Below are 55718 nucleotides of genomic sequence, written 5' to 3' on the forward strand. Positions count from 1 at the left end.
ATCAATATAAGTAAAAATATTATTGTGAAAATTGCAATTTGGTGTTAGCATAGTATTAAATATTGTCAAAAGCGTTGATAAGGAAAGTAGATAAGACGTAGTTTTATAGAGAGCTTCTGATGGTGGAAATGAAGCAAATGAAACTTATCGAAAATGGCCTTTGAGCTTCGTACCGAACTAATAGTAGGCTACGACGAGATGTGCACTCGTTACAACAGCAGCAGTATGAACACGTACTGGCAGAGGCAAATAGTGTGAGCTATTTGTAAAATTAGGTGGTACCACGATAATACTCGTCCTAATCGATACAATCGATTAGGACGTTTTTATTTTGGGAGGGAAATAAAATGAATATCTTAATTGGTGGCGCATGGCCTTATGCAAATGGTTCTTTACATGTAGGACATATTTCAGCACTATTACCTGGGGACATTTTAGCAAGATATTATAGACAAAAAGGTGAACAAGTATTGTATGTATCAGGTAGCGACTGCAATGGAACACCGATTTCAATTAGGGCAAATCAGGAAAACACAACAGTGAAAGCAATAGCAGATAAATATCACACAGAATTTACAAACACGTTTTCACAGCTCGGCTTTTCTTATGATTTCTATACAAGAACAGATGCAGAACATCATCATAAAACAGTTCAACAGATCTTTTTAACGCTACTTGAAAACGGTTATTTGTATAAGAAGAAAATCAACCAAGCCTATTGTAAAAAAGATAGGCAGTTTTTACCCGACCGATTTGTAGAAGGGATTTGTCCGAATTGTGGTGCGAAAGCACGAGGTGATCAATGTGATCATTGTTCTCAAATACTGGACCCTTTAGATTTATTAGAAAAAAGATGTAAGATATGTGGAGAAGAGCCTGAAATACGTGAAACAGAGCATTTCTATTTTTCATTTAGTGCGTTTCAACAGAAATTAGAAAGTTATGTTGCAGTAGCAGAAAACGAAAAACGCTGGCGGGATAATGCGATACAATTAACAAAAAGATATATAAATGAAGGTATACCAGATAGAGCGGTTACACGTGATTTACCAAATGGTATTGATGTACCTGTAAGTGGGTTTGAGGGAAAGAAGATTTATGTCTGGATTGAAGCGGTGGCAGGATATTATACAGCAAGTAAAGAGTGGGGGAGACTCCATAATCAAGACATTACACCTTGGTGGAATGAGCATTCGGTTTCGTATTATGTTCATGGCAAGGATAATATTCCTTTCCATACGGTGATTTGGCCAGCGATTTTGATGGGAATGGGAAATCCAGCACTTCCGAAATATATTATTTCTAATGAATACATTACGTTAGAGAAAAGAAAGATATCGACAAGTCAAAATTGGGCAGTATGGGTACCAGAAATGTTGGAAACGTATCACCCAGATTCTATTCGTTATTTCTTAATAATGAATGCACCTGAAAACCGAGATGCAGATTTTTCTTGGAGGGAATTTATTTATAGTCATAACAGTGAATTACTCGGTGCATTTGGAAACTTTGTGAACCGGACATTAAAGTTTGTAGAAAAGTCATTTGGGGGAAAGGTGGAAAATTACCCTATTGATGAAAGAATACAGCAACAAATTCAATACTTATATAACCATGTAGGGGTGCTTATTGAAGAGGGGCATTTTAAACAAGCATTAGAAGCAATTTTCAAAATAATTCGAGAGGCGAACCGTTACTTTGATGAGCGCAAGCCTTGGGTTTTTGTAAGAGAAAATATAGAGCATACCAAAAAAACAATGACGAATTGTGTTTACATTATTCAAAACTTGGCACAATTGTTACATCCATTTTTACCATTTGCATCTGAAGGTATAGAGAAAATGTTGCAAAAAGAACTTAAATCTTGGAAACCTTTAACTTCCGTACCTGATTGTATTACAAATGTACAACCATTATATGTGAGAATTGATGTAAAAAATATTGAAAAAGAAGTTAAGAAATTGAATTTTAGTATTTAGGATAAGGACACTTTATTTGAAATGATATGGTATCTGAAAGTGTATTAGTAATTTTGCTAATACGCTTTTCTATTTTTATGGAAAAGTGTATGAAAACTTGTTATACTAAACACAATACAGAACAAACGTTCTTATTTTCTGATAGAGATATATTTTAAAGAGGATGATAATGATGCTCCCCTTTTTCACAAACCCATATCCAGATGAGTTGTTGTATTCAGCTATTGCACGTTATCACTTTTATAGCGGTAATCTTGATAATAAAGATACGTTGGAAGAGTTGTTTGGCACTCGTTCTGTGATTCCGAGTATGGAGATTGGTAGCCGCTTTTCAAAGTTGGCAGAGAAGCTTGGTTCCCATTATTCTATCGAAAATCTTTTAGCTAATCATACGATTTATCCTTATTATGCTATATTCCTTTCTAAAGGACGTCAAATAGAAATCCTACAAGACGTTTCTGGGGATGGAAAGGGTCTTTATACAAGATTAGGTATGGTAGCTGGGAGCATATGTAGAAAAGAAGGTCTTTATTATTGTGCAGAATGTGCAAGACAAGATAATGATATATACGGTGAGCCATATATACACCGTGAACATCAACTACAAGGAATAAACTATTGTCCTCACCATGAATTGCCTCTACGAAAATATCAAGTGGCAACAAATAGCAGAATTGAATACATTCGATTTGAATTAAATCAAATGAATCTATCATCCATTTATGAAGCCGATCTATATAAAGAGATTTCTATACAATTATCAAAACAGGCATATAAGTTGTTAAAAGTTCCATTACATCATATTTCAAGAAAAGAAGTCCAGCTAAAATATCGAAAATTATTGCGTGAGAAGCATTTAGTGACAGTTTCCAATCGAATACGTCAACAAGAGTTGTATCAAATGTTTCAAAATAGTTTTCCGAAAGGGTTTTTAGATAAATATGAAAGTGGTCTTGATATTATCGATGAATATAATTGGCTAAATGTAATTACACGTAATGTCAAACGTCATGTTCACCCTTTTCGTCACCTACTCATGCTGTATTTTCTTGAACAAGATGTAGGTGATTTTATTAAACTGAATACCGATGAAGGGCCATTCGGTAGCGGACCATTTCCTTGTTTAAATCGAGCAGCATCGCATTATCAAAAGTTAGTTATTCCAACCGTTGAAGTAACAAGAGATTATAAAACAAAATCTCCAATTGGCACTTTTACATGCTCTTGTGGATTTGTTTATGCAAGAAAAGGTCCCGATCAATCACTAGAAGATCGTTTCCGTATTGGGAGAGTGAAACAATTTGGACACGTTTGGAAAGATAAATTGGAGCAATTAGCGGATAAAGGATTAAGTACAAGATCAATCGCTAAAGAATTAGGTGTGGATTCTAAAACGGTTAAAAGGAATTTATCGGAAGATGTCGAAATAAGTAATATAGTGCCAGCTACTAACCAAGAACTATTTGCTCAGTATAAACAAGACATCGTAGGAATGATAAAGAAATTTCCACAATTATCTCGCACAGCCTTACGAGCAAAATGTGAAAAGCAATATAGTTATTTATACCGTCATGATAAGAAATGGTTAATGGATGCATTGCCTACTAAGCAAAAGAAACATGAACAGACTAGTGTTGTTAATTGGACTAAGCGTGATCATGAGTATGCAGCTAAAATAAAAAAGTTATATAAAGAACTGTTGGAACTAGAAAAACCTGTCCGTATTACAAAGTCTTTAATCGGCAATAAACTAGGCATTTTAGCGAATTTAGAACGGCATTTAGATAAGTTGCCGAAAACAGAAAAGTTACTATCGGATATTACTGAATCTGTTCAACAATTTCAAATCCGTCGCTGTATTAAAGTAATTGACAAAATGTTACTTCAAGAAGGTCAGGTACTTCTTTGGAAGGTGCAAAGGATAGCGGCGGTGAAATCCCATCATTTCCATGAAATCAAGCCATATTTAGAGGACTATCTGCAACAAAAGCTGGATGTGAAGAGAAATGAGCAAACAACTAGTTAAATTGAATAATTGGCCATTTCAAAACGGAGAGAAAGCACAATTAACTTGGATTCATTCTCCTTTTATACATGATAAAAAAATCATGATCTATGCATACTTTAGAGCTAAAGGAAGAACAGAAAAGCTTTTGGCTGATTGGGGTACGTTGCCGGCTTTAGCAATTCAGCATTATTATATGAACGGTGATATTAGCAAAAGTATTGCACCAACAGGAACAGATGAAGTAGAAATAACGATTGATCCGAATAGTGTAAGCTATTTTGAGAAAGAATGGAGTATTTATGGTACGAATGATAAGGATATGTCACGTAGCTTCATTGTTTCTTATAAAAACAAAAAATATATTCTCCCGTTAATCGAAGTTGTACGAAGTATTTTAGCACCTAATCGTTTTTTGCTTTACCGACTTTTTGAAACAAACTCCTTTCCACAATATTTTATTGAGCAGCAAGATGCGAATAAAATACACCTTGATTTTACATCACAGTATCATGGTAAATACACCCAAGACAATTTTCTCTATCAGTTAGTATGGTTACTATCAAATCCGGATTTAAGAAGAGTATTTGAAAACGTAGCCTTTACTTTTATTAATACAGGCATTTTAAAATTTAATTGGTTATTTACACAGCCAATAACAATAAAAGCAATTGTCAAGTCCACCTCTACTGGTGGCACAATCCTTGGAATCACAAATGTAAAGAACAAGCACATTCCATATAATGAAATTTCGTTTACACATCCTGAAATTCTACATACGGAGAAATCAGGAGAAGCGAAAAAGTACACACTACATAGCAAAAGTCGTAATGGTAGTCAGCAAAATGAATTAACACTTGATGAAGAAGTTGAAGGGACAATAGATCAATTTGATCTAATTGAAATGGATAATCAAGTACATGAATATGTAAAGCTACCAAAAGTAACAAAGATCCGTAGAAATTCAAATAAGAAGCGTGACTTTGAGGATGAAAACACAAAGAAACGTTTTGTTGATGATCAAGGGAAGAGATCAACTTCAGATGTCGGTGGAAATAGGGTTGCTAAAGGCTTAGAAACTAAATCGCTATATGATATTCAGGTTCAAGGGGAATTGGGAGAGTTTATTAGAGTTCTGAAGGTATTAGAAAATTATCCGGAAGTACAGTCGATTAATGTAATTCAAGGGAGTTTAAAGGAATTTTCTAGTACCAAAAGGTTTGTTTATTTAAGTGATGGTATGACTGCGAGGAAGTATGTGATTGCTGAGATCAAACTGTTTCCAAATAAAGAAGTCAGCGTGATTGAAGTTGAGCGTGAAGATAGAGCCTTATCGACTTTAATATGTTTTATAAAAAATCAAGCGAATAAAAATTATTATTACCAAATAGTTTTAATGGGATTAATTGATAATCATGGTTCTTGGAATAAGGAACTTTTCCAACAAAATTACATAAGCTTTTTAACTTTAAGACATGGGAAGAAAGATGTTAATCATAGAGCTAGGAGATTATTTGGGAAAATAAGTAATTAGAAGAAGCCTTAATTCTATAAAAGGAGATAAAAAGTTATGAAAATTGAATGGATACGGTTAAAAGGATTTAGAAACTTTGATGATGAGACAATTAATTTTGCTAATCAAACTTTAATTATAGGGGCAAATGATGTTGGGAAAACTAACTTAATATATGCTTTACGTATACTGTTTGATCGAAGTCTAAGCGATAGAGATTTAGATTTATATAATAGTGATTATAATGTTTATACCAAAGCGGATTCTATTGAAATTACAGTAAAACTTGTAGAAGTAAAAGAAGATTGTTTAATAGCTGTATTTAAGGGAGATTTAAATGAGGGAACTGTCTTTATACAATATAAAAATACAAAAAATGGAGAATTCAGTATATTGTCAGGTCCTACAGAAGAAAACTTGGAGGAGAAAAACTCACGTTATTATATTAAGCGTTTAAATATGGAATATGTAAACACCAACAGAAACTTAGAAATGTTTATGAAACGAGAAAAAAATCAAATTCTAGAAGACGCTAAATTACAATTACCAGAAGAACAGGTGAAGTCAGATGAAAAATCGGTAGAAAAGATAAAAAGAGGATTAGAAGTTGTAAATAAAAGAGTTGATCGTTTGAACTATGTACAAAACTCTTTAAGTAAAGTAAATGAAGAATTAAGCTCACTTGCTATACATAATGAAGGTCAAGTATTGAGTTTTAGAAACGCAAATACTGATGTTACTAAAATGTTAGATAATCTTGAATTAACTTACAACACTGAAGAAGGAGCATTGACTTTAGGTGGAGATGGGAGAAATAATCAAATATTTTTAGCTACTTGGGTTACTAAACAAAAAAATATAAGTACTTTAGAAAAAGTAACTTTTTATGCGATAGAGGAACCAGAGGCTCATTTACATCCTCATCAACAAAGAAAATTATCGAGTTATTTATTAGAAAAATTTGATGAACAAGTTTTTATCACTACACATTCACCATATATAGCATCAGAATTTAAACCGGACAAAGTTGTTAAATTAATTACAAAAAACAAATGTACTAAGGCTGCCCAAGGTGGATGTAGTAATAAAATAAAAGTCGATTTTGATGATTTTGGCTACAGGTTAGATGCAATTACCTCAGATGTCTTTTTTGTAAACGCAGCTTTTTTGGTAGAGGGGCCTTCAGAAAAACTTTTTTACACAGCGCTTGCTAAACAATTAGGTATAGATTTAGATAGATTAAACGTATCTATCATATCTGTAAATGGTGTAGGATTTAAACCGTATATAAAAATTTGTTTAGCACTAGAAATACCTTTTGTATTAAGAACTGATAATGATATTTTCAGTAAAACAAAAAATGTTGGCGAAAAAAAAGTTGAATTTTCTTATAACGGTGGTATATCAAGAGTAATGGGAATAATAATAGATTTGTTAAAAACGGAGGAAAATGGTGAATTAATAAGCTATTGGAATGAGCATCTAGCAAAAAATGAATGGTTGAAAGGAACCCAACGTCCGCAAGAAGCAATAGATCTTGCTGACCATATTAGAAGAGAAGTTGAAAAAAACGGTATATATTTGTCCGAAGTAGATTTAGAAAACGACTTGGCGAACAGTAATTTATTTAACTCATTAAAAAGTTTTTATAATACTAGAACGGTTGCAAGTACAGTAAATAAAATGCAAACTGCAAAAGCTGAAAATATGTTGCAATTCTTAAAACAGCACTATACTGATTTAACTTGTTTAGCTGATGATAAGATAACCGAACCGCTCAAACGAATACAAGAATTAGCTGAGAAAGTTATTAAAGGAAATGAGTCTAATGATTAAACCTACAGGTGAACAAATAAAAATTATAGAATCGAAAGGAAATCTAGTTATAACAGCTAAACCAGGTAGTGGTAAAACATATACAATTGTAGAAAAGATAGCTGAAATATCAAATAGTCTGTTAGATTTCCAAGGAGTTATAGCAATTTCTTTTACAAGAAAGGCCAGTCAAGAGTTAGAACAACGTTATAAAAGAAAAAATGTAAAAAACGCCAATCATTTTTTCGGTACTATTGATAAATTCTATATCTCAGAAATTATTATACCTTTTTCGAAACAGTTATTTGGTAAAGGAGAGCCGTTAGAAGTCAAAGATTCATTAGATGATTATCCTCAATATAAGGTCCTGAAAAAGTTAAAAGAAACCAAAAACAGAACTGATAATGAATTGTTACAATTATTGCGGCAATCATTACAAGAAGGGTTGATATTTTTAGAAATTAGTGGTGAAACAGCATTATATATTTTAAACGAAGTACCTCAATGTCTACTATATCTTAAAGCAAGATATACACATATTTTTATAGATGAGTATCAAGACTGTGGTGAAATTCAACACGAAATATTTTTAAAATTAGTTAATCAGGGAATTAAAGGGATAGCTGTGGGGGATCTTGATCAAGCTATTTACGCATTTAGTAATAGGTATTCAAGATTTTTATTATCTTTAATAGGAGCAGATGATTTTACTCATTTAGAAATCACTCGTAATCACAGATGCCATAAATCAATATCGGATTATTCATTAGAATTAATGGGAATTACAAGGGAGAACATAGAAGAAGAAAAGCGAGTATTCAAAGTTAATGTAGAAGGATCGGATGAACAAATAATTAGTGCTATAGAAGATAATCTAGATGAAATAAAAAAGAAGTTTAATTTAAATAAAAATAGTGATTTTGCAATTTTATGTCGAGGAAACGATTCAGCTAGAAGAGCTTCTGAATTTTTAACAATTGAAAATAAACTTTTCGTAGATACACCTTTAGATAAGATTAATGGTAATTGGGCAAATTTATTTAATGATATATTAAATTCTTATTACTTATATAAACTTAATGAACTTACTGTACTTGATTTTGTAATTAAGTATATAGATGAAGAATTATATTATAAAAATTTTAGAAATGGTTTGGAATTAATTAATGAATTATTTAACTTAGATGAAAGTCAACTAGAGCAGAAATTAGAAAAATTTATTAAGATAGCTGAGTTAATCTATCCTGAACAAAAAGATGAGAGAATTGTTCACATGCTAAAAAGAATTTTAAATAATGAAGAAGAACTACATAGTTTCAAACCTGCTACAGAAAATGAAATAAATATTATGACACTTCATAAGTCTAAAGGATTGGAGTTTAAGTGTGTATTTTTAATGGACTTATATAGATGGATATTACCGCCTGAAGGTAATTGGGTATCCGATGAAGATTATATACAAGCATTAAATTTACATTATGTTGGGGTTACAAGGGCAATTGAAGCTTGTTATATTATGCAAGGAACTAAAAGATATAATGCATCTCGTAAAAGATATTTTGATGCTATTGAATCACCTTTTCTATATATAAATAATACACCAAATTTACGTGAGGAATTATATTGGTAATTCAAATAAGTAGATTTATAAATGTATGAGAAGGAAAATGATTTAATATTCTTTATTTATTTTAAGGTTTTAATCAAACTTTTTTATAAATAATGTGTAATACTTCACAAGAAATATACTTATTTTGATCAAACTTTTTTCAAAATGGGTTTATTTCATTTTACGCAATAATGCATGTTAGCAAGATGTTTTTGGTCAAACTTTATTTTAAAGCTACAATAATTGTAAAAACCAATTAAAGTTTACCTAAGAGCCGAGCGAAACGCAGGTATCCACTCCTGTTTTTCCTCGGCTTTTTTCTCTGCTGCCAAAGGGCTGCAAACCTCTAAATGTCTTGATAAATCAAGCTTTCCACTAATTTTTTCTCCGTTATTTTCTCCAATCTAATCCCGAATCCAAGCTCCTGCTTCTGCATTCACGATCAAACTTTAATTGCTTTTTTTGACCCCAATTTACCCTGTTTTTTATGCAAACTTTATTTGCTTCGGAATTGAGATGAAAAGGACGTAGAAAGGCTGGGAAGCCTTGTGGATGTAGAGGTTGGAGGGTGAAGGGAAGAGGGGAGCGGCATGAGCAGGCTTTTTTGCCGTTTACAGTAAAGAAGAAACAAAAAGGCCTCTTCGCTCTTAGGGCGGGAGGCCATCTGCTTTTATTTGCGATCCAGACTGGAGGTGTCTCTGGCCTTCTCTTGCCTGGGGAAGAAGGTATAAGACAGAGAGACGACACCATCAATAATCAGAATCAGCGACCAAATTCTGCTGATGTTATTGACAGTCGTATTATTGGATGGGAAAATTGGTTGCTTTTCTGAGAACCAACGGCTCAGCACATCCGTCAGGTCCTGTGGACTGCTGATTTGGTCGGAGAGGCCGAACAGAAGAACAAAGACGATATGGGCAATCACATAGACAAGCAAATGTTTAAAGAATTGCTTTCTTTCGTGCTGTGCATGTGCTTTTCCATACAGCTTCTTGACGCCTTCCACATCAGGAACAGGCTGTCCTTTCCAGCCCGCCACTTTTCTCTGGATAAACGAATCGAGCCGTTTGAAATCGCTCTTTCCATATGTGAGTGCATACACAATAAACACAACAATCACAGTTTGGTAACTGGAGAACTTTCCTGTTTTCATATAGTCATAGAGGCCCATGATTGCAATCCATAAATCATTTACAATGAACAGGATGAAAAATGCAATGCTTAAACGCTTTAAGCCGAACCAGTAACGCAGCAGCAAAAAGGTTAAAATGGAAACCCAAAAGATGGATTCGGCAATAATAAGAAATAACCACTTATTTTCTAAGATAAAATCCATTTTTATCATCCCCCTTAATCGCCGGGCTGTATATCCAGCCACTTCAAACCAGCTTCCAAATGAAGAAGCTATCCCTCAATTTAAATAAAGCATTCCTTTTATTCTTTTCTGTTGGATCAATGTTGAAACGCAGCCCCTGAAGCTGCAAAATTGTCCGAATAATAGATTCCTTTTGTTGTTTGACTATTTCTTCCAGGATGGAGTACTTGAGCTTTTTGGAGAGCAGCTTAAAATAAAAGTGTTGAGGCTAACCATCTTCTTTATTTTATTAAAAACCATCAGACAGGGCTGAAGGTATAATTATTATACCATTTAATTTCCAAAAAAATATAGGGAATATTGGTAAGGGGACCCATTTTACCGAGAAAAGCTGATGAATATTCAGACGAAAATCAAAATGGATATAAACCACAAACTTTACTAAACTACTTTAAAATTATAGAAGTTCTGGGATTTATCAATCACATCCTACGATTGTTCTCGAACTTAATATATAAAGAGACCTTTAATTGAAAAAGGATAATGTTTAAAAATAAAGGAATTGTTCTAGCAATCGAGAATAAGTCTATAGCTAAAAATATATACGGGATTGCAAAATAACAGGAACATAGGAGGAATGGGAAATGAAAATCAATAGAATAGACATGTGGGTCTCATCGTAAAGGATCTTCCTGCCGCTAAAGCCTTTTTTCTTGACCTTGGACTTGAAGTGTTAGGGGAAGCAGAAGTGAAAGGAGAGTGGGTGGAACGGATACTCGGACTGAATGATGTTAGAGGGACGGTTGTAATGTTCGGGATGCCAGACGGCCAGGCAACTTTGGAGCTGGTCAAATTCCATACGCATGAAGAAGACATTCAGCAATCTTTTGCAAATACCTTGAGTATCCAGCATATTGCCTTTGCTGTTGAAGATATTGAAGCCATTGTTGCCAAATTGAAAAAGAAAGGCGCAGAACTTTTTGGTGAGATACAAAACTACGAAAATACTTATAAATTATGCTACGTTCGTGGTCCAGAAGGAATTATTTTAGAGCTGGCGGAGAAAATCAAATAACGATTGAAGCGAACTTTGTAAACAAACGGGACGCTATGATGGAGCAAGACAAGCAGGAAATGATCCAACTTTTAAAAAAGCTGAAACTTTGCTCTGTTTGATAAGAATCCATTTTGATCAATCTTTTTTCAAAATGGATTCTTTTTGTTCTGTAGAAGCATACAAGCTATATAAGTGGACCTATACATGAATCTATAAAAAATACCCATTACTATATTTAAATTAAGAATAATGTACGTAGGCTTCTCTTTATTCAACTAACGGCGGCAGATAAGCTCAAGAAGGTATGTTTTAGTAAATAAATGGTTTATAATCAGGTTATCTAAGTTATGAATAAGGATGATTTTTATGATGACCGTAAAGGACTTATTTCAATTGTCCGTTACAAAGAACTTTTCGGTTGTTGCAGGCGAAAATGGACTAAATAAAATCATTTCAAGTGTTGGAATTTTAGACTTTGAATATAGTAACGGTATTGAGCCAGTGAGAGAAACTGCTTTTAGTCCTCATAGTCTTGTACTCAGCAGCTTATTATTTGCTTTCCAAAAACCGGAACTTTTAATCGAGACAATAAGAGAGCTCATTAAGTTAAAGGTGAGTGCCTTAGCCTATAAGCCGGTTATTTTTCGAGAATTGCCGGACGAGGTTCTGCATTTCGCAAATGAGCAAGATTTTCCGATATTACGTTTCGGTGGAGACGAATATTTTGAGGAAATTATTTTTGAAGTGATGAATTCAATTAAAAGCAGGGAAAATGACCTCTTTTTGCAAAATATGATGCGATGCTTGATCGAAGACGAAGTATCAGAGCTACAACTACAGTCCTTTTTACAACAGATGAATAAACCATTTGAGAAATACGTGTTTGCCGCCAATATTCGAATGATGCAATCAGAGAACCCTCAATGGATGGACCCCTTTCTTCAATTCCAGTCATTTTTGAAGTCAGGCATCGTCTGCACTTATAAAAACAGTATTCTGATCATATTGACGGACAAATCTGAGCGGCTCCAATTTGCCAAACTACTAAACGAATGGATGAACCTATATGGAATTCCAACCGATGAACTGACAATTGGCTATGGTCAAGTCCACCAGACACATACGGAACTTCATCTAGCTGTCAGAGAAGCGTATTATGCCCGGATAATGGCCAACATTGAAACAAAGCCTGTTTGTCACTACGCGGATCTGGCATCAGAACGTCTGCTTATAGAGCTCTACCGAAAGGATGCACAATTCGCGAGCAGGTATGTGAAAGAATACTTGGGACCTCTTCTAACTGAAAAAATAGATAAGGATTTGCTACAAACCGCAGTTACATTTGTGTTAAAGAAAGGCAATGTGAAGGAAGTAGCGGACGCACATTATTGTCATCCCAATACTATCCGCTATCGCATGGCGAAAATACGTCAATTAATAGAGCCTTTTGGTAACGAGTTTGTTTTTTATGAGAATCTATCCACGGCGGTAAAATTGTACTTACTTCATAAATTGATCGAGCAAACCTCTTTGGAATGAATACAAAAATAAGCTGAAAATTTTAGAATCACTATCAAATTATTGTTTTTTCTCTTGTGGTATTCTTGGTTTTAGTCAAGGAGGGAAAGAGATGAAACAATATATAGGTGATGGAATGTTGTTGGTGACAGCGATTATTTGGGGAAGCGGATTTGTTGTAACTGATATTGCATTGCAATATTTAACCCCCTATCAGGTAATGGCGGGAAGGTTTGTACTGGCTACACTTTTACTTACAATGCTATTTGGATTCAAACTCAAAACCCTTACCAAATCCGTTGTGTGGAAAGGAGCCATACTTGGCACGTTTTTATTTCTGGGTTTCGTTTTACAAACGGTTGGCTTGCAGTATACCACACCTTCTAAGAATGCATTTTTAACTGCCGTCAATGTGGTGATTGTACCGATTATTGCTTACCTGCTGTATAAGCGAAGAATTGATCGATATGAAATGGCCGGTTCCGTCATTGCCCTGGCAGGAATTGGCTTGTTATCCATTGAGAGTTCCATGACTGTAAACATAGGTGATCTATTATCGCTTGCGTGTGCAGTAGCTTTTGCCTTCGATATTTTTTATACAAATCGTTTTGCAAAAAAGGAAGACCCTATATCACTGACTATCGTACAATTCATAACGGCTTCCCTTTTAAGTGTAGTGGCTGTCCTGATTAAAGGAGATATACCAACATCATTGGCAAGTGAAGGAGTTTATTCGATTTTGTATTTAGCCGTCTTTTCAACGACGATTGCCTATCTTTTTCAAAATAAAGCTCATCAATATACTACAGCTACAAAAGCAGCCATTATTTTATCTACGGAATCTTTTTTCGGGATGCTGTTATCTGTTTTATTTTTACACGAAGTATTGACCGGACGTATGGTTACGGGGGCGGTATTCATTATGATCGCCATCTTGATTGCTGAACTGAAGCCATTCTTCAAGAAAAACCAACCTGTTAAAAATGTACGTGAGAGCAGTTAATTATAGCAATCGGCTCGTAAGTAACCCTTCATTTTGATCCTTACCTGTGCACATTGTAAAGGGTTGTATTTAAACAACCAGGTGCGTTAGTTTAAGTAAAAGTAATAGTAAACGACTTTTTTGTATAGAATATTTGTTTCATTGAAAAAGGTTATTTACTACGGCTGTTGCCCTGAGTTACTCAGGGTAACAGCTTTTTTCAATTATTACAGTATAAAAATGTTTTTCACTTTATATATTGAAGGTAGTATAAGTAATAATAAGAGATAAGAGGTGACACGAAATACACATTCTGGACTTAAAAAGGAATTTTTAACATGAATAGCGAAATGATGATTTAAAGATTTTTATTGCAGGAGTTGAGAAAAATTAATGTTTCAATTCGATCCCTTTATAGGAAGTTAATTGGTCTGACGCAAGCGGCCGCAATTCTTCAATAATCTTTCTTTATGTTTAAAGTACTTACTTTAAGAACCGACTGGCAGATCCTTTTAAGCAGGGATATAAGCTATAATAAGGGTAGTATGATATGGAGGTTTATAACATGTCTATTGCAGATAAAATCATCAGAGAACTTGATAAGTTAGATGAAAAAGAGCGACAAAAGGTGCTAAAAAAAATTAAAGATAAGTATATGTCCAATGAGGTTATTTTATTGGGCGAAAATTATGCCTGGTGGGATAATGAGGAGGATGACATATACAATGAAAAGTAAGGTGAAACAGGGTAAAGTTTAGTTGGCAGACGTAGTTTTTAAAAGCACACCCCAATGCAAGCAACGCCCTGTTATTATTGTAGGCAATGAACTAGCATTAGATGTTGATGTAATTATTTCCCCTGTTACAAGCCAACCGCGAAGAAATGAATTTGACGTCGTTTTAGAATACTGGAAAGAGGCTGGTTTGTTAAAGCCATCTGTAGCTCGTACCTCTAAAATTATTTCAATCCATGGATCCGAACTAAAACGTAAATTAGGTCAACTTGATAATCATGATCTTCAAAGAGTATTACATATGTGTAGAAATTTATTTTAGCAGTCGAAATTACAAAAAGTATTTGTTTTGACTTTTTCGCCCTTTAAAGGCTTACTTCAATTTAAAGATATTACATATTAAAAAATCCCAATCTTTCAAAACCATTAACGAAAAATTGGGATTTATTTATTTTACAAATTGCGTTTTTATACCGGAAAGGTCATTCGAATGGGAAAACATTATTTTAACTTAATGCATCTTTTTGAAGGCTCTTTAAGTGTCAAAAGAACTTATCCGACTGATTATTCTTTAGTTTAAATTTTTTGTACTGATGATAAAATCTGTATTCTCACATTTTGGCATTTGATTGAACCGCTTTAAGCAACCGAAATAATTGTGTTGTAGTTGATCTTAAATTGTTAAATGTAACCGCTGGATCCATCGCTTCTTCCAGTGCCATGGGACGATTGGTGATCGAAAAAAAGGAAGTAATGCCGAGTTCATTTAATCGATCAGCCTCTTCAGTTATACAGCCTGCCAGTGCAATGACAGGAATTTTATGCTTATGGGCAAGTTTGGCTACTCCAAGAGGGGCTTTTCCCATGGATGTTTGGCCGTCCAGCTTTCCTTCCCCTGTAATCACTAAATCGGCCCCGTGCATCTTTCTTTCCATCCCGATTATTTCTAATACTAATTCGATCCCTGACTGGAGCCTGGCATCTAACAATCCAGCAAATGCAGCTCCAAGCCCGCCGGCAGCCCCAGCACCGTCGATGTTATGAATATCTTTCCCGAGCTCCTGGCGAACAATCCGGGTAAAGGTTTCAAGCCCTTTATCCAGCTCTTTGATCATCTCTGGAGTCGCTCCTTTTTGCGGGCCGAAAATAAAAGCCGCGCCGTTTGGGCCATAAAGAGGGTTGTTTACATCACAAGCTACTTTAAATGTACAAGCTTTCAACTCAGGGATTACATGCTTTGTATCAATTTTTCGAATATCCCGTAAGCCTTGTCCTCCCGGGGAGACTTCTTCATTGAGCTGAGTTAAGAAGCTAAAGCCCAGCGCTTGTAGCATCCCCACACCTGCATCATTTGTAGCACTACCGCCGAGTCCGATGACAAATTCCCGGCAACCTTTATTTATCGCATCCCTAATCAGTTCACCTACACCATATGTAGTTGTAATCAATGGATTGCGCTTGTTCAAAGGAACAAGAGGTAAACCACATGCAGCTGCTGCTTCAATAACCGCCGTTTTTTTATCTCCTAGAATACCGTATACAGCATCGACTTTTTCATTTAATGGTCCAGTTACTTCTTTATGGATAAACTGCCCTTCAGTCGCCTGGACGAGCGCTTCCACAGTACCTTCCCCGCCATCCGCTAAAGGGAGAGCCACAATCTCGGCTTCATGATCAACATCCCATATTCCTAAAGAAATAGCTTCACTAGCATCTATAGAAGAAATACTTCCTTTAAATGAATCTATTGCTATTAAAATCTTCATGTTAGTAGCCCCCTTATCCGGAATACCTTCCTGCATCCGATTTTTATAAAAGAATATCATAAATCGATCCATATTCCGAATTCTCGCAAAAATTCGCCGGCCATTTAAAGGCAGGTAGTTGCCGTAAAACGGTGTATGTTAAAATAAGCTCATTAAACATCCAGAAAAATAAATGAATAGGAGGGAATGATTTGTTCACGTTATCTACTTTGAGTACATTTGTGCTTATCGTATTAGGGCTATTTTTAATCCCGGGCCCGGCTGTGCTCCTTACCGTCACTCGTACTGTTCAGAGCGGGCGCAAAGCGGGCGTCATGGCCAGCCTCGGAATCGCGACCGGAGATTTCATTCATACCTTATTTGCAGCAGTGGGACTTTCTGCCATTTTGATGACTTCCGCGCTCGCTTTCAATGTTGTAAAGTTTGTAGGGGCAGCCTACTTGCTTTATTTAGGAATTCGAGCTCTTTTGGAAAAGCCGAAAACCCCCGAGCTGCCAGAGGTTGCTCCGGTGACAAATGCAAGCTCTTACGGCCAGGCGATTTTAGTTGAAGTTTTAAACCCGAAAACCGCCCTTTTCTTTCTATCGTTTTTGCCGCAGTTCGTACATCCACAACAAGGGTCATCCTTTTTTCAATTCCTGGTCCTTGGCTTAATTTTTGCGGTGCTTGGCGCGTTCTACACAACGATGATTGCAATGAGCGTTCGCCTGCTCGGGCGGATGATCAAGCGGATTTCCTGGCTTGGCCGATGGAGCGGCAAGATTGTAGGGGCGATCTATATTGGATTAGGATTGAAAGTAGCCATTCAGAGCCGATGAAGGGTTTGTACAAAAGGAATGAGCGATGAAGAGGTTTGCTCTAACGTAATATGGAGATACTAAATCTAGTAAACAAGCACGAACGAGAACGACGTGTCCCGATTGAATGGAAGGAAGTGGCTATGAAGACAAAGGTAGATTTTTTTACTCGAAAGAAAATAGAATCGGGCATTTCTTTAAACGACATTCAATTACAAGCAGTGAGGCATACGGAAGGACCGCTGCTTTTACTGGCGTCGCCAGGATCGGGAAAAACGACGACCATCATTATGAGGATCGGCTATTTGATCGAAGAAAAGGGCATCGATCCTGCAAGAATCAAGGCGGTGACTTTTAGCCGGGCATCAGCCAATGATATGAAGGAACGCTTCAAACGTTTATTTCCGGACCTTCCTCCGGTTGATTTTTCAACGATTCATAGTTTTGCATTTGAAGTTGTGCGGGATTTTTTTCGGAAGAGGGGAATACCTTATCAGATTATTGAGGGGAACATCGGCTTCGAAGGGAAAGAAGCCTTTGATCCGAATCATCCGCCGCTCCATAAAAAGATCATCTTGAGAAATATGTTCCAATCAATTGTCGGGGAAAACATAACCGAAGATCAAATGGAGGAGCTCTTAACCTATATTAGTTTTATTAAAAACAAAATGATTCCGAAAGGCGAATGGCCATCAGTTAAAGTGAATGTTCCGAAAGCCGGACAGATCTTAAGAGAGTATGAGGCATTCAAGAAATCCGGTACGAACAAGTTGCTGCTTGATTATGATGATATGCTGGCGGTTGCTCAACAGGCATTAAAACAGGACAAGGAGCTTCTTCGAAAGTATCAGGACCGTTACGATTATGTGCTCACGGACGAAAGCCAGGATACGTCATTGGTGCAACATGCCATCATCGAAAAGCTTGTTCAAAACCACGGGAATCTTTGCGTAGTCGGAGACGATGACCAATCCATTTATAGCTGGCGGGGAGCGGAGCCAACCTATTTATTAAACTTTAAAAACGTATACCCAAAAGCGGTCATATTGTTCATGGAGCAAAACTATCGGTCGTCAAGGGATATCGTGGATGTCGCCAATCAATTCATCAAACGAAATAAAAATCGGTACAACAAGAACATGTTTACAAAAAATGCTTCACATCAGCCGATCGAAACTAAAAGATTTGCTGAGTATAACGATCAGACAACATATCTTGTCCAAGAAATAAAAAAGGTCGAAAATCTCTCTGAAGTAGCCGTTTTGTATCGGAATAACTCCTCTTCCATTGCTTTAATTAATGCGTTTGATCGTGCAGGAATTCCGTTCTATATAAAGGATAGTGACAATCGCTTTTTTTCGCACTGGGTCGTTGAAGATGTTTTGAATTTCATGCGGATGAGTTATACAGATAAGCGGCCTGGCATTCTGGAAAAAATCCATTTAAAATTCAATGGGTACATTAGTAAAAAACAGATGGCGCAAGTGATGGGAATAAATAATAACGAATCTGTTTTTGATAATTTGCTCAACTATGTTCAGTTGCAAGACTATCAAGTAAAGCAGTTGAAAGAGAGCAAGGAAACGTTTCGGAAAATGAGAGGGAAAGAGCCGCAAGATGCAATCCGCATTATTCGAAAGCGGTTAGGCTATGAAAAGGCGCTTCAGAAAATGTGTGACCGCCTCGGTTTCCGCAAAGAATACGTATTTGGCATCTTAAACACATTAGAAGAGATTGCGGTCGGACTAAAGACGATGGAAGAGTTTGCAGGGCGACTTAAACATCTCGAGACCGTTTTAAAGACATCTAAATTCAAAAAAGGGCAAAATGCCGTGACGCTCTCTACTTTTCATAGTGCAAAGGGGCTGGAGTTTGAGCGGGTATATATGATTGATCTAATCGATGGTATAATTCCTTCAGCCGATGACTGCCTCTCGGCGGATGACAATGCTCTTGAAGAAGCCGCCCGCTTATTTTACGTGGGAATGACACGGGCGAAAAGGCATCTGGAACTTCTCAATTATAAGAAAAAAGATGGCGAGAGAGTTAAGCCATCTCCGTTTGTTTCACATGTTCGACGGATAATGAATCCGCCGACGGACAGCAATGATCGAAACAGGAAAGTAGTGAAAGCAGGAAGCACATTCATTCCGTACAACCCGAATGCGCTCAAGGATCCGGGGCAATTGGCGGCCGGAAAGGTCATTAAACACCGGGTCTTTGGGCATGGAGAAATTATACGATTTGATGAAGAATTTATTGAAATACAGTTTCAGAAAGAGGTTAAAAAGCTCGCAGTCAAGACGTGTATTGAAATGGGACTGCTAGAGCTAAGTGAAAGTAGGGAAAAAGATGAATTGGATCGAACAGATTAAAAATTATTCAGCCTTTAATGAACAAGAACAAAAAGATAAAGAAATTATGCTGAAATGTCTGGACCAGTTTGATGATGTTCTCACGAGAAATAACGACATCGTGCATATCACAAGTTCGGCGTTTGTCGTCAATAAAAATAGAGATAAAGTGTTGATGGTTCATCATAATATTTATAACTCGTGGTCCTGGACAGGCGGTCATGCAGATGGGGATGAAGATTTATTGCATGTCGCCATAAAAGAAGTAAAAGAAGAGACAGGAGTAGAAACGATTCGGCCTGTGATTGATGACATCTTTTCTTTAGATATTTTGCCTGTCGTAGGACATGAGAAAAGAGGGAAGTATGTAGCGCCGCATTTGCATCTTTCCGTTGCCTACTTACTAGAGGGCGACGAGAATGAACAGCTTGCCATCAAGCCCGATGAGAACAGCGGCGTCCAATGGATCCCGTTTGAAGAAATCGACGCGTATTCAAATGAACCTCACATGAAGGCGGTTTATAAAAAAATCATAGCTAAAATTAATGCGTTATCGATATAGTCTGCCTGTGAATATTCGATAAGGAGTGCCGCCACATGAGGATCAAGCTGGCATGTGGCGGTATTCCTTTTATTGTTCGCTGCATAACAAATCATTCATTAACTATGTATAAAATAGTTTTTATTTTCCATATTGACAATTATTCAAACGTATTATAATATTCTGAATAAATATCCTAAAGGCGATGATGAGGGAAAGTAGGATCGGGTATTTTTTTAAAGAGAGCTTCGGGAGCTGAAAAGAAGCAAAAAATCCGGATTTGAACAATGGCCTCTGAGCTTCGTGCTGAACGTGCCTTGTTGGTTAGGCATCAGTAGGTTCCGACGAGATTTGGTACTCGTTAACCATACCATCGTATAAGAGCCAGGTATACCATGGCTATACAGCGCTTTGCTCCGTACGAATTAAGGCTGCTTATGTGAATAAGCAGTGAATGAAGGTGGTACCACGGGATTCATACCTCGTCCTTTTCGTAATGATTAGGGCGGGGTTTTTAATTTACTCTGCTAAGCGAGAAAAGGAAAAACGAGGGCTTCAGCAATTAAAACTTGGGCAAGCCAATTTTCCTGAGGTAAAAGCAGGTAAAGGAGGAAAGAGATATGAGTCAAGCATTAGTATTGCAATCGGATTTTGGCATTAGCGATGGGGCGGTCAGTGCCATGTACGGGGTTGCCCATTTAGTCAATCGTGATATTCGCGTTTTTGACTTAACGCATGACATTCCCCCATATAATATTTGGGAAGGATCGTACCGTCTGTTGCAGACGATGAACTATTGGCCGAAGGGAACCGTCTTCGTTTCCGTCGTTGATCCTGGAGTGGGTTCATTACGCCGAAGCATTGGTGTGAGAACAGCTTCAGGCCATTTCGTTATAACACCGGATAACGGCACGCTTACCCACATTTCACATGCGATTGGGATTGAGGAAGTTCGGATCATTGATGAGTCGATCAATCGTCTGCCGTATTCGAGTGAATCGTACACGTTCCATGGGCGGGACATTTATGCGTATACCGGGGCGAGGCTTGCCTCTAACGTGATCACGTTTGAAGAGGTCGGGCCGGGTGTGCCCGTCTCATCGATTGTGGCATTGCCGCTTTTTGAAGCTTTTGTTAAAGAGGATAAGATAACAGGAGCGATCGATATTTTGGATGTACGCTTCGGAAATCTCTGGACGAACATTCATCGTTCGCTCATCGAACAATTAGGCATCAACTATGGCGATAAAATAGAAGTGGTTATCACAAACGAGGCGCACAAGCGCAAAGTTTACAATAACATCATGTTGTTTGGGCGGTCATTTGCCGATACGAGAGAGGGCGAACCGCTCGTGTTCATCAATTCATTAGATAATGTTGGAGTCGCCATTAATCAAGGATCATTCGCAAGGGCATACAACGTTGGCACAGGCACGGATTGGCGCCTTTCCATCCGTAAGGTACCGCGATGATAAAAAATGGGGGTTAAGAAAATGGGTAAAAACCAACTTTCAACGAAAACGATAGTAGCGATTGGAATCGGAGCAGCTGTATTTGTCATTTTAGGGCGGTTTGTCTCCATTCCAACAGGGATTCCAAACACGACAGTGGAAACAGCGTATGCGTTTTTGGCACTTATGGCACTGTTATTTGGGCCAATTGCAGGAGGATTGATTGGCCTTATCGGACACGCATTGAAAGATGCTATCTTTTATGGCACTCCGTGGTGGAGCTGGGTCATCGTTTCGGCATTGGTCGGTTTCCTGTTCGGCCTTGCATCCAGGAAAATCAACCTTGATGAGGGGCGGTTCGGTGCGAAGCAAATGGTATCTTTTAATATCATCCAGGTGATTGCGCAGGCGATTGGCTGGTTTTTCATCGCACCGATGCTCGATATTCTCATTTATGCGGAGCCGGCGAATAAAGTGTTTGTACAGGGGATTGTTGCCGGAGTGTCAAATATGGTTACGGTTGGAGTGCTGGGTACGCTTCTTGTGGCAGCTTATGCAAAAACGCGCACAAAAAGCGGCAGTTTGCGAGTCGAAAAATAAACCGGAGGCCAATGCCTTCGGTTTTTAAAGTAGGTACAATAGTCTTCAATAATAGAAGATTAGAAGGTTTGAGACAGGAGATGTTTATGAAAAAGCCAATTATTGCGTTTAACAATTTTAGCTTTAAATATCGGAGTCAACAAGAGCCAACGCTTTACAATATTGATTTAACGATCTATGAAGGCGAGAAAGTGTTGATTGTCGGGCCGTCGGGGTCCGGGAAAAGCACTCTTGCCCATTGCATGAATGGACTCATTCCTTTTTCGTACAAAGGAGAGATCACGGGCAGCCTGCAAATGATGGGGAAAGAAACGAAAGACCAGTCGATTTTTCAATTGTCCAAAATGGTCGGCACGGTGTTGCAAGATCCGGATGGGCAATTTATCGGGCTTACAGTCGGGGAAGACATTGCGTTTGCATTAGAAAACGACTGCATTCCGCAGGATGAAATGACGGGCCGGGTTACCACCGTTTCGAACATGGTTGGCATGAATGATTACCTTCATTCATCGCTTCACCAATTATCAGGCGGGCAAAAGCAACGTGTTGCACTTGCAGGTGTCATGGTCGATAACGTAAACATTCTACTTTTTGATGAGCCGTTAGCGAATCTCGATCCGGCAACCGGAAAAGAAGCAATCGCTCTTATCGATCGGATACAAAAAGAAACGAATACGACGGTTGTCATTGTCGAGCATCGACTGGAAGATGTGCTGTATCGTGATGTCGACCGCATTATTGTCATGAACAAGGGACGGATTGTGAGCGATTTGCATCCGGATGAGCTTCTTGCCACAAACGTATTAGAAGAGTGCGGCATCCGAGAACCGCTCTATTTAAAGGCGATTAAATATTCAGGTTCAGCCATCACGCCGGACATGCTTCCCAGCCATATCGAAAGCGTGAACCTGGACAACTGCAAGGATAACTTGCTCCACTGGCTTGAAAAAAAGGATGGCATATCAGAGCCGAAACATAAAGCCGAACCCGTTCTCCAGCTTGAATCGGTCTCGTTCAGCTATGAATCTGGCAAAGAAATCTTAAAGGACATTTCGTTTACGATCCACAAAGGCGAGATGGTCAGCATCGTCGGGGCAAACGGCGCCGGCAAGTCGACGTTGACGAAAGTGATTTGTGGGTTTGAAGCACCAACGCGGGGGAAGCTTTACTATAACGGCAAGGACATGACAAATGACTCGATTAAGGAACGCTCGCTAAAAGTTGGCCTCGTTATGCAAAATCCGAACCAAATGATATCGAAAACGTTTGTTTATGATGAAGTCGCATTTGGCCTTGTCATTCGTGGCGTGCCTGAGGCGGAAATTCGTGAGCGAGTCGAAGAAACATTGAAAATTTGCGGCCTGTATCCTTTTCGCAATTGGCCGATATCAGCGCTAAGCTTCGGGCAGAAAAAGCGGGTCACGATTGCGTCCATCTTAGTGCTGCAGCCGGAAGTGATTATCCTTGATGAGCCGACGGCCGGTCAGGATTTCCGCCATTACAAAGAGATTATGGAGTTTTTAGTCGAGTTAAATCAAAGAGGGGTCACAATACTGATGATCACGCATGACATGCATCTCATGCTGGAATACACCCCGCGTGCGATTGTTATCGCCAATGGAAGAAAGCTAGCGGACAAATCGGCAGCTGACGTATTGACGGATCGCAACATTATTAGGGAAGGCAATTTAAAAGAAACGTCCCTTTTAGATCTTGCCGAACGGTTGCAGCTCCCCGAACCAGGTGAATTTGTCCGTCATTTTATTCACGTTGATAAAGGGGGAAATGGAATTGGCAGTAAATATGTTAGCGTTCGTTGACCGCCCATCGCCGATTCACCGGCTGAGCGGGGCAACGAAATTCCTTTGTTTTATCATGTGGTCGCTTGCAGGAATGTTAACGTATGATACGCGTGTCTTGTTGTTTATGCTCGTCGCAAGCCTTATCATCTTTACCGTTTCAAAAATAAAAGTGAAGGAAGTGTCATTTGTTTTACTCTTTATCTTCCTTTTTTTGTTTCTTAATGACATCGCGATCTTTATTTTTTCCCCTTTAGAAGGAGTGAAGATTTACGGAACGAAACATGTGTTGTTTCACATTGCGGGGCAATATGATGTAACTGTTGAACAATTGTTTTATGAGCTGAATATTACATTGAAATATTTTTCAATTATTCCTGCCGCACTTCTATTCATTAAAACGACGAACCCGAGTGAATTCGCATCGTCCTTGAACCGGATCGGCGTCAGTTATCGGGTGGCGTTTGCGGTCGCTATTGCCCTCAGGTATATTCCGGATATCCAGCGCGACTTTCAGACGATTGCCCACGCCCAGCAAGCGCGGGGAATAGACATGTCGCGGAAAGAAACGATTTTCAAACGGGCAAAAAACGCGCTGGCGATTGTCTTGCCATTGATCTTCTCCAGTCTTGAACGGATTGAAACGATCAGCAATGTGATGGACCTTCGCGGCTTCGGAAAGCACAAAAAACGCACATGGTATAGCGCCCGACCGTTTAAAAAAAGCGATTATATTGCGCTTATTACTGTAGTTGCCTTATTTACTGTCTCCATGCTTGTGACCTTTTACGATGGTAGCCGGTTTTACAATCCCTTTGTTTAGCCCGCGGTGTCCGAGTGAAGGCTTCGAACATACCTCTTAATCAAACGTTTGATTAAACAAAATTGAAGCCCTGGAATTGGGTTTCTTTTTTGCAAATTAAAAAAAGGAAAGCACCTTATCAAAAGAGAATCTATAAATTAATAAACAAAAGAAACATTCTTGAAACAAGTAGCACCATAATCAGGTTAATCTATGTAAAGATAAATTTATGCCTCTAAAAAGAAGATAGATATTGGAAATTGTATCTCATTGGAAATGGCAAAATCAAATAAATGGAGGCTCAAAATGAAGGTCAAACGAATTGTTGCCAATATAGATACCCAAAATATTGAGGCAGCTGAATGCTTTTACCAGGAAGTACTCGGCCTTGACTTAATGATGGATCATGGCTGGATTGCAACGTATGGGACAAACGAGGAAATGAATATCCAAATTAGTTTCGCCTCACAAGGAGGCTCTAACACGCCTACTCCTGATCTTTCGATTGAAGTCGATGATGTTGATATGATGCTTGAACGTATGACAGAGGCTGGTTTTCCGATAGAATATGGTCCAGTTGATGAACCGTGGGGAGTTCGGCGCTTCTATGTCCGAGATCCATTTGGCAAGCTCATTAACATCCTGACCCATATATCAAATTGATGCCCTAAGAAAGGAGGAAGAAATGAAACTCAATCATCTAAATTTAACCGTGACAGATGTCCAGGCTACCCGGGAGTTTCTAGAAAAATATTTTGGTTTAACGTGCAAGGCAAGCCAGGGAAATGGCTTTGCAGTAATGCTGGACGATGATGGTTTCGTGTTAACGTTAATGAAAGGGGAGGCTAATTATCCGAAAACCTTCCACATAGGTTTCCCCCAGAAAAGCGAAGAGCAGGTGGATAAGATCAACCAACAGTTAAAAGAAGCAGGCTTTGATGTGAAGCCTCCGATACGGTCTCATGCATACACGTTCTACGTCAAGGCGCCAGGGGGATTTATGATTGAGGTACCCTGTTAATTAAGGCACAATTTCTCATATTGCCTATATTTTTAAAAAATTCTGTTGACAATTCAGTTTGATCCATGTATTATTGCATATAATCAAATGACCAAAAAGCAAAGATTGGAAATAGTAGAAGGAAGGATAAGCTTCTTTAGAGAGCCGATGGTTGGTGGGAATCGGCAGTTATCGCCTTTGAACTCATCCAAGAGCTGCTCCCTGAACCGTTGAAGTAGGGGACGCCGGATTCTCCCGTTATGAAGATAGGCAGTGATGGCTGCCGAAAATGAGTGGGTTAATCTTATTTTGATTGATCAATTAGAGTGGTACCGCGAGCAATGCCTCGTCTCTATTGTTATATAGAGACGGGGCTTTTTTTATCCCGCAAAACAGTTAACGCAAGAGGTTTTCCACGTATGCAATACTAACCGAGGGAAAACAAAACATTAACGAACAAAGGAGTGTTTCTGAAATGACGAGAAAAATTTGGATGTTTGATACGACGTTGAGAGATGGAGAGCAAGTTCCGGGGGCTAAACTCAATTTACATGAAAAATTGGAAGTGGCGCACCAGCTGAAGAAGCTGCAAGTCGACATTATCGAAGCCGGTTTTTCTGCGTCTTCTGCCGGTGATTTCAATGCGGTCAAAGAAATCGCCAGGAAAGTAGGAAACACGGATGACGTGATGATTACAGCGCTTGCAAGGGCGGTGAAAGCCGATATTGATGCGGTATATCATAGTGTGAAATACGCAAAGAAACCGTTAATCCATATTGTTCTGGGAACATCGGACATTCATGTGGAAAAGAAGTTTGGAAAATCAAAAGATCAGATTTTAAATATCGGTGTAGACGCCGTCAAATATGCAAAAACATTGCTGCCGGAAGTCCAATATTCAACGGAAGATGCATCTCGCTCCGATTTTGAATACTTATGGGCAACGATTGAAGCAGTAGTGAAAGCGGGGGCGACAATGATTAATGTCCCTGATACGGTTGGCTATGCGGAACCAGAAGAGTTTGGTGAACTGATTTTTAAAATCAATGACCGTTTGAAAAATTTGAATGACAGTGTGCTTTTGAGCGTCCATTGCCATAATGATTTAGGCATGGCGACGGCCAATACGCTGGCAGCTATCAAAAACGGGGCGGATAAAGTTGAATGTACCATGAATGGAATTGGCGAACGTGCGGGCAATGCGGCTCTTGAAGAAGTGGTAATGGCGATGAATACGCGCTCATCTGTCTATAACGCATACACCAACATCAACACGAAAGAAATTATGAATACATCGAGGCTTGTGAGCCGTTTGATGGGGCTTGAAGTGCAAGTTAATAAAGCGATTACGGGGGAGAACGCCTTTGCCCATTCCTCAGGCATCCACCAGGATGGTTTGCTGAAGTCAAGAGATGCGTATGAAATCATTAGTCCAATAGACGTCGGGCTTGAAGATATGGAGCTTGTTTTAACAGCTCGTTCTGGCCGCCATGCGGTAAAAAATGCGCTACAAAAATTAGGCTTCAATCAGTTCACCGATTCACAATTTGAAGAGATCTTTGAAGCGTTTCTTGAGTTGGCGGATGTGAAAAAGGAAGTGTACAATCATGATCTTTATGTTATTGTAGAAAACTATTATGCAAAACATGATGTTCAGGATATAAAGCACTATAGTGATTCCTTCTTTGAACTAGTAGACTTGCAGGCGATCAGCAATGCCCATTTCCCATCTGCAAGCGTGAAAGTGAAAAAGGGCGATCAAATCATAGAAAGAAGCAGCGTCGGTTCCGGACCGATTGATGCTCTATATTCAGCAATTACTGAGATCAGCGAGTTAGATATTAGATTGATCGAGTACAATATTAGCAGTGTTTCAAGGGGAAAAGAGGCATTGGGGAAAGTGAAAATCCAGGTCGAATACCGGGGGGAAAGATATGTGGCAAAGGCAACCGATACCGATATTATGAAAGCAAGTGCCATTGCCTATATCAATGCCGTAAATAGCATTGTCGTGGACCAGTTGCTTCCGGTTGAATAAGTGAATGCTTTTGTCGGATGAACCGATACTCCACTTTTTATTCACTGACATCCGCTGTCAGTGAACTTGCGTTAAACTGGGATTATCAACTACCAGGGAGGAAAATAAAATGGCTCATCCCGTTTTAGACATGTACGATTACCATGTTTGGGCAAATGGTGTAATCATTGATCATATGAAAGAACTCCCTCAAGACCTCTACCATAAAGATACTCAAAGCGGTTTTTCTTCGGTAGCAAAGGTGCTGGCCCATATTTATGCCGCAGATTGCACGTGGCTTGACATCCTCTCGGGCAAAAGCATGACCGAAGCATTGGCGTCCGAGCATCAATTGCGGGAGCAAACGGAAACAAAAAGCATTGGGGAAATGAAAAAAATGTGTTCCGATTTATCCGAACGGTACAAAACATTTTTGGAGGGACAGGGTGATCTTAACAAAGTGATTAGTGTTGACAACCCCTATGCCGGGTCTCTTAAAACTTCCATTTCTGAAATATTAATTCATGTTGTCACACATGGCTCCTATCATCGCGGGAATATCGCTACTATGCTGCGGCAAATGGGGCATGTCTCTGCCATGCAAGATTATGGGCTTTATCTCTATTCGAAAAGCAACAACTTTAATAATGTTTAGAGAACCATGTAAAAGTTAATCAAACGTTTGTTTAAAACGAAAATGCTATAATGCTACATATCTATAAAACAAGGAATGGTATAGTTCCAGCCGTCCTTGCTTTTTTTGGATAAGTTCAAGAATCACGTGGAAAATAAACCAACGGTGCTTTTTTAACGAAAACTGTCCGAACAGAGCATAAAATGACAGGATGGAATTAATGCCTTTTTTTACAATAGAGGTAAGGAGTGAGCGAAATGGCATGGGTTGAATCATTGCAAAAGGCGATTAACTATATGGAAGAGCATTTGCTGGAGGATCTAACGATTGAGGACATAGCGAAGCAAGCGAATGCATCGTCCTTTCATTTTCAGCGGACATTTTTGATTTTGACCGATATATCCGTAGGCGAGTACTTGCGCCGTCGCCGACTGACGCTGGCCGCTCAGGAATTGTCCAGAACAGATAGCAAAATTATTGACCTTGCCTATAAATATGGCTATGACACTCCTGAGGCTTTTTCAAAGGCTTTTCGAAAACAGCATGGCGTAACTCCGCGTGAAGCTCGAAAAGGAATGGGAAAGCTGCAATCTTATAACCGCCTGGTCATTCAGGTGAGTCTGAAAGGAGCAGAACCGATGAAGTACAGGATTGTGGAAAAAGAAGCGTTTCAAGTGGTAGGTGTTAAACGAGAGTATTCATGTGCAAATGGAGAGAATCTTAAAGGAATACCGAAATTTTGGGAGGACGTTCATCAAAATGGAACGAATGAATGGCTTGCTCAATTAAACAACGGACCCATTAAAGGGGTGCTTGGCGTTTGTGTGGATCAAAGCGGGAGGCAATCGAACGAAATCGATTATTGGATAGCTGCAGCATACGATGGTAATGTGCCAGAAGGGTTAGAAAGCTTGGAAATTCCAGCATCCAAATGGGCGGTATTTGAGGTGCATGGAGCCATGCCAGACGCTATGCAAAAAGTGTGGAAACAAATTTTTTCAGAATGGTTCCCATCAAGCGGCTTTAAGCCTGCGGGGACTCCTGAATTAGAAGTATATTCGGACGGCAATCCTAACGACCCCAATTATTATTCGGAAATCTGGATCCCGGTCAAATAAAGGGTAATTAAAAACACGAATGAAGCGGTTTAATGCCGGACTTCATTCGTGTTTTTCTTTTTGTAAATAAAGCATTTGGAAATACTACTAATAGAACAGTTGTTTAATTTCATTCCGGTAATGAGGGGAGGAAACAATCAAATGAAAATAGGGGCCCGGCAGTTTACCATACTTGTGATTCTCGTTACAATTGGGGATTCGCTCTTAGTGTTGCCGGCTATTCCCGCCTTTGAGGCCAAACAGGACGCCTGGATTGCCGCCATCGTAGGATTGATCATCGGACTCGTCGTTATTTATTTAATATGTACCGTGGGTAAGCTTTACCCTCAGTTAACGCTCATTCAATATTCGGAGAAAATACTTGGCAAGTGGCCGGGGAAAATGGTAGGATTTTTATTTTTATGTTATCTATTCGTATCCATTTCTACACATACACGAGAAATAGATGATTTTTTCACTACCGAAATTCTGCCGAATACGCCAATGATGGCGATCAGTTTTCTTTTTATTGGTATCGTTGTTATGGCAGCAATACTGGGATTAGAAGTTATTGCACGTTCTGCTGAACTATTTTTCCCAATCTTTCTTACCCTTTTTTTCGTTTTAATTGTATGTCTTACACCACAAATCGAGTTGCAGAACTTACAGCCGATCTTTGAAGGGGGAATGAAACCGATACTGCGGGGATCATTTGCAACGACTGCTTTTCCTTTTATAGAAGATGTTGTGTTTTTAATGATTTTTCCTAATATTATTCAGGCTGAAAAAATTAAAAAGAGATTTATCATAGGAGCGATGTTAGGTGGAATCGTTTTAATTCTATTTATCACTGTTTCCATTCTTGTTCTAGGACCTTATGATGTCGCAAATAGTATTTACCCAGGGTATGCCCTTAGTAAAAAAATAAATATTGGCAATTTCATTCAGCGAATCGAAATTATATTAGCCGTCATGTGGCTTCTGACGACTTATATCAAAGTCGCATTCTATTTTTACATCATGAACCTTGGACTAGTCCAAATAATGGAGATAAAAAACGAGAAAAACCTTCCTTTTGCACTCCCATTGGGTCTAATCGTTATCGTATTTTCATTGCTGGTATCGCCCCATATCGCCTATATCATTCATGTCATCAGCGCCTATTGGCCTTTTTTAGACGGGGTATACAGTGTGCTGTTGCCGCTTTTGTTGTTATTCGTTTATTGGCTTCGGAAAATTTTCAAAAAGCAAGATAAATGGTCTTCTTAAAAAAGACAACTGCTTTGATAAAAAAAACAGTTGTCTTTTATTCTACGTTCTAGATGATTGTTTCTAAACAATCCTGCTTATGACCCATTAAAAAAGCAGATTGATTTTTTTAACAAAAAACATAGTTGACACATCGGTATTATATGAATTATTATAAAATAAATTTTAAATCCATTGCCGGTTTTCCAATAGCTGATCGGATCAACCGAAGGCTCTTAATCTCAACTAAGATTAAGGGCTTTTTGTTTTTTTAGAATAACCGAAACTTATCAAGAGAGAGGGAGGGACTGGCCCAATGAACTCTCGGCAACAGACTGCATTTGAAGAACTGTGCCAATTCCTGCAAGCGAGAGCTTGATAGATAAGGAGAAGACTTTGCGACAGCCCTTTCCTTTTTATCAAGCGAAGGGGCTTTTTGCTATTTAAGGAGGTGAGTAATAGTTCCATTCAAAGTCCAAAGAAGAGAGGGGAGAGAAAATGACCGTTTCTATTTCTGTAAAAGAGAAGATTTTTTTGAAAGGCCAACGTGAAGTAAAGGTTCTTGAACATGTCGATGTCACGATTGATCAAGGGGAGTTTGTTACTATTATTGGTCCAAGCGGCTGCGGAAAAAGCACATTATTGAAAATCGTCGCAGGCATTGATAGTGACTATGAAGGATTTGTCAAAATCGGCAACAGAGAAGTGAAGGGACCAGGGACCAAACAAGGATTTGTCTTTCAAGAGCATCGCTTATTTCCGTGGTTAACGGTGGAGGAAAACATCGCAGCGAATCTTTCCCTCAGGAATTCCGAAGTGCGAAGGCGAGTCCACGAACTTATAGAAATCGTTCGCTTGAGTGGATTTGAAAAGTCTTATCCACGTGAGCTGTCAGGCGGTATGTCACAGAGGGTGGCGATAGCAAGAGCGCTTCTCCGGGATCCGGAAGTTCTGCTTCTTGATGAACCATTTGGGGCGCTGGACGCTTTCACGCGCAAACACCTTCAAGACGTTTTACTGGATATTTGGAAAGAAAGGCAAACGACGATGATTTTAGTGACGCATGACATTGATGAATCGGTCTATCTTGCCAATCGCGTCGCAATTATGAGCCCAAGGCCAGGCACTGTAGGCAAGTTGATCCCAATTCAGCTGCCATATCCTCGCAATCGTACGAATGAAGCGTTTCAAGCGGCCAGGCAACAAGTATTGGCAGAATTTGAGAAGACAGAAGAAGTGCATTTGCTTGATGGATCCGGGATTTAATAAAGGGGGAAGAAGAGATGGGAAGAAAAAAGATATACATACTGGCTGTTCTAGGGTTTTTGTTAGTTTTAGCGGGCTGCGATTTAAAAGCGGGAGGAGCGGAACAGGACGGAAAAGGTTTAAAAACAATCAATATCGGCATTCAGCAAAGCATTGGCCCGTTGCTGCTTGCAAAAGAGAAAGGCTGGTTTGAAAAGGAATTTAAAAAAGAAGGTATTGAAGTGAAATGGACGGAATTTCAAAGTGGGCCTCCCCATTTTGAGGCAATTGCTTCAGACCGATTAGACTTTGGCCAGGTCGGGAATTCACCTGTCATTGCCGCGCAGTCGGCTGGCATTCCGTTTAAGGAAATCGCAAATACAAGCAACGGACTGAAAGGAAACGCCATTTTAGTTCAGAAAGAGAGTGGAATAAAAGATTTAAAGGACTTAAAAGGAAGAAAGATCGCTGTGGCAAAGGGAAGCAGCGGGTTTAATTTGCTTTATCGCGCTCTTAGTAAGGCCGGGCTCAAACCGGATGATGTAAAAATCATCCAGCTACAGCCTGATGAGGCGCAGCCAGCTTTTGAAACAGGGGCTGTGGATGCATGGTCGATTTGGGAACCGTTCATATCGTTAGAAACTATTGGAAAAGGCGCGCGGATTTTAACTGATGGACAATTGCTGAACGTGTACTCTCCCGGGTTTACCGTTGTTCGCACGAAATTTGCTGAACAGCATCCGGAACAAGTCATTCGGTTCTTGAAAGTTTACGAGAAAGCCCGCCTTTGGGAGGAGAAACACCAGAGCGAAGCGGTATCCCTCTATGCGAAAGTGAAAAAAGTAGATCAAAAGATCATCAAGCAGGTCATCAAAAACAACAAGGCATTGAATATTCCTATCAGTGATGGCATCGTGAAGGCGCAGCAAAAAACAGCTGACTTTCAATATTCGCTTGATGCCATAAAGAAAAAAATTAATACGAACGAAGTGGTCGATAATTCTTATATTAAAAAGGCATTAAAAGAAGTGAAAAAAGAAGGGGGAGATAAAAATTGAGCCAGCCAAGAGGAGCTGCTGGAACAACCGGCATTTTTTCAAAAAACATTTTAGTCAAACGGTTGCCTAAAGTAAATGTGAGGGACCGGGCAAAGGTTTTTATAAGGGGATTGGCCGTTCCCATTTTCATCCTTTCCATTTGGCAATTGGCAGGGTCTTACGAGTGGATTTCAAAAACCGTTTTGCCGACACCGCTCGATATTTTGGCAGCATTCAGGGATCTGGCTGTTTCCGGAGACCTTGCCTCCCATTTGAAAATAAGCGTTTGGCGTGCGGCTGCCGGCTTTGTGATAGGGGCTGGTTTAGGATTGGTATTAGGGATGTTGGTCGGTTTTTCAAACAAGGCGGAACACTATGTCGACCCTTCTTTCCAAATGCTGCGTACCGTCCCTCATTTAGCGGTAGCGCCTTTGTTTATTCTCTGGTTCGGATTTGGGGAAGTATCGAAAATATTGTTGATCGCCAAGGGCGCATTTTTCCCGGTTTACATTAACACCTTTCTTGGAATAAGAGGGGTCGATGCGAAGCTCTTTGACGTGGCGCGCATTCTTTCATTCAGCCGTTATAAGCAATTAACAAAGCTTGTTTTGCCGGCTGCTTTGCCCAACATCCTTCTAGGCATCCGTCTATCGCTTGGCATCGCATGGCTCGGGCTAGTCGTCGCTGAGCTGATGGGTTCGAGCGAAGGGGTCGGGTATATGATTATGGACGCGAGGCAGTTTTCCCATACGGATGTCGTTTTTGTCGGCATTATTATTTTCGCTCTCGTTGGCAAAATTACGGATTCATTGGTACGGGCCATTGAAAATAGGCTGTTGAAATGGCGTGATAGCTTCAAAGGGCAGAATTCTTTCCACACATAAAAGGCATCAGGTCATGAATTCATTGCAACCTAAAACCGAGTAAATTCATGTGTTTAATATAGTTTAGGACGAGATGATTCAAAATTAGGAGGTGGTTCATTTGCCTAGAAACCAAAATAAAGATCAATTACAAGAAACGGGCTCGGAGGGGCTTGACAGGAGCTTGACAAACCGGCAAATCCAAATGATGGCGATTGGGGGAGTCATCGGGGTCGGGCTGTTCTATGGCGCCTCTGTATCGGTAAAGTTAGCAGGGCCGGCCGTATTGATCGATTTCGTGATTTGTGGGGTTCTTGTCGCCATCGTCATGAGATCGTTAGGGGAAATGACCGTGGAATATCCGGTTTCCGGATCGTTCAGCCATTACGCCAGCGCCCTTCTTGGAAGGCGGATAGGGTTTTTGACGGCGGGAATGTGGTGGTTTTATTGGGTGGCCACCGTGATGTCGGAGCTAGCGGCTATCGGCAAATTAGTCCAATACTGGTACCCTTCATTTCCTGCATGGATTCCTGGACTCGTTGCATTAATTTTTTTTACAGTGTCGAATTTGCTTGCCGTCAGGGTTTTTGGGGAGATTGAGTACTGGTTTGCGGTACTGAAGGTTTTGGCTGTACTTGTATTTATGGCGTTTGGGTCATTGATCATTTTAACAGGCATTTTTAACAACGGGGAAGCTGTCGGCATAAACAACCTCTGGATAAATGATGGGTTCATGCCGAATGGGTGGCCGGGTATTTTCGCAGCAATATCTCTTGTTGTACAGGCATTCAGCGGAATCGAAACCCTTGCTGTTGAGGCGGGTGAATCACATGACCCAAATGCGGCGATGCAGAAAGCCTTTAAATCAGTGACGTTCCGCATTCTCTTTTTTTACATCGGCTCAATGCTCGTCATGCTTTGCGCTTTTCCGTGGAATAAATGGATTGTTCATGATGGAAGCCCTTATGTGCTAATGTTTTCAAAAATCGGGATTCCGCTGGCAGCGGGAATTGTCAATTTGATCATCATCTTGTCCGCGCTGTCTTCCTGCAACACAGGCTTATATGGAGGAAGCCGAATGCTTTTCAGCATGTCAAAAAAGGGGATATATTCACAGCGATTCGCCAAATTAAATCGAAATAAAATTCCGCATGTCGCTGTTTGGGCGACAGCGGCAATGATATTCATCGGGGTGGCCATTACTTATTTGGCGCCCGACAAAGTGTATGTTTGGATTACAAGTGCTTCCGCATTTGCTTCGCTCTGGACCTGGGGGATCATATTGGTTTGTGAATTGGCGTTCAGGCGGCGCATGATAGAGCAGCAAACAGAGATTAAATATCCGATGCCGTTATGGCCAGTATTGCCAATGATAGGCTTGCTGCTAGTTCTCATCTCGTTTATTGCGATCGCTACTTCCCCTTTGACGAAAATCTCTATGTTTTCAGGAGTCGCCTGGTTAATCGTACTTTTAGTATACGATCAAATCCGCACGAAAAAGCAGCCTGCCTTCATTCTTCTTGATGGGCAAAATGCAGGCCGGTAAAAATTGAAATAAATTGATTAAAAGGGAGAGATGACAAATGGAGATATTATGGTTTATTCCGACTCATGGAGACGGACGGTATTTGGGGACTGTGAAAGGCGGAAGGCCTGCAGAGTATTCTTATTTTAAGCAAATCGCGCAAGCAGCGGATCGCCTCGGTTATTCGGGCGTGCTTATACCGACGGGAAAAGCGTGTGAAGACCCGTGGGTTATAGCTTCTTCTTTAGCTGCTGAAACGAAAAGGCTAAAGTTTTTAATCGCGGTTCGTCCGGGATTGATGGTCCCGTCGGTGGCAGCTAGAATGACATCGACTCTTGATAGGCTATCTAACGGACGTCTTTTAATCAACGTTGTAACCGGTGGCGATCCTGTGGAGCTGGCCGGTGATGGGGTCTTCCTTGACCATGATGCTCGCTATGAAGCGACAGATGAGTTTTTGACCATCTGGCGTTCGTTAGTAAAAGGTGAAAATGTAAACTTTACCGGAAAGCATTTAAAGGTGGAAGATGGCAGTCTGTTGTTTCCTCCGGTTCAGAAACCATATCCTCCGATTTACTTCGGTGGTTCTTCCAGAGCCGGGCAGGAAGTTGCTGCAAAGCATTCCGATGTTTATTTAACATGGGGCGAGACACCGGCTCAAGTCGAACAAAAAATAAATCATGTAAGGAGATTGGCAGAGCAACAAGGAAGGAACATCAAATTTGGGATCCGATTGCATGTCATTGTGAGGGAAACGGAACAAGAAGCGTGGGAAGCGGCTGATCGCTTAATCCGTTATGTAGATGATGAAACGATAGAATCAGCCCAGCGTGTCTTCGCCAGATACGATTCGACGGGACAAAAAAGAATGGCTGAGCTGCATAAAGGGGGAAGAGAAGCATTAGAAATCAGTCCGAATCTATGGGCAGGGGTTGGTTTAGTGAGAGGGGGCGCTGGAACCGCGTTGGTTGGCAATCCTGAAACAATAGCAGAGCGAATAAAAGAATATGCCGATCTTGGCATCGAATCGTTCATTTTTTCAGGGTACCCTCATTTAGAAGAAGCTTATCGGGTGGCTGAATTGCTGTTTCCGCTGTTGCCGATTGAAAATCATCAAATACATGAACCAGTTAACCAGAGAATCGGAGAAATTGTCGGCAATGCCTTTTTTCCGAAAGAAAAAGGCGTTGCGTTAAAAGACTGATCGATTAAATGGAAAGAGGAGCCGGCTAGATCCGGCTCCTCTTCCGTCTTTTTTCATTCGTGTGAAATGCCTGTCCTGGCTCCTATATGGCTGCAAACTCAATGGAGTTAGCTAAAAATTTTCCCTACCTTTCCCGGGGTAGCCTATCCCTTTGCCTATGGAAAAACCTTCCTTATTATCGGATTTAATCTATTCTATACGTTAGATGAAATCATGGCCATACGATCGATTAAAGTAAGAGTGGTATATCTGCGTAGAGAAATAGACAGTCGATAATAGGCAGGAAAAGGCAAGTTTTTATCGAAATAAATCTAGGAGAAGATAAAAGGATGGTGCTTTATGTCGTACGCGGAAAAGCTTATACAGAAAATAAAGGAACGATATGTAATGGATCATAATGCACGGGTACATATTGATAAAACGCAACATTCAATTAATGTTTTCTTAAGTGATATGAAATTTAAATTAAGAACGGTGGAAGAGAAAACCGATGAAATTAGCATTATTGTCAATCAACCATCTCCAGGTGTATTTGCCTATATAACGATAATGGGAAACACGTTAAGCTTTGAAAGAACGGAGGAGGGGATTATCCGGGTCCACCTGAAAAAGCAAAGCTATAGCAGGGAGCTCGACCGGGTTTATTGGGATGGCAATCAAGTAGTTTCGAGCAAATATCGAAGCGAATTTTTAATTCCTAGATTAAATGATTACCTGAGAGAGGCGTTTGACGATTCATTAGATTAACATTCAGACAGGAAGGAAAAATGTTCAGAGAATTATAAGCCGTCGTTTATTTTCTGAAAAAGTTGGGCAATAAATGAGTTGACGTTTCTTGACAGCTCCTATAGAATAAAATTAACAAAAAACGGAAGGGTGAAGCAAGTACATGATTTTATAATCCTATTTTTAGAAAAAACATTCGTTACAAGTCCTAAAATGGTGATCTAAATCGGGAATCCATCTTTTTAAATATGGATCCATCATTCTAGATCAACCATAAAGATTAACGATGCTTTTCTGGATAGGATTAGTTGTGTACTTCAATAGCTAAAGAGTGTTTAATACTGCTTTTTTGGTATGCCTTTTTCGCTATCGCCCAAAAGTCACCTCCTATTCGGAAACGGATCAGGAGGTTTTTTGCATTGGTGTAAATGGTGGAAGATTAGAGTCGACAGCTGTTTCAGCGAGTTCGGTTGATACTGCATGATGACAAGGAGGGATTTCATGATTATTCTAGAAGCTAATCATCTCGAAAAATCAATTAAAGACCGGAAACTCTTTGCCGCCAGAAAACTGAGAATCCAAGAAGGGGATCGGATCGGATTAGTTGGCCGTAACGGAAGCGGGAAAACGACACTGTTATCTATATTAGCCGGGGAGCAAAAGGCAGATACAGGGACGATTACTACAACGGCTACTCGTTATTTATTGCCTCAGTTAAAGAAAAACGATTCATACAAAAGTGGTGGCGAAATAACAAAACGCTATATTGACAAAGCACTAGCAGCAAAGCCGGATATTTTATTTGCGGATGAACCGACAACCAACCTGGATACTGAGCGGGTTGAGGCGCTCGAAACCCATTTGAAGCGCTTTCGCGGGGCGATTCTGTTGGTTTCCCATGATCGTTACTTTTTAGACCAGCTCTGCACAAAAATATGGGAAATTGAAGAAGGGGAAGTGACGGAATTTAGCGGGAACTACACCCGGTACCTTGAGCAAAAAGAGCGACTCAGGCATGAGCAACAGGAGAGCTATGAAAAGTATGTGGCGAAGAAAAAACAGTTAGAACGAGCGACACAATTAAAAGAGCAAAAGGCAAACCAAATGGTTAAACCCCCTTCAAAGCGGATGGGCACATCTGAATCTCGATTATGGAAAATGCAGCATGCGACGAAACAGAAAAAAATGCACCAAAATATAAAGGCATTGGAAACGCGCGTGGAAAAACTGGAAAAAGTCGAGAAGCCGAAAGATTGGCCACCGATTAAGATGGATTTGCCGAATGGAGAGGAAATACTGGGACGCCATGTCATTCAAGTTAACCATTTGTCGATGAATTTTGCCGAACGAGTGCTATGGAAAGATGCTACTTTTACGATTAAAGGTGGAGATAAAGTGGCCATCATTGGCAACAATGGAGTGGGCAAAACGACGTTATTGAAACAAATTTTAGCGGATGTAGAAGGAGTAACGATTTCCCCTGCGGTTAAAGTCGGTTATTTTAGCCAGAGCCTCGATATTTTAAATGGGGAACAAACCATTTTGGAAAATGTTGAAGCTTCCTCCATTTATCCGGAATCGACCAATCGAACGGTGCTTGCCCGCCTGCATTTTTTTGGCGACGATGTTTATAAACCGGTTAAAGTGCTTAGTGGCGGCGAGCGGGTAAAGGTCGCTTTTGCAAAAGTGTTTTTAAGCGATATGAATGTGCTTGTGATGGATGAGCCGACGAACTTTTTGGATATTGAAGCGATGGAAGCATTGGAACAGCTGCTAAAGAATTACGAAGGAACGGTGATCTTCGTTTCCCATGACCGCCGTTTTATTGAAAACGTTGCTACCTGTATTATTGAAATAAAGCAGCAAGCGATTACTGCATTTTCCGGGAACTTCAAAGAGTATAAGGGCAGGAACGAGCAAACCGTACGGAACGTTGCAGAAGATGAGCTATTGCAAATTGAGACTAAGCTTACGGAAGTGATCGGCAAACTCAGTCTACTTCCTTCCAACGAATTAGAACAAGAGTTTCATTCGTTAGTCGCAAAGCGGAATCACTTGAGAAAGCAGTTGAAAGGATAGATTTTTTAACAGGATAAGGAACAGTGAATCTATCCTCACTGTTCTTTTTCCCCTGTTATTTGCAAACGGAATACACGAGCACATCTTTCCCCCATTTATGTATTCTCTTCTCGACGGTCATGTCGATTCGTTCCGCCACTTTTATGGAAGGGGAGTTATCGGGATCAATTAATGAAACTAGTTTAGGAAGTTTTAATGTCTCAAACCCATATTTCTTACAGGCTAAAGCAGCCTCTGTTGCAAAGCCTTTTCCCCAGGCACGTCTGGCAAACAAATAGCCGATCTCCATCTCAACGGCCCTATCTATTTTTTGCAGGACCATTCCGCACTGTCCCAGAAATTCTCCAGTCTGTTTGTCTTCAACGATCCAGAGGCCGACACCGTAATTCCTGTAATTGTCCAGCGTCCAGTTTACCCATTCTAACGCTTCCTTTTCGCTTTTAGTAGAAGGATAATACTTCATTGCTTCAGGATCTGAGAAAATTTCCATTAAGTGATTCACATCATCGTTTCTCATTTTCCGCAATTGTAAACGTTCCGTAGTCAGAATGTTAGCGTCCACTTTTCCCTCCTGAGTTTCGTATATAATACAAGATTAACAGGTTTAAAGCGTTTTCACAAAAAGGTTTGCTGTGGGTTGGAAGTTTAGCAAAAACTAGTGCCCCTTCTAGAAAAAAGTTTGGTTTTCAATAATAGGAGGACATTCTTTTTTTAAGAACACCTCGTTAGATCTGTGAACTGAGGAAAAACGATCACGAATCGTTACATGATTTAAAATGATTTCGTTCTCGGACAATATGTGCTCTTATTTGGATAATAAATCATCCGGTTGAGACAATAAAACCTTACTTTTGGACAATTAGTGAAAAATATACGGTAGTGTCAAAAATTTTATTGGCTGACTGAGGCCATTTATTATCCGATAGTGTCTATTTATTGACGGAAATCAACTGTTTATTGTCCAGATCCCATGAAAATAGCACCACACTAGAGAAATTTTGTCCTTTTTTGCTTCCGTCTTCTTATCTTTTTTACAGGCGAAAATGGATTCTTGAAAATAAAAACTTTCTTAGCTGAAAAGGCACTAGTTGTCCTAAAAAAGAAATGAAACAATTGGCTATGATAGTTCGTATTAATAAGAAAATAATGACATAGGAGGCCTGAGTTATGCACTTAGATTCAACACTGCAAAAAGTAGATGACTATAAAACGATTTATGCGAAGTTAAAAGAAAAACTGAGATGGAAAGTAACCGATCAACGGACGCTGATGATCGTGGCATCGCTATATGTTGTCAAAGATCGACCGTTTGAATTTCAGCGTTTTCTTGCAATTAGTGATTACATTAAACAGCAGGTGAGCTTGTTTTCATCGCTCAGAACAGAGCGCTTTACGATGGCTGCTATGCTTGATACCCGGTTTGACGATCCAAAAGAAAAACTTAACGCGTTGGTGGAAGTCTATAATCGATTGATTGAAGGCGGTTTTGGCAAAGGCAACTATACGTATATAACTGCTTTAATTATGCTCGCTGAATATGGAGAAAAAAGCCTTTACACGGATGCAATCAAAAGAGCGTTAGCCGTTTATCAAGGAATGAAGAAAAATCATATTTTCTTAACATCAAAGAGTGATTACCCGCTTGCTGTTCTTCTATCTCAATTGAATGTAGAAGTGGAAGATGTGATGTCATGCGTTGAAGAGTTTTATGACAAATTGGCTACGAGTGGCTTTCGAAAAGGGAATGACTTGCAGTTTTTGAGCCACATCCTTTCTTTAAACAAGGAAACAGGGGCAAATGTTTTAGTTGAACGATGCATTCAAATATATGAACTGTTTGCCCAACATATAAGTAAGCCGAAAGCGATGCATTATCCTGAGATTGGCTTACTCGCATTGCTGGAAAATGGAGCGGGCGAAGTAGAGACGATTCAACATGTTTTAAAAAAACTCAACTCTGAGAAGTTGTTCAAGTGGCATAAAGATTTGAATGTGATCATGGCAGTGAATTTTACCGTTAGTGATCAAATGAAAAATTCAAGTTTAATGGAAACCGGAATCTATACAACGATTGAAGCCATCATTCAGGCTCAGCAGGCAGCGATGATCGCCGTAATTGCAAGTGCTTCGGCAGCTGCTTCTTCTAACGGAGGAGGCAGTTAAGTACGAATAAGGGAGCTGGGAGGATGAGGAAATTTGCTTATTTCTCGCTCGTTTTGCTGATAAGTATAACTATGTTTGGATGTGCAAACAAAGAGAAGAAGACCGAAACATTAATGAAACGATCAGAATTTGGACATCTTCCGAATCGAGTGAAAACGAAAGCGGCTACTTTTGAAATAAAGATGGAAAAAGCAAGTTATCCGTCATCGGTAAAAGAGATCGCCGTTATGATTAAAAATTATGGTCCCGATATCGTATTTGGCACATCTTATCAAGTTGAAAAATATATCAACGGGTCATGGTATGCCATTCCATTTAAAAAAGATGTTGGATTTACGGAAATAGCGATTATTCTCAAGACAAATGATACGTATCGGCAAAAAGTTGGAGCCGATCTACTGGATTATCGGTTAACGGAAGGGAAATACAGGATTGTGAAGGAATTTTCGGTGGGAAATAACGAAAAGTTAAATTTAGCGGCTGAATTTAAGATTTCGAAAAACTGAAGCGAACCGCACGAGGGGCAGTTCGCTTTCTATATTTATTACCAATTCGCGTAATCAGCCGCATGGAAGACTTGTTTTTGGTTTCCTGTATAGATGATAGCCGATTTCGCTGGGATGGTTTCGTTTTTATATGAGAAATTGTGGGTGGAGAAGTTCGCGATAACGCGGATATCTTTCCCGAATGTCGTTTCTTGCACCTGGCGATCGTGACTCAATAGTTTAAACGACGTCATTTCTTGCTGGACCGCCTGTTGATGAAACGGCGCCCACACTTTCATATAGCGAACAATGTTTTCTTTATTTGCCTTCCACGACTCTTCGTCAAGGTGATAGAGCGGCGGCACATCGTACAATAATTCGCTCAACATCCGGTTCCCGGTTTCGCCTTTGATTTTCAAGCTGCCCCATTCCCAGTGATGAGACGTGATGACTGAATCGTTGTATACAAGCTTGAATAGTGGGATGGAGTACGTTGGATCAATGTAAATCGGTTTGTACTCGTCTTTAACCGGCACTTGTTTACTGTAGCGGTCCGGAACACCGTCGCCCGCAGACCAATATCCTCCGACATAATACGGGCTTTGCTTGTTTTCTCTCATATCCGGGTCACCCCAGGCGATGACAGGGGTTTCAATGCCATGGGCAAAGTCGATGACCGGGCTCGCGAAATCGTTCCCGCCTTCTGAGCCGACAACCATGTTCTTGTCTTTTGCAATATAGTTCATACGCGCCAGCCGCGCCTGTAAATCTTGCTCTTCTGTCGTGATATGGGAAGGTGTGTAATCATCATAAATTTCACCTGTCGCATCGCAATCGACGAACCACGAGTTAAATAGAATGCCATTTTGTAAAATGCCGTTTACACGGTGTTTAACAGCTGGCATCGTTAACGTCGGGTTCAATTTTCTTCCGCGACCGAGAAAACCTTTAATTTTCTCCCCATTTTTATTGGTGATCGTAGCTTGATCGTACAACGTGGGGTCACCAAAGTTTGCCGTATTCCAATCGATGTTTGTTTCTTTTTGAATGGAATGATACGAATCATACGGCCCAATTAGATACCCTTCCTGATTTGCCGAACTTACTGCTTTCGGGTTCATTAAGCCATTCACCCAGTTCGGCAAACCGATCCAGGCATGGTCGATGCCCTCTTGTTTCATCTCTTTTAGGATGTCCGTGCTATTGGACGCCCCCCATGAATCAACATCCGTTACACTCGTTGAAAGGGCGCTTTTCAATAAATGCTTATTTAACGTATACAATTCCTGCTCGCTTAACTGTGAAATGCCTTTGTCGACTAAACGCTGAGCTTCGCGATCAAGATAAGGAAATTGCTTTTTATTATAAAATTGTTTTAGTTTTAAAGCGGTGTTGAGCGCATGCAAAATGGTATTTTTCTGATATTGATCGACGTAATCTTGTTTGCTTGCAGCGGCAATCACCTGGCCAAATTCACTTCCACCGTCTGTCGTATATTTGTCCAATCGTTCTTTGACATAATGAAAGAATGGATCATCCAGCTGTTTGCGCAGATTTGGCCAATGAACGTCGGCATCTGTCAATACACCATTGTTCCATAAATAGATAAATGGTGCGCCGTACAGTTTTTTCACGTTCGGGTTTTCTTTCGCCTTTTGGGCGAGGCTTTTAAATTCGCCTTTTTCGATAATATAGTTCCGGTAAATTTTCGCGATCTCCGTTGGATCCTGATCGGCTAAATAAATTCGGAATCCATAGTCTTTTTTCTTATTAATTGACGGAAATTCATGGGTGAAGTGCAATTCTAAATCCGGATTGTTTTTAAACGTAACCGTGTCATTGAAAATATCGTCGGCGATAAACAGGACGGAATACTTCTTCTGATTGGATGCAAGGAAACGCATCGAAAAGCTTTCAGCAAAAGCGTATTCTTCACCGCCTAAAAACTTCTTCCAATTGTTGTCGCCAGCCGGAATTTGTTTTCCTTCCCATAATGGGAGAGTATAGCTTTTTCTGGAAAGGATCGGCCATTCGAAATTTTTCTGCTCCGGTGGAATGAAGCGACACATTCAAATAATTTTTCTTCTTTTCAAGCTTTACGTGGACATGTTGATCGGGGTACGACCACGACGCCTCTTTTTTATTTTGATGGAAATTTGCCACACGCTGGTCAGCGATCGGCTTTGACGCCAATTCTCTCACTCCACCATGCTTTAAGTAAATCGCAAAGTTTTTCGGATTTACTTGAAATGTAAAATCATGATAGTGGACTCTGGCCGGTTTTGGCTGCTCGGCTTCCGCTTTCGATTCTCCTGCCTGACACCCGCTAAGCCCAAGCGCAACTAATATGCAACTGATAATCGCTTTTCGCCATTTTTTCATAACAGCACCTCCTATGAAGAAAGGGTACAGGACGAATGTTACATGAATATGGCGAAAAAGGGTTAAGGCAAAAAAATAGAAGATCCCGTGAAAATGGGGATCTTCTTAAAATCGTCCGGAGCGAAAAATGGAGAAAAGCAGCCAGACAAACATAAGAATGGCGATTCCAATGCCGATTCCGACAGCAGGGAAATGAAAGAAGACGCGGTTTGAGAATGTTTGACTGATTATGAGTCCTGTAATAATAATGCTGAAAGCGAGCAAGGTAACGCTAAAGGCGATGCGATTGCCGACGCGGTCGAGCTTCAAAAGCAGTTTATCAATTTGCGGCAGTTCCATTTCCAGCCGAACTTGCCCTTTGTTTATTTTCATTAATGTTTTTCGAAGAAGGCCGGGCAATCGAAAGGTCACATTTGCGAAATCCGTTAATTCTTCCCATAGTTTTGTTGCCGCCCGGACAGGGTGAAACCGTTCAAGTATCAGCTTTTTCCCAAAAGGCTCCGCTAAATGAATCAAGCTGAGTTCAGGATCAAGATTTTTCACCATTCCTTCGACTGTAATAAGCGCTTTTCCGAGCAATGTATAATCTTTCGGTATCATAATCCGATGCCTTTGGGTAACATTGAATAGGTCGGTAATCGACTCGCCGATCTTAATTTTGCTTAATGGGATATTGTAATATTTCTCGCGAAGATCATCTAAATCTTGCCTGAGCTTACCTTCTTTAATGTCTTCAGAAGTAATGGCCATTCGGCTAATCGTGCGAATGAGAATATCTGTATCTTTTTTCATTAAACCGATAATTAGAGAGGCGAAATTTTTTTTCATTTCATCACTTAATACCCCGATTTGGCCAAAATCAATATAAGCAATTTTGTTTTCGGGCAAAAATAGCAAATTACCGGGGTGGGGATCGCCGTGATAAACTCCGCCCATTAACACTTGATTTAAAAAAGAGTGGACGATGCGCTCGGCAATTATTTTTTTGTTCCAATGTTCATCTCCGTCGTCGTTAAGGGCGGCGTATTTTTTTCCATCAATATATTCGGTCGTCAATACTTTCTTTGTCGAATAGTCCCAAAAGACCGCCGGGATAAGAATGTTATCATCATTTTCAAATTGCCTGCTGATTTTTTCAGCATTTCTTCCTTCTTGTGTATAATCCATCTCGCTTTTTATCGCCTGCGCCAGCTCATCGATAATATCCCTTATTTGATATTGTTTGGCCCAATCATAGCGATGTTCGACGAGCCGGGCAATGTCTCTTAAAATTTCAATATCGCTGTCGACTTGCGTTTCAATGTTGGGGCGACGGACTTTGACGACAACGGTTTCCCCTGATTTCAAAATTGCTTTATGTACTTGCCCAATGGAAGCCGCTGCTAAACTCTGGTTTTCGAAGTGTTCAAAAATTTCTTCACAAGACGCACCAAGTTCTTCTTTAATCGTTTGCTTAATAATTAAGCTGTTGACTGGAGTGACTTTATCTTGCAAATTTTCAAGCTCAATGGCGAGCTGTTCGGGGATAATGTCTCTTCGTATGCTCAACAATTGCCCGAGCTTAATAAAGGTGGGCCCGAGCTCTTCCATTACCAACCGGAGCCTTTTCCCAAGCGGCTTCGGTTCATTAGAATTTAAGTCTGCAGCCATTCGTTTCGGCAGGGAAAGCATATGGAATAACCCTACCTCTTTCATAATATAGCCGAAGCCATGTTTTGCAAGAACCGTTACAATTTCTCTGTAGCGGTTGATATGCTGCATCCGTTTCATAAGCATTTGAATCACCCATTATAGAGTATTCTACATTCGATTATTTTAAAAGTTCGTCAATTTTTTCTTCGAGTCTGTTTAACTGCTGTTTCGTTTCCTCAAACTCTTCCATCGTGACAAAGCCGAGTTGTTTTAAAGTGGAGGTGAATTCTTTACGGAAATTCTCGTTCCATTCTTCTTGTTTGTCTTTCCCTTTATTTTGAAGATCTTCTATCATTTTTTTTGCTTCCTCTGGTGCAAGATCACCATTTGCTACAAAGTCCTTCACATACTTTTCAACCTTTTCCTTGCTTACGATAGCGGCTCCTAATCCAAGATAAAATCCTTTTCTAATCCACTCATTCATTTTTATCACCCTTTCGTTTTGAAGTTTTTCATCGAACCTGAAACATTTAAGTTTCTTTTATTATAGTTATGTCCATTTTAATGACAAAGCGGCAAAGAAATCAATTTTTTAAAAAGGCAAGAACGACCCGGGTGTTTCCCCGGGTCGCAATATCTTGTTTAATATGTGCTTTTTTCATATTGAATATGATGCAGTTTGGCAAAAATGCCGTTTTGTTCGAGCAGTTCATCATAGCTTCCCTGTTCGGCAATGCCGTCTTCGGTAACAACAACGATTCTGTCGGCATTTCGAATGGTAGCCAGGCGATGGGCAATGATGAGAGTCGTTCGGTTTTCCGCCAATTCATTTAAGGCGTTTTGAATGATTTTCTCTGTTTCTGTATCAAGGGCAGAAGTCGCTTCATCTAAAATTAAGATCGGCGGGTTTTTCAAAAACATTCTCGCAATCGCCAGCCGTTGTTTTTGTCCTCCGGAAAGTTTTAAGCCTCTTTCCCCGATTTCCGTCTCATAGCCGTCCGGCAAAGAGTGGATGAACGATTCGAGATGGGCCCGTTTAGCAGCAATTTTAATTTCTTCATCCGTTGCATCCAATTTTCCATACGCGATATTTTCGCGGATCGTTCCAGTAAATAAAAAAACGTCTTGTTGAACAATCCCAATTTGGCTGCGCAACGACTGTTTTGTCATATCGCGAATATCGATTCCGTCAATGGTAATGCTGCCCTCCTGGACATCATAAAAGCGCGGGATCAGGGAACAAATCGTTGTTTTCCCTGCACCAGACGGGCCGACGAAAGCTACGGTTTCTCCGGCTTTGATGGCCAGGTTAATTCCTGAAAGTACAGGCTGATTGGCTTCATAGCCGAAGTGGACATCTTGAAATTGAATATTTCCTTTTAAAGAGGGAACTTCAATCGCATCTTCACAGTCCTGTACATCCGGCTCCTGATCGATCAAGTCGGTGAAACGCTTAAAGCCCGCCATTCCTTTCGGGTACAATTCCATGAGTGCGCTAATTTTATCGACTGGCTTCATTAATACGTTGACATACAGAACGAAACTGACAAGTTCCCCGTAGCTTAATTGATTGTGGAAACTTAGCCATGCGCCAAACACCAGGACGATGAGAGTAATAAATCGGGTCATCATGTAAACGCTTGAGGTTGTGGAGGCCATTACTTTATAAGCGACTAGCTTCGCTTTTCTGAACTTTCCGTTGTCCTCGTCAAATCGTTTCATTTCATAAGCTTCATTCGTAAACGATTGAACGACGCGAACGCCGGATACACTGTCTTCCACCCGGGCGTTAATGTCTCCAATTTTTGTATACATGTTTTTCCACGCATTGTTCATTCGAATATTACAGAACGTTATGACCCAGACGAGGAACGGAACGACTAAAATCGTCACGAGCGCCAGCTTCACATTGATCGTCATCATAATCCAAAAGGCGCCGAAAAAGGTCATAATCGCAATGAAAAAGTCTTCAGGTCCATGGTGGGCAAGCTCACCGATATCAAATAAATCGTTGGTAATGCGGCTCATAATATGTCCCGTTTTCGTGTTATCGAAGAAGCGAAACGACTGTCTTTGGACATGGTGAAACAGCTCCTGGCGCATGTCGGTTTCAATATTGATTCCCAGCTTGTGTCCGAGGAAACTGACAATATATTGTAAAAATGTACTTAATAAATAAACGGCAAGCAGCAAAACGCTGACCGTAAGTATCATCGACCAATTTCCGCCCGGCAATAGGCGGTCGATAAACCATTGCACGGCAACAGGGAAGGCCAATTCAAGGACAGCAACAATGACCGCACTTGTAAAATCAATGATAAATAATCGTTTATGAGGCCTGTAATAAGTGAAAAAACGGCGAATCATAGGCAAAACCCCTTCTTTTTAAAAACATACTAGGATTATACGGGAGGAAAGGAATTTTTAACAAGGGAGATGCTCGTATTTTCTGAAAAAGTGTTTTTAAAAATTGGGAGTCGGTTGATCGCTAAAGAACGAGATAGGATGGTAGGCAGAAATTATTCCCCGTCCCTATAAAACGCAAGAACTGCTCTGGCCATATTAAGAATTTTATTTTGCAATTCTTTTGGTTTAACTACTCTTATTTGATTTGCAAATCCCAGTATGTATCCTTTCGCCTCGTCTTCTGTATCGAACAAGAGCTTAACCGGGACCCAGCCTTCTTTTCTTTGATCGCCAATCGATGCGATTTGGACAAAACGATCGGTAAATTTAAGCCTTGAAACGATCGAAGGAGAAACTTCAGCCCATACTTCGAATCTCGGCAAACTCTCAATAAAAGCTTTCGTTGACGAAGTCCAATATCGGGCAAGATCAAAGTCTTTTGGCCTTTTAAATGTCTCCGCAGTAGGGACCGCGGATACAATGCGCGATGCCCGGTAATTCCTGATTTCTCCATTATCTTTGGAGGCGATGAAATACCAGCGGCTTCCTTTGGCGACAAGTCCGAGCGGCTCTACGACGCGGTCGATGATTTCTCCATCAGCCCGTTCATATGTAATTTTTAGTTTATTTTGTGTCCATATTGCATTTTTAAGAACATCAAATGAGTTGATTTTCTCTTTTCGGTTTCGCCATGTGCTCGTGTCAACATGAATGCGATTCCAGGCTTCTTTTGCATGTTCCTGGTACATTTCAGGGAGTGAAGCTATTAATTTGTTCCTGGCCTCTTCCGATGTACGCGCCAGGCCGAGATCCTCAAGTAACTGGGAAGAGGGAGGCACAAATAACGCACGGATCTCGGATTCTTTTAAACCGGTTAATGTTGTTCGGTAGTTTTCTAACAGAGACCAGCCGCCGTTTTTGCCCCGTTCTGCAACAACCGGGATGCCGGATCTGCTTAACGCTTCCATATCCCGATAAATCGTCCGTTCGGAAACCTCTAACTTCTCCGCCAATTCTTTCGCCGTTATTTGTCTATGCGCTTGTAACAATAGAAGAATAGATACTAATCGATCCCCTCTCATCAAATACCCTCCGTCATTAAATGATGCAATAAATTTATAAAAATATGACATAGGATGTCAAGAATACAATTGTATGATAAAGATATCTTAAATTTGGAAAGGGATGGGATGCATGAAACGATTAAAAGGGAAGGTCGCTCTCGTAACTGGAGGGAGCAGGGGGGCAGGCCGTGGCATTGCTGTTGAGTTAGGAAAAGCCGGTGCAACGGTTTATGTTACTGGAAGAAGTGTTGATGGAGGATCAACGAACAATTGGCCGGGAACCATCCATGAGACGGTTTCGCAAATTGAAGCTTCCGGCGGCAAAGGAATCGCTGTCCGTTGTGACCATACAAACGATTCAGATACAAAGTCGGTCATCGATCGCATTCGTAAAGAAGAAGGGAAATTAGATATACTTATCAATAATGTATGGGGCGGGAACGAGTTATCGATTGAAGAACGGCCGTTTTGGGAACTGCCTATCGAACATTGGGATACGATGTTTACTGCCGGCGTTCGTGCCCAGATCGCCACCAATCATTTTGCCATTCCATTATTGCGTGAAACTAAACATGGCCTTATCCTACACACGACTTTTTGGGATGAATATAAGTATACTGGCAACTTTTATTATGATTTAGCAAAACATGCATTGACGAGAATGGCGTATGGATTGTCGATTGAGTTAAAGCGGGAACATATTGCCGTAATCGCCCTTTCGCCGGGCTTTATGAGAACGGAGCTTGTTTTGAAAGCATTTCAGACGGATGAAGATCATTGGCATGAAGTCAAGGAGTTAACAAAAACAGAAACCCCTCATTATATCGGCCGGGCAGTTGTAGCATTGGCAAGTGATCCACAAGTAATGAATAGAAGCGGGCAAGTGCTAAGGGTTGGCGATTTAGCAAAGGAGTATCAGTTTACCGATATTGACGGCAAATATCACCCGGCTTTCACGATATCGGGACAGGAGGGGAACGAGAATAAGGGCCATTAATGCGATAGTACGTATAGCCGATTCCTTTTTAAGGGAATCGGCTTAAATGATGTTGAATATTTTATTACTTAATTCCAGTCTCGTTTTTTTAAACAATCAATAAATTTTTGAAAAGCATTCGTAAGGAACAGGTCACGGCGGTAGATGAAAAGAACGTTCGTTGTCCGATACGCTTCGGGAATGCGGTAAGATCGTATTCTTCCGCTCTGTTCCATGTCCAGCACTGTAGATTTGGGAAGAAGAGAGACCCCCAGACCGGCGGACACTCCTCTTAAAATGGCCTCTATCGTTCCGAACTCCATAATGTTATTTTCGCTAATGCCTTCTTCCCTGAGCAAGCGTTCCAATCTGGTCCGGTGAGAGCAGCCTGTACCGCAAAACAACAGTGGTTTTTTCAACAATTCTTTCAAATTACATTCACATGGCTCAGAAATGAGGACGAGTTCTTCCTCAAATGCGGGAAGCTGATGAATATCGGGATGATCGATTGGCCCGGTAATGAAGGCACCGTCCAGATCATATCGAAGCACTTTTTGAACGAGGTCGTTCGTAAACCCTGTAATAAGCGACAGCTTCACTTCCGGAAAACGCTGATGATAAGTAGCCAGCAGATTGGGAAGGTGAGTGGCGGCGGTCGTTTCTAATGCCCCAAGCCGAAGAGGCCCCTTTGGCTCATCCGCGAATTGAGCCGATTTCTTCGCCTCATCCAATAAATGAAGAATCCGTTCAGCATAATTCAATAAGTTTTCACCTGCGGCTGTTAACGTCATTCCTCGATTCGTTCGATAAAAAAGAGTGGTGTTTAATTCGGATTCAAGCTGCTGAATCCGGTTCGTGACATTCGATTGAACATAATTTAAAGCTTGCGCTGCCTTAGTAATGCTTCCTTCGCGTGCCACGGCTTGAAATATCCGTAAATCCCCGCTTTCCAAACTGAATCGCCCCCTCTGATATTATTTTAAATGATACCTAAATTCATTTTTGATCATTTTACATGATGTTAGAAGGCGAGTAAAATCAAATGCAATCATCTACTGAAAAGAGGGGATCACCTTGACGAAAGCACGATTTATCATTTTTATTTTAATAACGACTATAATTGGCGGTTTAAATTTCCCGATGGGCAAATTAGGATTGGAATTTTCCTCGCCGCTTTTATTGATGGCGGTCCGGTTTATTGGAGCCGGGCTAATTATGCTGCCGTTTATTTTAAAACGGCCCCATCCTAAAACATGGCACGGATGGCTGCAAATCGCCATCATCGGGTTATTTCAATCCGCTTTTGTAATGGGCGGCATTATATTAAGCATGAAGACGATCACATCCAGCAGTTCATCCATTCTATCCTCAACCAATCCGATTTGGTCGATTGTCATTGGATCTATATGTTTTGGATTACGCTATCACAAGTATCAATGGCTGGGCGTGTTCATTGGGTTTGTCGGCGTATTTATCACGTTAGGGTTTCACTTTCAGCTTCAAATCGGAACGGTGTACGGATTATTGGCCGGAGTAGCATGGGGACTTGCCACATTGTTGTCGGGTCGCTGGGGAAAAGCGCTTGATGTGTGGGTGATGACAGCCTATCAAATGTTTTTCGGCGGACTCGTTCTTTTGCTGGCAAGCCTTTTGATGGAACATCCGTATTTTTCATTTGAGCATGTTTCAGTTGCAAAAGCAGTTTTTGTTTTGCTCTGGCTCATTTTTGTAAGTTCTATCGCAATGTTCGCAATATGGTTTTATGTGCTGCAGCACTACGATCCTCAAAAGGCGAGTTCCTATTTGTTTTTAATTCCTTTTTTCGGAGTTGTTTCGAGCTACCTTATCCTGGGAGAATCCATACAATGGTATGTTCTTGTAGGAGGGGGAATGATTGCTTTGGGAATTTATCTTGTTAACCGCTCGAAACCGGCAAAATCGCCGGACCGAAAGCCTGGGCTGAAAACAAAATGCCAACGGGTCGCCCCCATGGTTAAATGCGAAGAAAGATAAAACAAAACGCACCTGAACGAAGAGAAGCTTCTTTCAGGTACGTCATCAATTTATTAATTCACTCGAACATTACACGTTGCCTTTTTGCTGCTGTCTATGGTTTTCACCGGTCGCTTTTTTTGTTGGGTAACAGAATCGAAAGAAGGATGGCCTGAACAATGGCAATTGGAATTGTTTTCATTTTTCATTTATGATGGATTTAATAGAGAATAGTTTATGTTTGGGTTAATAGGAGGAACGTATGTTACAAAAATTTGGTTTTTCACAGTATGAAAGCAAAGTTTATGAAGTGTTAGTGGCCAGTGAAGAACCAATGGATGCCACAACGATAGTTAAATATTCGGGCGTTCCGAAAGCGAAAATATACGAAGTGATCTCACGCATGGTTGAAAAAGGCATGGTCATGGAAGCCATCTCGGAAAAGAAAAAGCTATATACAGCTTTGCCTTTGCCTCTTGCGATCGAAAAGCTGTCGGCCGAGTTTCAGGAAAGCATCAAGGAATTAAAGGAAAGCACACATAAAAAGACATTTGCTGATGATCGCGTCTGGAGTTTAAAAGTGGATTCGTCCATTCGGGCCCAAAGCATCCAACTGATTCAAGAAGCGAAAGAATCGATTCGGCTTTCTGCCTGGAAGGATGACTTTATCGAATACTTGCCGTTATTAGAAAAGAAAGAAAAGGACGGTGTAGCGGTAGAAGGCCTTGTCATCGGAGAATTACAAACGGGATTGTCCCATATCCATACGTTGATCCCCGCACAGGAGCATGAAGCGCTGGAAAAGTCCCGGTTGATTATTATTGATGACGAGATCGTCCTATTTGCTGGAGTAGAAAATGAATCATGGCAAGCGATTAAGACGATGTCCCGGCCATTTGTGAAAGTGTTTACGGAATTTTTCTATCATGATGCCGCGTTGGCTAAAATTAATGAAAAGCATTACGATCTATTAATGGGCGATGAAGAGATCAGAACGATCCTTATGAGACTTCGATATTAAAAAGAGGAATCTGCCTTATGAGGCGGATTCCTTTTTAGCTGTTATCGTTTCCAACGCCATGATGATCATGTCATTAAATGTTGTTTGCCGTTCTTCGGCGGTCGTTTCTTCACCAGTGAAGATGTGGTCGCTGACAGTTAATATGGAGAGCGCATTAACGCCATATTTCGCCGCTAGCGTATAGAGGGCGGCTGTCTCCATCTCAACGGCAAGAACACCGTAATCGGCCAATTTTTTCACCGGTTCCATGCTTTCGCGATAAAAAACATCGGACGTTAAAACATTGCCGGCGCGAACGTTCAAGCCTTTTTCAATGCCTGTTTCATATGCTTTCTTAAAGAGATCGAAATTGGCACAAGGGGCAAAATCAAACCCCGGAAACGTTTGCCGATTCATGTTCGAGTCAGTACAAGCCGTCATGGCGATTATACAATCACGAACCTTTACCTCGTTTTGGATCGCACCGCATGTGCCGACACGAATTAAGTTTTTCACACCATATTCACGGATCAATTCATTCACATAAATTGAAATTGAAGGGACTCCCATTCCGGTTCCTTGCACAGAAACACGCTGTCCATGAAAGGTACCTGTAAATCCTAACATTCCACGAACGTTGTTATAACATGTGACATTTTCCAAATATGTTTCGGCAATATGTTTGGCCCGAAGCGGATCTCCCGGCAAAAGAATATTTTCTGCAATTTCACCTTGTTTCGCTTGAATATGAACACTCATAGAATTCACCGTTACAAAAGAAGACTGTAGTCTAAAGTAACGATGTTCACCTCCCTTTAAAGTTTGATTAAATCGCTTGTTTTGTTTCCGTTTGCTCTGAAACAATAGATGGAGCGGCAGGCCGCGTAATGGAGTAAACAGCACATAAAAAGGAGACAAGAACAAAAATTCCGCCAACCCATGCATTATAAAGGACGGAATAACCTTCGATCACCATTCCTCCAATTGCCGACCCAAGCGCAATCCCGATATGCAAAGCGGATGTATTTAAGCTTTGTTGTATCTCATAAGATTCTGGTGCTGTTTCATTCAAGTAATTTTGCTGTGCCGGGGTAATGGCCCAGCTCAACATACTCCAAATAACCATCACGGCTAAAAATAAATAAAAGGAAAACGTCACAGAAGGCAGCAAGAATATGGCGACCGCAAATAAAACAATAATCGCTAAAATGCTTTTGACCGAACCCCATTTATCGGCTATCCATCCTCCAACACCTCCACCCATTACAGCAAATATGCCAAAGACAAAATAAACGATGCTAACCCAGGAAGCGTTTAAATGCAATGCTGTTTTTAAAAAGGGGGTAAAGTATGCATACAGGGTCAAATGTCCGGTTAACATAAACATCGTTGTTAATTGGGCGCTGACAATTTTAGGATTTTTTAATGTCAATAATTGTTTGCCTGGCGGAATCGCAGGCCTGGCCTCTATTTTCGGCATCAAAGCGTAAATTCCAGCCATAGCGACAACGGTTAAAAGAGAAATCAAAATAAACGGCGCGCGCCAGCCGAAATGGTTGCTGATGACGAGCCCAAGCGGAACTCCTAATACTAATGATCCACTGACCCCCATGAAAATCGTGCCGATGGCTCTTGCCCGGTATTCTTCTTTAACGATAGAGGAAGCGATCGTAATCGATAAAACAATAATAAGCGAACCGCTGGATGCTGATAAAATTCTCGATAGCATTAATATGGAATAATCGGGACTGAAAGATGCGATAAGATTCCCAATGAAAAAAACAAATAAAGTCCAAAGATATAACGTTTTTCGCTCGATTTTGGATGTCACCGTTAAAAGGATTGGTGCAGAAATAGCAAAAACAATGGAAAACATCGTGATTAGCCATCCCGCGGCGCCAATCGAAACGCGCAAGTCGTCCGCCACTACATCCAATATGCCTCCAACAATGAGTTCAACAGTACCCACCACAAAGGAAGCTACAGCTAAAATATAAACTCTCCAATTCACTTTTTACACAACCTCCTTTTGTTTTTATATGGTTACTACTAAAAGGGTAACCTAATTGATTGTAAATAACAAGTTAATTTTTGTGGTGCTGACAAAAATAAATAAGCGTTTATGTTAAATAGAGTTGAAATTTTGTTCTGAGGATCCGGTTTCAAAGACAAAACCGCGACCTGTCAGGAGGTGAAAATTTGTCTGACAGAACGGTTCTCAAGGACAAAAAGCGGTCAAGAGATAAAAACATGTCCGATAGAACCGGTCTCAAGGACAAAACCGCGGCCAAGAGACTTATTTTCTCT

The 55718-nt window shown here is 40.3% G+C and carries 45 protein-coding genes, 1 pseudogene, 1 riboswitch and 3 other annotated features; of the genes and pseudogenes, 35 read left to right on the plus strand and 11 right to left on the minus strand.

The genetic code is table 11. The annotated features are described in order from the left end of the window. The first annotated feature begins 65 nt into the window (after window positions 1-65). Window positions 66-304: a binding site (T-box leader), on the plus strand. A 43-nt stretch (window positions 305-347) separates the two neighbouring features. From metG to WD019_RS15570, 5 genes are all read left to right on the plus strand, one after another. Then, window positions 348-1979, plus strand: coding sequence for a methionine--tRNA ligase (gene metG, locus WD019_RS15550; RefSeq protein ID WP_425712078.1), 1632 nt, complete (start codon window positions 348-350; stop codon window positions 1977-1979). A gap of 172 nt (window positions 1980-2151) precedes the next feature. Continuing rightward, window positions 2152-4005, plus strand: coding sequence for a TnsD family transposase (locus WD019_RS15555; RefSeq protein ID WP_425712116.1), 1854 nt, complete (start codon window positions 2152-2154; stop codon window positions 4003-4005). Further along, window positions 3986-5518, plus strand: a complete 1533-nt coding sequence (locus WD019_RS15560) for a Tn7-like element transposition protein TnsE (protein WP_425712079.1) — start codon at window positions 3986-3988, stop codon at window positions 5516-5518. The genes WD019_RS15555 and WD019_RS15560 overlap by 20 nt, the downstream gene beginning before the upstream one ends. A 36-nt stretch (window positions 5519-5554) precedes the next feature. Continuing rightward, window positions 5555-7333: an ATP-dependent nuclease gene (locus WD019_RS15565; RefSeq protein ID WP_425712080.1), complete on the plus strand. Its 1779-nt coding sequence runs from the start codon at window positions 5555-5557 to the stop codon at window positions 7331-7333. Next, window positions 7326-8942, plus strand: coding sequence for a UvrD-helicase domain-containing protein (locus WD019_RS15570; protein WP_425712081.1), 1617 nt, complete (start codon window positions 7326-7328; stop codon window positions 8940-8942). Before WD019_RS15565 ends, WD019_RS15570 begins: the two co-directional genes overlap by 8 nt. A gap of 649 nt (window positions 8943-9591) precedes the next feature. Here WD019_RS15570 and WD019_RS15575 read toward each other — a convergent pair. Further along, on the minus strand, window positions 9592-10257 hold the full coding sequence (locus tag WD019_RS15575) for a hypothetical protein (protein ID WP_425712082.1): 666 nt from the start codon (window positions 10255-10257) through the stop codon (window positions 9592-9594). Between the two features lie 646 nt (window positions 10258-10903). Here WD019_RS15575 and WD019_RS15580 point away from each other — a divergent pair. The 5 genes from WD019_RS15580 (at window position 10904) to WD019_RS15600 (ending at window position 14848) form a co-directional block, all read left to right on the plus strand. After that, window positions 10904-11311, plus strand: a complete 408-nt coding sequence (locus tag WD019_RS15580; protein WP_026678239.1) for a VOC family protein — start codon at window positions 10904-10906, stop codon at window positions 11309-11311. A gap of 348 nt (window positions 11312-11659) precedes the next feature. Continuing rightward, window positions 11660-12832 carry a PucR family transcriptional regulator gene (locus WD019_RS15585; protein WP_425712083.1) on the plus strand — a complete coding sequence of 391 codons (1173 nt, stop codon included), beginning with the start codon at window positions 11660-11662 and terminating at the stop codon, window positions 12830-12832. 91 nt (window positions 12833-12923) lie between these two features. Continuing rightward, entirely contained in the window at window positions 12924-13814 is an 891-nt protein-coding gene (locus WD019_RS15590; RefSeq protein ID WP_425712084.1) for a DMT family transporter, read from the plus strand. 544 nt (window positions 13815-14358) lie between these two features. Beyond that, window positions 14359-14529 (plus strand): hypothetical protein, encoded by a 171-nt coding sequence (locus WD019_RS15595; protein WP_425712085.1) that lies wholly within the window; start codon window positions 14359-14361, stop codon window positions 14527-14529. Window positions 14530-14551: 22 nt separating this feature from the next. Then, window positions 14552-14848, plus strand: a complete 297-nt coding sequence (locus tag WD019_RS15600) for a type II toxin-antitoxin system PemK/MazF family toxin (RefSeq protein WP_425712086.1) — start codon at window positions 14552-14554, stop codon at window positions 14846-14848. 289 nt (window positions 14849-15137) lie between these two features. Here WD019_RS15600 and WD019_RS15605 read toward each other — a convergent pair whose 3' ends face one another. Then, the gene (locus WD019_RS15605) at window positions 15138-16292 is read right to left on the minus strand and encodes a glycerate kinase (RefSeq protein ID WP_425712087.1); all 1155 of its coding nucleotides are present in this window, start codon (window positions 16290-16292) and stop codon (window positions 15138-15140) included. Window positions 16293-16483: 191 nt separating this feature from the next. Between WD019_RS15605 and WD019_RS15610 the strand changes: the two genes are divergently transcribed. The 20 genes from WD019_RS15610 to WD019_RS15705 all read left to right on the plus strand — a co-directional run bounded on the left by WD019_RS15610 (window position 16484) and on the right by WD019_RS15705 (window position 39311). Further along, entirely contained in the window at window positions 16484-17110 is a 627-nt protein-coding gene (locus tag WD019_RS15610; protein ID WP_425712088.1) for a LysE family translocator, read from the plus strand. A 122-nt stretch (window positions 17111-17232) separates the two neighbouring features. After that, the gene (locus tag WD019_RS15615) at window positions 17233-19464 is read left to right on the plus strand and encodes an ATP-dependent helicase (protein WP_425712089.1); all 2232 of its coding nucleotides are present in this window, start codon (window positions 17233-17235) and stop codon (window positions 19462-19464) included. Next, on the plus strand, window positions 19442-20005 hold the full coding sequence (locus WD019_RS15620) for an NUDIX hydrolase (protein WP_425712090.1): 564 nt from the start codon (window positions 19442-19444) through the stop codon (window positions 20003-20005). The genes WD019_RS15615 and WD019_RS15620 overlap by 23 nt, the downstream gene beginning before the upstream one ends. A 175-nt stretch (window positions 20006-20180) precedes the next feature. Then, window positions 20181-20477, plus strand: a binding site (T-box leader). A 127-nt stretch (window positions 20478-20604) separates the two neighbouring features. Further along, window positions 20605-21456: an SAM hydrolase/SAM-dependent halogenase family protein gene (locus WD019_RS15625; RefSeq protein WP_425712091.1), complete on the plus strand. Its 852-nt coding sequence runs from the start codon at window positions 20605-20607 to the stop codon at window positions 21454-21456. A 21-nt stretch (window positions 21457-21477) separates the two neighbouring features. Continuing rightward, window positions 21478-22035: an ECF-type riboflavin transporter substrate-binding protein gene (locus tag WD019_RS15630; protein ID WP_425712092.1), complete on the plus strand. Its 558-nt coding sequence runs from the start codon at window positions 21478-21480 to the stop codon at window positions 22033-22035. An 86-nt stretch (window positions 22036-22121) separates the two neighbouring features. Next, on the plus strand, window positions 22122-23855 hold the full coding sequence (locus WD019_RS15635; protein ID WP_425712093.1) for an ABC transporter ATP-binding protein: 1734 nt from the start codon (window positions 22122-22124) through the stop codon (window positions 23853-23855). Further along, window positions 23827-24657 carry an energy-coupling factor transporter transmembrane component T family protein gene (locus WD019_RS15640; RefSeq protein ID WP_425712094.1) on the plus strand — a complete coding sequence of 277 codons (831 nt, stop codon included), beginning with the start codon at window positions 23827-23829 and terminating at the stop codon, window positions 24655-24657. Before WD019_RS15635 ends, WD019_RS15640 begins: the two co-directional genes overlap by 29 nt. Before the next feature lie 285 nt (window positions 24658-24942). Then, on the plus strand, window positions 24943-25299 hold the full coding sequence (locus tag WD019_RS15645) for a VOC family protein (protein ID WP_425712095.1): 357 nt from the start codon (window positions 24943-24945) through the stop codon (window positions 25297-25299). Between the two features lie 22 nt (window positions 25300-25321). Then, a complete protein-coding gene (locus WD019_RS15650) occupies window positions 25322-25657 on the plus strand; it encodes a VOC family protein (RefSeq protein WP_425712096.1) in 336 nt (111 codons plus the stop codon). A gap of 92 nt (window positions 25658-25749) precedes the next feature. Beyond that, window positions 25750-25993 (plus strand) — a binding site (T-box leader). A gap of 118 nt (window positions 25994-26111) precedes the next feature. Then, complete coding sequence (locus WD019_RS15655; protein ID WP_026678254.1) at window positions 26112-27674, plus strand: 2-isopropylmalate synthase; 1563 nt, start codon at window positions 26112-26114, stop codon at window positions 27672-27674. Window positions 27675-27783: 109 nt separating this feature from the next. Continuing rightward, window positions 27784-28308 (plus strand): DinB family protein, encoded by a 525-nt coding sequence (locus tag WD019_RS15660; RefSeq protein ID WP_425712097.1) that lies wholly within the window; start codon window positions 27784-27786, stop codon window positions 28306-28308. 236 nt (window positions 28309-28544) lie between these two features. Next, a complete protein-coding gene (locus WD019_RS15665; RefSeq protein WP_026678255.1) occupies window positions 28545-29405 on the plus strand; it encodes an AraC family transcriptional regulator in 861 nt (286 codons plus the stop codon). Between the two features lie 141 nt (window positions 29406-29546). Further along, entirely contained in the window at window positions 29547-30653 is a 1107-nt protein-coding gene (locus tag WD019_RS15670) for a GerAB/ArcD/ProY family transporter (RefSeq protein WP_425712098.1), read from the plus strand. Window positions 30654-30916: 263 nt separating this feature from the next. Continuing rightward, a riboswitch (SAM riboswitch) is annotated at window positions 30917-31021 on the plus strand. A 109-nt stretch (window positions 31022-31130) separates the two neighbouring features. Next, a complete protein-coding gene (locus tag WD019_RS15675; RefSeq protein WP_425712099.1) occupies window positions 31131-31898 on the plus strand; it encodes an ABC transporter ATP-binding protein in 768 nt (255 codons plus the stop codon). Window positions 31899-31915: 17 nt separating this feature from the next. Then, window positions 31916-32935, plus strand: a complete 1020-nt coding sequence (locus WD019_RS15680) for an aliphatic sulfonate ABC transporter substrate-binding protein (protein WP_425712100.1) — start codon at window positions 31916-31918, stop codon at window positions 32933-32935. Then, window positions 32932-33798: an ABC transporter permease gene (locus tag WD019_RS15685; protein ID WP_425712101.1), complete on the plus strand. Its 867-nt coding sequence runs from the start codon at window positions 32932-32934 to the stop codon at window positions 33796-33798. The genes WD019_RS15680 and WD019_RS15685 overlap by 4 nt, the downstream gene beginning before the upstream one ends. A gap of 100 nt (window positions 33799-33898) precedes the next feature. Next, window positions 33899-35323 carry an amino acid permease gene (locus WD019_RS15690; protein ID WP_425712102.1) on the plus strand — a complete coding sequence of 475 codons (1425 nt, stop codon included), beginning with the start codon at window positions 33899-33901 and terminating at the stop codon, window positions 35321-35323. Window positions 35324-35360: 37 nt separating this feature from the next. Further along, the gene (gene ssuD, locus WD019_RS15695) at window positions 35361-36506 is read left to right on the plus strand and encodes an FMNH2-dependent alkanesulfonate monooxygenase (protein WP_425712103.1); all 1146 of its coding nucleotides are present in this window, start codon (window positions 35361-35363) and stop codon (window positions 36504-36506) included. A gap of 339 nt (window positions 36507-36845) precedes the next feature. Beyond that, window positions 36846-37253, plus strand: a complete 408-nt coding sequence (locus WD019_RS15700; RefSeq protein ID WP_026678261.1) for a hypothetical protein — start codon at window positions 36846-36848, stop codon at window positions 37251-37253. Between the two features lie 480 nt (window positions 37254-37733). Beyond that, the gene (locus WD019_RS15705) at window positions 37734-39311 is read left to right on the plus strand and encodes a Vga family ABC-F type ribosomal protection protein (RefSeq protein ID WP_425712104.1); all 1578 of its coding nucleotides are present in this window, start codon (window positions 37734-37736) and stop codon (window positions 39309-39311) included. Window positions 39312-39366: 55 nt separating this feature from the next. Here the strand turns inward: WD019_RS15705 and WD019_RS15710 are convergent, their stop codons facing one another. Then, on the minus strand, window positions 39367-39873 hold the full coding sequence (locus WD019_RS15710) for a GNAT family N-acetyltransferase (protein WP_425712105.1): 507 nt from the start codon (window positions 39871-39873) through the stop codon (window positions 39367-39369). Window positions 39874-40478: 605 nt separating this feature from the next. On the opposite strand from WD019_RS15710, the gene WD019_RS15715 reads away from it, so the two are divergent. Together WD019_RS15715 and WD019_RS15720 are read left to right on the plus strand one after the other, a co-directional pair. Then, window positions 40479-41474: a DUF4003 family protein gene (locus tag WD019_RS15715; protein WP_425712106.1), complete on the plus strand. Its 996-nt coding sequence runs from the start codon at window positions 40479-40481 to the stop codon at window positions 41472-41474. A gap of 23 nt (window positions 41475-41497) precedes the next feature. Further along, window positions 41498-41980 (plus strand): immunoglobulin-like domain-containing protein, encoded by a 483-nt coding sequence (locus WD019_RS15720; RefSeq protein WP_425712107.1) that lies wholly within the window; start codon window positions 41498-41500, stop codon window positions 41978-41980. A 38-nt stretch (window positions 41981-42018) separates the two neighbouring features. Here WD019_RS15720 and WD019_RS15725 read toward each other — a convergent pair. The 5 genes and pseudogenes from WD019_RS15725 to WD019_RS15745 all read right to left on the minus strand — a co-directional run bounded on the left by WD019_RS15725 (window position 42019) and on the right by WD019_RS15745 (window position 49461). After that, window positions 42019-44341, minus strand: a pseudogene (locus WD019_RS15725) (glycoside hydrolase). A gap of 105 nt (window positions 44342-44446) precedes the next feature. Further along, window positions 44447-46117 carry an ABC1 kinase family protein gene (locus WD019_RS15730; RefSeq protein WP_026677515.1) on the minus strand — a complete coding sequence of 557 codons (1671 nt, stop codon included), beginning with the start codon at window positions 46115-46117 and terminating at the stop codon, window positions 44447-44449. Window positions 46118-46151: 34 nt separating this feature from the next. After that, a complete protein-coding gene (locus tag WD019_RS15735) occupies window positions 46152-46457 on the minus strand; it encodes a phasin family protein (RefSeq protein ID WP_026677514.1) in 306 nt (101 codons plus the stop codon). Window positions 46458-46615: 158 nt separating this feature from the next. Beyond that, a complete protein-coding gene (locus WD019_RS15740; RefSeq protein ID WP_425712108.1) occupies window positions 46616-48340 on the minus strand; it encodes an ABC transporter ATP-binding protein in 1725 nt (574 codons plus the stop codon). Between the two features lie 152 nt (window positions 48341-48492). Next, window positions 48493-49461: a helix-turn-helix transcriptional regulator gene (locus tag WD019_RS15745; RefSeq protein WP_425712109.1), complete on the minus strand. Its 969-nt coding sequence runs from the start codon at window positions 49459-49461 to the stop codon at window positions 48493-48495. Between the two features lie 112 nt (window positions 49462-49573). On the opposite strand from WD019_RS15745, the gene WD019_RS15750 reads away from it, so the two are divergent. Beyond that, window positions 49574-50440, plus strand: coding sequence for an SDR family NAD(P)-dependent oxidoreductase (locus WD019_RS15750; RefSeq protein WP_425712110.1), 867 nt, complete (start codon window positions 49574-49576; stop codon window positions 50438-50440). 68 nt (window positions 50441-50508) lie between these two features. Here the strand turns inward: WD019_RS15750 and WD019_RS15755 are convergent, their stop codons facing one another. After that, the gene (locus WD019_RS15755; RefSeq protein ID WP_425712111.1) at window positions 50509-51372 is read right to left on the minus strand and encodes a LysR family transcriptional regulator; all 864 of its coding nucleotides are present in this window, start codon (window positions 51370-51372) and stop codon (window positions 50509-50511) included. A gap of 121 nt (window positions 51373-51493) precedes the next feature. Between WD019_RS15755 and WD019_RS15760 the strand changes: the two genes are divergently transcribed. Continuing rightward, entirely contained in the window at window positions 51494-52432 is a 939-nt protein-coding gene (locus WD019_RS15760; RefSeq protein WP_425712112.1) for a DMT family transporter, read from the plus strand. 241 nt (window positions 52433-52673) lie between these two features. Then, a complete protein-coding gene (locus WD019_RS15765; protein WP_425712113.1) occupies window positions 52674-53432 on the plus strand; it encodes a TrmB family transcriptional regulator in 759 nt (252 codons plus the stop codon). A gap of 15 nt (window positions 53433-53447) precedes the next feature. Here WD019_RS15765 and deoD read toward each other — a convergent pair whose 3' ends face one another. Then, the gene (gene deoD / locus WD019_RS15770) at window positions 53448-54170 is read right to left on the minus strand and encodes a purine-nucleoside phosphorylase (RefSeq protein ID WP_425712114.1); all 723 of its coding nucleotides are present in this window, start codon (window positions 54168-54170) and stop codon (window positions 53448-53450) included. Between the two features lie 67 nt (window positions 54171-54237). After that, window positions 54238-55422: an MFS transporter gene (locus WD019_RS15775; RefSeq protein WP_425712115.1), complete on the minus strand. Its 1185-nt coding sequence runs from the start codon at window positions 55420-55422 to the stop codon at window positions 54238-54240. Between the last annotated feature and the right edge of the window lie 296 nt (window positions 55423-55718).

Origin of the sequence: Fictibacillus sp. Mic-4 (assembly GCF_049843615.1) — a bacterium.
GTDB lineage: Bacteria > Bacillota > Bacilli > Bacillales > Fictibacillaceae > Fictibacillus_A > Fictibacillus_A gelatini.

What these genes read in the sequence shown, in the direction of transcription:
- metG (WP_425712078.1), top strand. Translation starts at nt 348, where the DNA reads ATGAATATCTTAATTGGTGGCGCATGGCCTTATGCAAATGGTTCTTTA.
- WD019_RS15555 (WP_425712116.1), top strand. Translation starts at nt 2,152, where the DNA reads ATGCTCCCCTTTTTCACAAACCCATATCCAGATGAGTTGTTGTATTCA.
- WD019_RS15560 (WP_425712079.1), top strand. Translation starts at nt 3,986, where the DNA reads ATGAGCAAACAACTAGTTAAATTGAATAATTGGCCATTTCAAAACGGA.
- WD019_RS15565 (WP_425712080.1), top strand. Translation starts at nt 5,555, where the DNA reads ATGAAAATTGAATGGATACGGTTAAAAGGATTTAGAAACTTTGATGAT.
- WD019_RS15570 (WP_425712081.1), top strand. Translation starts at nt 7,326, where the DNA reads ATGATTAAACCTACAGGTGAACAAATAAAAATTATAGAATCGAAAGGA.
- WD019_RS15575 (WP_425712082.1), bottom strand. Translation starts at nt 10,257, where the DNA reads ATGGATTTTATCTTAGAAAATAAGTGGTTATTTCTTATTATTGCCGAA.
- WD019_RS15585 (WP_425712083.1), top strand. Translation starts at nt 11,660, where the DNA reads ATGATGACCGTAAAGGACTTATTTCAATTGTCCGTTACAAAGAACTTT.
- WD019_RS15590 (WP_425712084.1), top strand. Translation starts at nt 12,924, where the DNA reads ATGAAACAATATATAGGTGATGGAATGTTGTTGGTGACAGCGATTATT.
- WD019_RS15595 (WP_425712085.1), top strand. Translation starts at nt 14,359, where the DNA reads ATGTCTATTGCAGATAAAATCATCAGAGAACTTGATAAGTTAGATGAA.
- WD019_RS15605 (WP_425712087.1), bottom strand. Translation starts at nt 16,292, where the DNA reads ATGAAGATTTTAATAGCAATAGATTCATTTAAAGGAAGTATTTCTTCT.
- WD019_RS15615 (WP_425712089.1), top strand. Translation starts at nt 17,233, where the DNA reads ATGAAGACAAAGGTAGATTTTTTTACTCGAAAGAAAATAGAATCGGGC.
- WD019_RS15620 (WP_425712090.1), top strand. Translation starts at nt 19,442, where the DNA reads ATGAATTGGATCGAACAGATTAAAAATTATTCAGCCTTTAATGAACAA.
- WD019_RS15625 (WP_425712091.1), top strand. Translation starts at nt 20,605, where the DNA reads ATGAGTCAAGCATTAGTATTGCAATCGGATTTTGGCATTAGCGATGGG.
- WD019_RS15630 (WP_425712092.1), top strand. Translation starts at nt 21,478, where the DNA reads ATGGGTAAAAACCAACTTTCAACGAAAACGATAGTAGCGATTGGAATC.
- WD019_RS15635 (WP_425712093.1), top strand. Translation starts at nt 22,122, where the DNA reads ATGAAAAAGCCAATTATTGCGTTTAACAATTTTAGCTTTAAATATCGG.
- WD019_RS15645 (WP_425712095.1), top strand. Translation starts at nt 24,943, where the DNA reads ATGAAGGTCAAACGAATTGTTGCCAATATAGATACCCAAAATATTGAG.
- WD019_RS15650 (WP_425712096.1), top strand. Translation starts at nt 25,322, where the DNA reads ATGAAACTCAATCATCTAAATTTAACCGTGACAGATGTCCAGGCTACC.
- WD019_RS15655 (WP_026678254.1), top strand. Translation starts at nt 26,112, where the DNA reads ATGACGAGAAAAATTTGGATGTTTGATACGACGTTGAGAGATGGAGAG.
- WD019_RS15660 (WP_425712097.1), top strand. Translation starts at nt 27,784, where the DNA reads ATGGCTCATCCCGTTTTAGACATGTACGATTACCATGTTTGGGCAAAT.
- WD019_RS15665 (WP_026678255.1), top strand. Translation starts at nt 28,545, where the DNA reads ATGGCATGGGTTGAATCATTGCAAAAGGCGATTAACTATATGGAAGAG.
- WD019_RS15670 (WP_425712098.1), top strand. Translation starts at nt 29,547, where the DNA reads ATGAAAATAGGGGCCCGGCAGTTTACCATACTTGTGATTCTCGTTACA.
- WD019_RS15675 (WP_425712099.1), top strand. Translation starts at nt 31,131, where the DNA reads ATGACCGTTTCTATTTCTGTAAAAGAGAAGATTTTTTTGAAAGGCCAA.
- WD019_RS15680 (WP_425712100.1), top strand. Translation starts at nt 31,916, where the DNA reads ATGGGAAGAAAAAAGATATACATACTGGCTGTTCTAGGGTTTTTGTTA.
- ssuD (WP_425712103.1), top strand. Translation starts at nt 35,361, where the DNA reads ATGGAGATATTATGGTTTATTCCGACTCATGGAGACGGACGGTATTTG.
- WD019_RS15700 (WP_026678261.1), top strand. Translation starts at nt 36,846, where the DNA reads ATGTCGTACGCGGAAAAGCTTATACAGAAAATAAAGGAACGATATGTA.
- WD019_RS15705 (WP_425712104.1), top strand. Translation starts at nt 37,734, where the DNA reads ATGATTATTCTAGAAGCTAATCATCTCGAAAAATCAATTAAAGACCGG.
- WD019_RS15715 (WP_425712106.1), top strand. Translation starts at nt 40,479, where the DNA reads ATGCACTTAGATTCAACACTGCAAAAAGTAGATGACTATAAAACGATT.
- WD019_RS15720 (WP_425712107.1), top strand. Translation starts at nt 41,498, where the DNA reads ATGAGGAAATTTGCTTATTTCTCGCTCGTTTTGCTGATAAGTATAACT.
- WD019_RS15730 (WP_026677515.1), bottom strand. Translation starts at nt 46,117, where the DNA reads ATGCTTATGAAACGGATGCAGCATATCAACCGCTACAGAGAAATTGTA.
- WD019_RS15735 (WP_026677514.1), bottom strand. Translation starts at nt 46,457, where the DNA reads ATGAATGAGTGGATTAGAAAAGGATTTTATCTTGGATTAGGAGCCGCT.
- WD019_RS15740 (WP_425712108.1), bottom strand. Translation starts at nt 48,340, where the DNA reads ATGATTCGCCGTTTTTTCACTTATTACAGGCCTCATAAACGATTATTT.
- WD019_RS15745 (WP_425712109.1), bottom strand. Translation starts at nt 49,461, where the DNA reads ATGAGAGGGGATCGATTAGTATCTATTCTTCTATTGTTACAAGCGCAT.
- WD019_RS15750 (WP_425712110.1), top strand. Translation starts at nt 49,574, where the DNA reads ATGAAACGATTAAAAGGGAAGGTCGCTCTCGTAACTGGAGGGAGCAGG.
- WD019_RS15765 (WP_425712113.1), top strand. Translation starts at nt 52,674, where the DNA reads ATGTTACAAAAATTTGGTTTTTCACAGTATGAAAGCAAAGTTTATGAA.
- deoD (WP_425712114.1), bottom strand. Translation starts at nt 54,170, where the DNA reads ATGAGTGTTCATATTCAAGCGAAACAAGGTGAAATTGCAGAAAATATT.